This window comes from Pedobacter sp. Bi126 (assembly GCF_918698245.1).
Taxonomy (GTDB): domain Bacteria; phylum Bacteroidota; class Bacteroidia; order Sphingobacteriales; family Sphingobacteriaceae; genus Pedobacter.
Genome location: NZ_CAKKMS010000001.1, coordinates 807,400 through 865,070, shown reverse-complemented (window position 1 = coordinate 865,070; position 57,671 = coordinate 807,400). Strand labels below are relative to the sequence as shown.

56 protein-coding genes (1 of these 56 running past the window's edge) are annotated in these 57,671 nt (G+C 38.0%); 26 read left to right on the top strand and 30 right to left on the bottom strand.

Annotated features, from left to right (window positions below; all coding sequences use genetic code 11):
• The first annotated feature begins 137 nt into the window (after window positions 1-137).
• Window positions 138-695, top strand: a complete 558-nt coding sequence (locus tag LQ201_RS03320; protein WP_215129341.1) for a DUF4136 domain-containing protein — start codon at window positions 138-140, stop codon at window positions 693-695.
• Window positions 696-993: 298 nt separating this feature from the next.
• Here the strand turns inward: LQ201_RS03320 and LQ201_RS03315 are convergent, their stop codons facing one another.
• Window positions 994-2,193 (bottom strand): glycosyltransferase family 1 protein, encoded by a 1,200-nt coding sequence (locus LQ201_RS03315; protein ID WP_230143510.1) that lies wholly within the window; start codon window positions 2,191-2,193, stop codon window positions 994-996.
• Window positions 2,194-2,208: 15 nt separating this feature from the next.
• Complete coding sequence (locus LQ201_RS03310; protein ID WP_184469604.1) at window positions 2,209-3,027, bottom strand: 2,3,4,5-tetrahydropyridine-2,6-dicarboxylate N-succinyltransferase; 819 nt, start codon at window positions 3,025-3,027, stop codon at window positions 2,209-2,211.
• A 248-nt stretch (window positions 3,028-3,275) separates the two neighbouring features.
• On the opposite strand from LQ201_RS03310, the gene LQ201_RS03305 reads away from it, so the two are divergent.
• Window positions 3,276-3,677: an RNA-binding S4 domain-containing protein gene (locus LQ201_RS03305; RefSeq protein WP_230143512.1), complete on the top strand. Its 402-nt coding sequence runs from the start codon at window positions 3,276-3,278 to the stop codon at window positions 3,675-3,677.
• Here LQ201_RS03305 and LQ201_RS03300 read toward each other — a convergent pair whose 3' ends face one another.
• A complete protein-coding gene (locus tag LQ201_RS03300) occupies window positions 3,678-4,448 on the bottom strand; it encodes an EcsC family protein (protein ID WP_230143513.1) in 771 nt (256 codons plus the stop codon).
• 108 nt (window positions 4,449-4,556) lie between these two features.
• On the opposite strand from LQ201_RS03300, the gene LQ201_RS03295 reads away from it, so the two are divergent.
• Window positions 4,557-6,482, top strand: coding sequence for a redoxin domain-containing protein (locus tag LQ201_RS03295; protein ID WP_230143515.1), 1,926 nt, complete (start codon window positions 4,557-4,559; stop codon window positions 6,480-6,482).
• A 49-nt stretch (window positions 6,483-6,531) separates the two neighbouring features.
• Here LQ201_RS03295 and LQ201_RS03290 read toward each other — a convergent pair whose 3' ends face one another.
• Window positions 6,532-7,008 carry a nucleoside deaminase gene (locus tag LQ201_RS03290; protein ID WP_230143516.1) on the bottom strand — a complete coding sequence of 159 codons (477 nt, stop codon included), beginning with the start codon at window positions 7,006-7,008 and terminating at the stop codon, window positions 6,532-6,534.
• 81 nt (window positions 7,009-7,089) lie between these two features.
• A complete protein-coding gene (locus LQ201_RS03285; protein WP_029279685.1) occupies window positions 7,090-7,689 on the bottom strand; it encodes an OmpH family outer membrane protein in 600 nt (199 codons plus the stop codon).
• 742 nt (window positions 7,690-8,431) lie between these two features.
• On the opposite strand from LQ201_RS03285, the gene gyrB reads away from it, so the two are divergent.
• Window positions 8,432-10,390 (top strand): DNA topoisomerase (ATP-hydrolyzing) subunit B, encoded by a 1,959-nt coding sequence (gyrB, locus tag LQ201_RS03280; RefSeq protein WP_230143518.1) that lies wholly within the window; start codon window positions 8,432-8,434, stop codon window positions 10,388-10,390.
• 321 nt (window positions 10,391-10,711) lie between these two features.
• On the opposite strand, the gene LQ201_RS03275 is transcribed toward gyrB, so the two are convergent.
• The 9 genes from LQ201_RS03275 to mdh all read right to left on the bottom strand — a co-directional run bounded on the left by LQ201_RS03275 (window position 10,712) and on the right by mdh (window position 17,969).
• Window positions 10,712-11,638: a bestrophin family protein gene (locus LQ201_RS03275; RefSeq protein WP_057932456.1), complete on the bottom strand. Its 927-nt coding sequence runs from the start codon at window positions 11,636-11,638 to the stop codon at window positions 10,712-10,714.
• Window positions 11,639-11,662: 24 nt separating this feature from the next.
• On the bottom strand, window positions 11,663-12,160 hold the full coding sequence (locus tag LQ201_RS03270) for a hypothetical protein (RefSeq protein ID WP_230143520.1): 498 nt from the start codon (window positions 12,158-12,160) through the stop codon (window positions 11,663-11,665).
• A gap of 255 nt (window positions 12,161-12,415) precedes the next feature.
• Window positions 12,416-13,768 (bottom strand): HAMP domain-containing sensor histidine kinase, encoded by a 1,353-nt coding sequence (locus tag LQ201_RS03265; protein WP_230143522.1) that lies wholly within the window; start codon window positions 13,766-13,768, stop codon window positions 12,416-12,418.
• On the bottom strand, window positions 13,769-14,446 hold the full coding sequence (locus LQ201_RS03260; RefSeq protein ID WP_230143523.1) for a response regulator transcription factor: 678 nt from the start codon (window positions 14,444-14,446) through the stop codon (window positions 13,769-13,771). It lies immediately after the preceding gene.
• A 344-nt stretch (window positions 14,447-14,790) separates the two neighbouring features.
• Window positions 14,791-15,327, bottom strand: coding sequence for an SRPBCC family protein (locus tag LQ201_RS03255; protein WP_230143525.1), 537 nt, complete (start codon window positions 15,325-15,327; stop codon window positions 14,791-14,793).
• Window positions 15,328-15,390: 63 nt separating this feature from the next.
• Window positions 15,391-15,786 carry a group III truncated hemoglobin gene (locus tag LQ201_RS03250; RefSeq protein ID WP_230143527.1) on the bottom strand — a complete coding sequence of 132 codons (396 nt, stop codon included), beginning with the start codon at window positions 15,784-15,786 and terminating at the stop codon, window positions 15,391-15,393.
• A complete protein-coding gene (locus LQ201_RS03245; RefSeq protein ID WP_230143528.1) occupies window positions 15,767-16,210 on the bottom strand; it encodes a hypothetical protein in 444 nt (147 codons plus the stop codon). Before LQ201_RS03245 ends, LQ201_RS03250 begins: the two co-directional genes overlap by 20 nt.
• Before the next feature lie 63 nt (window positions 16,211-16,273).
• Window positions 16,274-16,699, bottom strand: coding sequence for an aspartyl protease family protein (locus LQ201_RS03240; RefSeq protein WP_230143529.1), 426 nt, complete (start codon window positions 16,697-16,699; stop codon window positions 16,274-16,276).
• 331 nt (window positions 16,700-17,030) lie between these two features.
• Complete coding sequence (gene mdh / locus LQ201_RS03235) at window positions 17,031-17,969, bottom strand: malate dehydrogenase (protein WP_057932519.1); 939 nt, start codon at window positions 17,967-17,969, stop codon at window positions 17,031-17,033.
• A 262-nt stretch (window positions 17,970-18,231) separates the two neighbouring features.
• On the opposite strand from mdh, the gene LQ201_RS03230 reads away from it, so the two are divergent.
• The 8 genes from LQ201_RS03230 (at window position 18,232) to LQ201_RS03195 (ending at window position 30,020) form a co-directional block, all read left to right on the top strand.
• Window positions 18,232-18,573: a hypothetical protein gene (locus tag LQ201_RS03230; protein ID WP_230146599.1), complete on the top strand. Its 342-nt coding sequence runs from the start codon at window positions 18,232-18,234 to the stop codon at window positions 18,571-18,573.
• Window positions 18,574-19,255: 682 nt separating this feature from the next.
• Window positions 19,256-23,689 (top strand): DNA polymerase III subunit alpha, encoded by a 4,434-nt coding sequence (gene dnaE, locus LQ201_RS03225; protein ID WP_230143531.1) that lies wholly within the window; start codon window positions 19,256-19,258, stop codon window positions 23,687-23,689.
• A gap of 175 nt (window positions 23,690-23,864) precedes the next feature.
• Window positions 23,865-24,185 carry a thioredoxin gene (trxA, locus tag LQ201_RS03220; RefSeq protein ID WP_029275428.1) on the top strand — a complete coding sequence of 107 codons (321 nt, stop codon included), beginning with the start codon at window positions 23,865-23,867 and terminating at the stop codon, window positions 24,183-24,185.
• Window positions 24,186-24,312: 127 nt separating this feature from the next.
• Window positions 24,313-25,530 (top strand): PQQ-dependent sugar dehydrogenase, encoded by a 1,218-nt coding sequence (locus tag LQ201_RS03215; RefSeq protein ID WP_230143532.1) that lies wholly within the window; start codon window positions 24,313-24,315, stop codon window positions 25,528-25,530.
• A gap of 458 nt (window positions 25,531-25,988) precedes the next feature.
• Complete coding sequence (locus LQ201_RS03210) at window positions 25,989-26,906, top strand: DUF58 domain-containing protein (RefSeq protein ID WP_230143533.1); 918 nt, start codon at window positions 25,989-25,991, stop codon at window positions 26,904-26,906.
• A gap of 66 nt (window positions 26,907-26,972) precedes the next feature.
• Window positions 26,973-27,434, top strand: coding sequence for a redoxin domain-containing protein (locus tag LQ201_RS03205; RefSeq protein ID WP_230143534.1), 462 nt, complete (start codon window positions 26,973-26,975; stop codon window positions 27,432-27,434).
• Between the two features lie 3 nt (window positions 27,435-27,437).
• Window positions 27,438-27,956 carry a thioredoxin domain-containing protein gene (locus LQ201_RS03200; protein WP_230143536.1) on the top strand — a complete coding sequence of 173 codons (519 nt, stop codon included), beginning with the start codon at window positions 27,438-27,440 and terminating at the stop codon, window positions 27,954-27,956.
• Window positions 27,957-28,283: 327 nt separating this feature from the next.
• Complete coding sequence (locus LQ201_RS03195) at window positions 28,284-30,020, top strand: thiamine pyrophosphate-dependent enzyme (protein ID WP_230143538.1); 1,737 nt, start codon at window positions 28,284-28,286, stop codon at window positions 30,018-30,020.
• Window positions 30,021-30,137: 117 nt separating this feature from the next.
• On the opposite strand, the gene LQ201_RS03190 is transcribed toward LQ201_RS03195, so the two are convergent.
• The 3 genes from LQ201_RS03190 to LQ201_RS03180 form a co-directional block, all read right to left on the bottom strand.
• Entirely contained in the window at window positions 30,138-30,608 is a 471-nt protein-coding gene (locus LQ201_RS03190) for a hypothetical protein (RefSeq protein ID WP_230143540.1), read from the bottom strand.
• Window positions 30,609-30,738: 130 nt separating this feature from the next.
• The gene (gene hppD, locus LQ201_RS03185) at window positions 30,739-31,869 is read right to left on the bottom strand and encodes a 4-hydroxyphenylpyruvate dioxygenase (RefSeq protein ID WP_230143542.1); all 1,131 of its coding nucleotides are present in this window, start codon (window positions 31,867-31,869) and stop codon (window positions 30,739-30,741) included.
• 112 nt (window positions 31,870-31,981) lie between these two features.
• A complete protein-coding gene (locus LQ201_RS03180) occupies window positions 31,982-33,148 on the bottom strand; it encodes a homogentisate 1,2-dioxygenase (RefSeq protein WP_230143544.1) in 1,167 nt (388 codons plus the stop codon).
• Between the two features lie 281 nt (window positions 33,149-33,429).
• Between LQ201_RS03180 and LQ201_RS03175 the strand changes: the two genes are divergently transcribed.
• The 4 genes from LQ201_RS03175 to LQ201_RS03160 all read left to right on the top strand — a co-directional run bounded on the left by LQ201_RS03175 (window position 33,430) and on the right by LQ201_RS03160 (window position 36,745).
• Window positions 33,430-33,885 carry a hypothetical protein gene (locus LQ201_RS03175; protein WP_230143547.1) on the top strand — a complete coding sequence of 152 codons (456 nt, stop codon included), beginning with the start codon at window positions 33,430-33,432 and terminating at the stop codon, window positions 33,883-33,885.
• Window positions 33,886-33,952: 67 nt separating this feature from the next.
• Entirely contained in the window at window positions 33,953-34,948 is a 996-nt protein-coding gene (locus LQ201_RS03170; RefSeq protein WP_131028650.1) for a fumarylacetoacetate hydrolase family protein, read from the top strand.
• A 279-nt stretch (window positions 34,949-35,227) separates the two neighbouring features.
• Window positions 35,228-36,115 (top strand): flavin reductase family protein, encoded by an 888-nt coding sequence (locus LQ201_RS03165; RefSeq protein ID WP_230143549.1) that lies wholly within the window; start codon window positions 35,228-35,230, stop codon window positions 36,113-36,115.
• Between the two features lie 24 nt (window positions 36,116-36,139).
• Window positions 36,140-36,745: a YdeI family protein gene (locus tag LQ201_RS03160; RefSeq protein ID WP_230143551.1), complete on the top strand. Its 606-nt coding sequence runs from the start codon at window positions 36,140-36,142 to the stop codon at window positions 36,743-36,745.
• A 1-nt stretch (window position 36,746) separates the two neighbouring features.
• Here LQ201_RS03160 and LQ201_RS03155 read toward each other — a convergent pair whose 3' ends face one another.
• From LQ201_RS03155 to LQ201_RS03130, 6 genes are all read right to left on the bottom strand, one after another.
• Entirely contained in the window at window positions 36,747-37,292 is a 546-nt protein-coding gene (locus tag LQ201_RS03155) for a C40 family peptidase (RefSeq protein ID WP_230143553.1), read from the bottom strand.
• A gap of 116 nt (window positions 37,293-37,408) precedes the next feature.
• The gene (locus tag LQ201_RS03150) at window positions 37,409-37,783 is read right to left on the bottom strand and encodes a DUF4870 domain-containing protein (protein ID WP_230143555.1); all 375 of its coding nucleotides are present in this window, start codon (window positions 37,781-37,783) and stop codon (window positions 37,409-37,411) included.
• Between the two features lie 51 nt (window positions 37,784-37,834).
• Window positions 37,835-38,536 carry an SDR family oxidoreductase gene (locus tag LQ201_RS03145; RefSeq protein ID WP_215125811.1) on the bottom strand — a complete coding sequence of 234 codons (702 nt, stop codon included), beginning with the start codon at window positions 38,534-38,536 and terminating at the stop codon, window positions 37,835-37,837.
• Window positions 38,537-38,894: 358 nt separating this feature from the next.
• Window positions 38,895-40,676 (bottom strand): aromatic amino acid hydroxylase, encoded by a 1,782-nt coding sequence (locus LQ201_RS03140; RefSeq protein WP_230143556.1) that lies wholly within the window; start codon window positions 40,674-40,676, stop codon window positions 38,895-38,897.
• A gap of 348 nt (window positions 40,677-41,024) precedes the next feature.
• Window positions 41,025-41,534: a GtrA family protein gene (locus LQ201_RS03135; RefSeq protein ID WP_230143558.1), complete on the bottom strand. Its 510-nt coding sequence runs from the start codon at window positions 41,532-41,534 to the stop codon at window positions 41,025-41,027.
• A gap of 148 nt (window positions 41,535-41,682) precedes the next feature.
• A complete protein-coding gene (locus LQ201_RS03130) occupies window positions 41,683-42,369 on the bottom strand; it encodes a CAP domain-containing protein (RefSeq protein ID WP_230143560.1) in 687 nt (228 codons plus the stop codon).
• A gap of 138 nt (window positions 42,370-42,507) precedes the next feature.
• Between LQ201_RS03130 and LQ201_RS03125 the strand changes: the two genes are divergently transcribed.
• The gene (locus LQ201_RS03125) at window positions 42,508-43,707 is read left to right on the top strand and encodes an SH3 domain-containing C40 family peptidase (protein ID WP_230146598.1); all 1,200 of its coding nucleotides are present in this window, start codon (window positions 42,508-42,510) and stop codon (window positions 43,705-43,707) included.
• A 287-nt stretch (window positions 43,708-43,994) separates the two neighbouring features.
• Here the strand turns inward: LQ201_RS03125 and LQ201_RS03120 are convergent, their stop codons facing one another.
• The 7 genes from LQ201_RS03120 to LQ201_RS03090 form a co-directional block, all read right to left on the bottom strand.
• Window positions 43,995-44,759 (bottom strand): SDR family oxidoreductase, encoded by a 765-nt coding sequence (locus LQ201_RS03120; protein WP_230143566.1) that lies wholly within the window; start codon window positions 44,757-44,759, stop codon window positions 43,995-43,997.
• Between the two features lie 86 nt (window positions 44,760-44,845).
• Window positions 44,846-45,253 carry an AraC family transcriptional regulator gene (locus LQ201_RS03115; RefSeq protein WP_230143568.1) on the bottom strand — a complete coding sequence of 136 codons (408 nt, stop codon included), beginning with the start codon at window positions 45,251-45,253 and terminating at the stop codon, window positions 44,846-44,848.
• A 142-nt stretch (window positions 45,254-45,395) separates the two neighbouring features.
• Entirely contained in the window at window positions 45,396-46,274 is an 879-nt protein-coding gene (locus tag LQ201_RS03110; protein ID WP_230143569.1) for a DUF6252 family protein, read from the bottom strand.
• A 30-nt stretch (window positions 46,275-46,304) separates the two neighbouring features.
• Window positions 46,305-46,985 carry a 2'-5' RNA ligase family protein gene (locus LQ201_RS03105; protein ID WP_230143572.1) on the bottom strand — a complete coding sequence of 227 codons (681 nt, stop codon included), beginning with the start codon at window positions 46,983-46,985 and terminating at the stop codon, window positions 46,305-46,307.
• 92 nt (window positions 46,986-47,077) lie between these two features.
• Entirely contained in the window at window positions 47,078-48,721 is a 1,644-nt protein-coding gene (locus LQ201_RS03100; protein WP_230143574.1) for a glycine--tRNA ligase, read from the bottom strand.
• A 419-nt stretch (window positions 48,722-49,140) separates the two neighbouring features.
• Window positions 49,141-49,344 carry a hypothetical protein gene (locus LQ201_RS03095; protein WP_230146597.1) on the bottom strand — a complete coding sequence of 68 codons (204 nt, stop codon included), beginning with the start codon at window positions 49,342-49,344 and terminating at the stop codon, window positions 49,141-49,143.
• Entirely contained in the window at window positions 49,341-50,762 is a 1,422-nt protein-coding gene (locus tag LQ201_RS03090) for a S8 family serine peptidase (RefSeq protein ID WP_230143578.1), read from the bottom strand. The genes LQ201_RS03095 and LQ201_RS03090 overlap by 4 nt, the downstream gene beginning before the upstream one ends.
• 351 nt (window positions 50,763-51,113) lie before the next feature.
• Here LQ201_RS03090 and LQ201_RS03085 point away from each other — a divergent pair, with 351 nt between their 5' ends.
• From LQ201_RS03085 to LQ201_RS03045, 9 genes are all read left to right on the top strand, one after another.
• Window positions 51,114-51,668: a hypothetical protein gene (locus tag LQ201_RS03085; RefSeq protein ID WP_230143579.1), complete on the top strand. Its 555-nt coding sequence runs from the start codon at window positions 51,114-51,116 to the stop codon at window positions 51,666-51,668.
• Between the two features lie 12 nt (window positions 51,669-51,680).
• Complete coding sequence (locus LQ201_RS03080; protein ID WP_230143581.1) at window positions 51,681-52,328, top strand: hypothetical protein; 648 nt, start codon at window positions 51,681-51,683, stop codon at window positions 52,326-52,328.
• The gene (locus LQ201_RS03075; RefSeq protein WP_230143583.1) at window positions 52,307-53,092 is read left to right on the top strand and encodes a sensor histidine kinase; all 786 of its coding nucleotides are present in this window, start codon (window positions 52,307-52,309) and stop codon (window positions 53,090-53,092) included. Before LQ201_RS03080 ends, LQ201_RS03075 begins: the two co-directional genes overlap by 22 nt.
• Window positions 53,089-53,721, top strand: a complete 633-nt coding sequence (locus LQ201_RS03070) for a response regulator transcription factor (RefSeq protein WP_230143585.1) — start codon at window positions 53,089-53,091, stop codon at window positions 53,719-53,721. The genes LQ201_RS03075 and LQ201_RS03070 overlap by 4 nt, the downstream gene beginning before the upstream one ends.
• Before the next feature lie 92 nt (window positions 53,722-53,813).
• Window positions 53,814-54,734, top strand: a complete 921-nt coding sequence (locus LQ201_RS03065) for a glycerophosphodiester phosphodiesterase family protein (protein ID WP_230143587.1) — start codon at window positions 53,814-53,816, stop codon at window positions 54,732-54,734.
• A gap of 86 nt (window positions 54,735-54,820) precedes the next feature.
• Entirely contained in the window at window positions 54,821-55,528 is a 708-nt protein-coding gene (locus LQ201_RS03060; RefSeq protein WP_230143588.1) for an ATP-binding cassette domain-containing protein, read from the top strand.
• A 60-nt stretch (window positions 55,529-55,588) separates the two neighbouring features.
• Complete coding sequence (locus LQ201_RS03055; protein ID WP_230143590.1) at window positions 55,589-56,074, top strand: hypothetical protein; 486 nt, start codon at window positions 55,589-55,591, stop codon at window positions 56,072-56,074.
• Window positions 56,075-56,308: 234 nt separating this feature from the next.
• On the top strand, window positions 56,309-56,830 hold the full coding sequence (locus LQ201_RS03050) for a hypothetical protein (protein ID WP_230143591.1): 522 nt from the start codon (window positions 56,309-56,311) through the stop codon (window positions 56,828-56,830).
• Between the two features lie 193 nt (window positions 56,831-57,023).
• Window positions 57,024-57,671: the 5' portion of a porin family protein gene (locus LQ201_RS03045; RefSeq protein ID WP_230143592.1), read on the top strand. 9 nt of this gene lie beyond the right edge of the window; 648 of the gene's 657 nt are visible here — the first part of the coding sequence; its start codon is at window positions 57,024-57,026; its stop codon lies off the right edge, out of view.

The following is a 57,671-nucleotide window of genomic DNA, read 5'->3' as shown; positions in this document are numbered from 1 at the left end:
ATATAAGGCAAAACATAAATTTAATAGAAATCGTTTCACAGATAACAATCTGATTGTAAAAAATATAAATGATTTTCCTTTTTTGATTGTCAAAATCGTTATATTTAATCAGGTTATTTACACAACAGCGCACAAAAATGAGAACAGCACAAAAATTATTAATGCTTTTTACAGTAGTATTGGCATTAGCAGGATGTACAACACTCCGCACCGCATCAGATTATGATAAAAATGTTGATTTAAGCGGTTACAAAACTTACAATTTTTACGATAAAGGCATAGCAAGGGTTAAGCTTAACAATCTGGATAAACGCAGATTAATAGCCGCGGTTGAATCTGAAATGAATGCCAAAGGATTTACCAAATCAGACCGACCTGATTTATTGGTGAATTTGGTGGTAGTTGCCCGGGAAAAAACCGATGTTTATGGCCCAGGTTACTACGGTGGCTGGGGATGGGGCTGGCGTGGCGGCTGGGGAAACCCTTTCTGGGGCGGCGGCGGAACCTATGTAAACCAATATATTGAGGGTACAATCATTATCGATTTCTTGGACCCTGCTAAAAAGATTTTATTCTGGCACGGACAGGGATCTGGTTTTAACTTAGATAGCTTTAACAAAAGAGAAGAACGTTTATATACAGGCGTAAAAGAAATATTGGCGCAATATCCACCAACGGTTACTGCTGCTAAATAAAGCTGGGCCGTTAGGTTAAAAGACCTAAATAGCAATTCGTTAATTGCTGAGTAAAATCAGAGGGCTGTTGAATTTTTAAATAAATTCCGGCCCTTTTTTTATGTTTTGTAGCTGGGGTTACTTAAGATCGTCTAAAAGCACTATTTTTTTACTAGAAAACAAGTTTTTTATTTAAAAAGCAGGGACTGTGGTACTATTAGTGTTAGTCCTGCCAATGCTGCAAGTCCTCATCCGATAAGGATCGGATTGCGGGCTTTCCGCGAAAGTCAGGTTTAAATTGGAGGCTTAGCAGTTTCTATTAAAGAGACAAATAACAATCCATTAATTGTTGCGTAACAATAGGGGCGTTGAATTTTTGAACAAATTCCAGTCCTTTCTCCTTCATCTCTTTTTGGAGCTGCGGTCTTTCAAGAATTTGATTAATGGCTTTTGCAAGTCCGTTAGCATCTTCAGGTGAAATGTATAAGCTACCTGGTCCGCCAGCTTCTTCCAGGCATGATCCAGTTGCTGCAACTACGGGAACCCCAGAATAGAGGGCTTCGATAATCGGAATGCCGAAACCTTCGTAAAAGGAAGGATAAACAAAAACATTTGCCATTTGATAAATGCCAGGCAGATCGGCAAAAGGGATATTTTTTAAGAATAGAATTCTGTTTTTAAGGCCGAGCTTTTCTATTTCTTTCTCAACGGTTTTAAAATAAGCCGTTTGTTTACCTATTACCACCAGTTTATACGCCTCATTAACCTCTTTTAAAGCCTGAACAGCTAATTTAAGGTTTTTACGCACTTCAATGGTGCCAACGTTTAGGATGTATTTGTCAGGCAGTTTATAAGTTGCCCTAATGCGGCTTAAGGTTTCTTTAGCGAAAGGTGTTTTAAAACTGTCATCACAGCTTTGGTAAATTACCTCAATTTTTTCAGGACTGATCCCATATAAATCAATAATGTCTTCTTTTGTTTTTTCACTGATGGCGATAATTTTATTGGCCCGTTTACATGCAGATTTGCTTTTCCATTCGTATAATTTCCGGTCTATAAATTTATAATACTGAGGGAAGCGAAGAAAAATTAAATCATGAATGGTAACGATCGATTTAATCCGGGTATGTTGTATGGCTAATGGAATTTCATGACTTAGCCCATGATAAATCTGGCAACCATCTTGATTTAAATCTTTAAGGATATTTAAACTTCGCCATAAAAAAGTCCCGTTTTTTGGAAGCTTCAGTTCGATGTTTTCATTTTCGAGAAAAGCATCAATCTGTTTAGCAGACTTTACTTTTGGAGCGTACACCAAATACTGATGCTGAGGAAACTGATGTGCCAAATGCTCAATTAAAGACCGGCTGTAATTACCTAATCCTGTTAAGTTATTGGCAGCGCGCTTGCCATCGTATCCAATTTTAAGTGAAAAGCTTAAAGCCGAAAGACTAAAGCTTGATTGCTCAAGTTCAGTACTTTCGGCTTTTTGAGTTTGAGTTTCGCTTTCAGCTTTCACCTTTGTGCTTTCAGCTTAAACCGCTACATTATTTTCTCTCAACGCATCGTTAAGTGAAGTTTTCTTATCTGTACTTTCTTTACGTTTACCAATAATTAAAGCACAAGGTACCTGGAATTCGCCTGCAGGGAATTTTTTAGTATAGCTTCCTGGTATTACTACCGAACGTGCAGGAACAATTCCTTTATATTCTACTGGTGTAGGGCCGGTAACATCAATAATTTTAGTTGATGCAGTTAATACCACATTAGCACCTAAAACAGCTTCTCTTTCTACTTTAACACCTTCTACCACAATTGCCCTTGAGCCTAGAAATGCATCATCTTCGATAATAACCGGAGCAGCTTGTACAGGCTCTAAAACACCACCAATACCCACACCACCACTTAAGTGAACGCGTTTACCAATTTGTGCACAAGAACCAACAGTTGCCCAGGTATCAACCATAGTACCTTCATCAACGTAAGCGCCAATGTTTACGTACGATGGCATCATGATTACACCCTTTGCTAAAAACGCACCATAACGTGCACTTGCCATAGGCACAACACGTACACCAGTTGTTTTATAATCGGTTTTTAAATCCATTTTATCGTGGTAAACGAAAGGACCACTTTTAATTTCTTTCATCTCGCGAATCGGAAAATATAAAATTACGGCTTTCTTTACCCATTCATTAATGCCCCAAGAGTTTAAAACTGGCTCAGCAACACGGATTTCACCCTTATCAAGGCCCATAATAACGGCTTCAATGGCTTCGCAATAGTTACTGTATTTTAAAAGGGTTCTATCCTCCCAAGCGGCTTCAATTAATTTCTTTAAATCTGAATACATGATGTTTTTAAATTTTACGCAAAATAAATCAATTTTTGCTTATTAAATGGTTAATTGTTTAAATTGTTTTGTAGATAGGTTAACTGGTTAATCGTTCGAATTGGTTAACTGAGCCTACGGGGTGCTTAATTGTTAAATTCCTATGAATTAGGTTAACTGCGGTTAGGCGCATTCTGCAGCTAACCGATTAACCAGTTTCTACAATTAATCAACATAGGAATTAACCTAATTATGTATTTTTGAATTTTATGACAGAGACAGAAAAACTTAGGATAGATAAATATTTATGGGCGATCAGGTTGTTTAAAACACGGAGCCTGGCCACCGATGCCTGTAAAGCAGGAAGGGTGAAACTCAAAGGGCAGAATATTAAACCTTCTGCTATTGTGAAAGTGGGTGAAGTTTATCAGGTATCGAAAGGGATTGAAAAGAAAATTATCGAAGTGGTAGAACTTTCGTATAACAGAACAGATTCGCCAACAGCCTTAACAAAGTATAAAGATCTAACGCCCGTTGAAGAAACGCATGCTTTTAAATCGATGTTCCATGCGCCAAATCTAAAACGGGATAGAGGTACTGGCCGTCCGACTAAAAAAGATCGGCGGGAAACGGACGATTTGATCGGCGGGATGTTCGGAGAGGAGGATTAGTTAGTTGCCAGTTTCTAGTTTACGGTTTTCAGTTTGCGTACTGATCACCGCATACTGCAAACTAAAATACCGCATCCTATAACTCATCATAGCCGTTCTGCCCAGTTTCTCGATCAGTTTATAATTGGCCACTGCACCGACTGCTGCACCCACAAATGGAAGCATCTGTGCAAGTTTGGCTAAATCAATATAATCGCGGTATTGCTGTTGGAGGGTAAGCCAGTCAAATTCATCAATATTGGTAGGTAATTGATGGGCTTTATCATCCCAATCCTGCATTTTCATAAATACATTCTGGCTTTCTTCTTTGCTTGAAAAGGCCAGCTGGAAGATGTGTAAAATATATAAACGTTCGCGGTAATCTTTAACATCGTATCCGTAAACTGCGGCAATATCAAAAAGCATCTTCATCTTTATGCCCAGCAATAAGGGGAAATCTGCCAGGCTCATTAAAAAACCTCCTGCACCTGTAATTCCGCCTTCTGCAGCACCTGTTTTTTTATAGTTTTCTATTTTTTGCTTAATTAATGCCTCGCGGTGCATCAAGGTTAAATCGGTAATTGGCTTTGATGTGGTAAATGTTGAACCAAAAAGCACAGCCTTAACCATCTGTTTAATGGCGGATGTGATCGCGTTATGAACCTTATCAGGGATATAACTATTAATTTTTTTCTGAACTTTATCGGTTACCTTATTCAAAAGAGAAGGTTTCTGCAAGGTTTTAAACCTCCAGAAATCTAATTCACCCTTTATTTTTTGTTCGTAGGTCATGCTTAATTACTACAATAATTATTCCTTAAAATTTAATATAAAATAACTTTGAAGAATAAAGAATAAACTATATATTTAGTTACCTGATAGAAACTTAATCCTTTCATTATGAAAACCTTAAAATTATTATGCTTACTCATATTTGCTGCTGGGGTAGCAAATGCACAAGGCGTGAAATTTTCTGCTAATACGCCTGCAGCAGGAAGTACAGTTAAATTTACTTACGACCCCAAGGGGACCAATCTCGAAAATTTGGCTGATGTAAAATGTACCAGTTATACTTTTTTTTCAAAATCGAATCCCAAAAGCACTAAAATTGAACTCACTAAAGACGGAACAGTTTATAAGGGAGAAATTTCTACTCCGGATAGCGTTACCATAGTTGGACTTGCTTTTTCGGTAGGTGATAAAAAAGATGAAGCGCCTGCCGGTTATGTTTTAGAATTCACTAAAGCAGGGAAAGTGCCAGCTGAAGCTTATCTTAACGAAGCTTTTTTGTACGGATTGGCAGGAAATTACTATTTGGGTCTTACTATCGATCCTGAAAAGGCCGTTTCCCTGTATAAACAGGCTTTTGCTTTAAAACCCGAGCTGAAAAAGAAAAATCTAAATCAATATCTATCGCTCGAGTACAAAGCAGATAAAGACAAAGGAACAAAACTAATCAACGAAAATATTTCTGCATTAACGAAACTAAAAGAACCAAAAGAAGAAGATTTAGGTACAGCTTTAAGCCTTTATTCACTATTAAAGAAAAAAACTCAGGCAGATTCTGTTAAAGCCATCATAATTAAAAAATACCCTACAGGGAATTACGCCTGGAATGATGGTATGAATTCACTTTATGGTACAAAAGATTTTGCCACACAAATACAAAAGGCCGAAGAAATGATTGCCGCCTTTAAACTTGACCCAGGTAAAACAGTAGATGCAGGTAGATTGAACTCAATTTATAGTATGTTGGCTAACAGCGCTATAAAAGCTAAAGATCTGGATAAATTTCAGGATTACGCCAAGAAGGTCACCGATAAAATGAGCAGGGCGAGTTTGTATAACAATAGTTTTGCCTGGCCGTCTGCTGAGAAAAAAGAGAATATCGAGCTTGCTGCTCAGCTTTCAAAACAATCGCTAGAACTGATAGAAGCATCAAGAAATGATGAGATGCCAAAATATTACAACACTAAAGAAGAATACCTCAAATATTTAGACGGCGCTTATGGTATGTATGCTGATACTTATGGACTGTTGCTATATCATCAGGGAAAATTTAAAGAGGCTTTAGCTATGCAAGAGAAGGCCATTCCTTTATATGCAACAGTTCCACCCGATGTATCTTCACGTTATGTAACTTATTTAATTAAGGATGGCCAAGATGATAAAGCTTATACTGAGGCTGAGAAATTAATTAAAGAGGGTAAAGGCAATGATTCGCTAAAAAACGAATTTAAAATGCTTTATACTAAACTAAAGAAAGATGGAACTTATGAAAATTACCTGGCCAATTTAGAAAAAGCAGCATTAGAAAAAGAGCGTGCAGAATGGGTGAAAAAAATGATCAATATTCCGGCTCCTGCGTTTTCATTAACCAACCTTAAAGGCGAAACCGTAAGTCTAGCCAGTTTGAAAGGAAAGATCGTAATTTTAGATTATTGGGCAACCTGGTGCGGACCTTGCGTGTCTTCTTTCCCAGGCATGCAAAAAGCCTTAAACAAATACGCCAGTAATCCAAATGTGGTATTCCTGTTTGTAAATACTTGGCAAACAGAAGAGAATAGAGAAAAATTGGTAACTGATTTTATTACTGCAAAAAAATACAATTTTAATGTGCTGTATGATACCAAAAACGTAAAAGACCCTTCCAAATTTGATGTGGTAAGCGCCTATAAAGTTGATGGAATCCCAACCAAATTTGTGATTGATGGGGATGGTAATATCAGGTTTAAAGCTGTGGGTTTTTCTGGCTCTGATGATGGTGTGGTAAAAGAAATAGACTCGATGATCGGCTTGCTGGCAGGAAAAGAATCGAGCAAATAAACAATGATTTCCAAACAGAAAAGGTGCTGATTATCGGCACCTTTTTTTTTTAGTATGCTATCCTCATTGGTGAGGTTTCCCATAGCTTAAAAGCTGCCAGTGCTTCATCGCGCATCAGCTGGATAACCGGCAGGCTTCTGTTTTCCATCGGCTTGTCTAGCTCTTCGTAGATAAATTTATCACTAAAACCAATGTGTTCGGCATCAGCCTTGGTATTTGCATAATAAATCGTATCAATTCTTGCCCAATAAATGGCGCCTAAACACATCGGACAAGGTTCACAACTGGTATAAATTACACAGCCACTTAAATCGAAAGTATTTAATTCGGTACAGGCCAGCCTGATTGCCGAAACCTCTGCATGCGCAGTTGGATCGTTGGTAGAGGTTACCTTATTTGCCGATTTAGCAATCAACTTCCCATCTTTTACCACTACAGCTCCAAAAGGCCCACCAATGCTTTCGCTTACATTTTGTACAGATAACTCAATTGCCATCCGCATATATTCCTGATGTTGATTGTCCATATTAATTTGATCTTTTATAAAAACAGCACAAAAAAAATGCCCCGATTTATACGGGGCATTTATATTTTAATGGCTATTCGCTTATTTTTTGCTGTATTCTGCGTTTAAGCCTTTAATTACTTCTGAAGTAACATCTAAACTTTCGTCGGCAAATAAAATAGCGCTGTTACCTTTTGAGTAAGTTAAAACCATTTTATAACCTTTTTCTTTAGCGTAACCTTTTAAGTAATCGGCTACTTTATCATAAAGTTTTTCATTCTCAGCAGCTTGCTCGTTCTGTAAAGCACCACCAGCATTTTGTTGGTAAGTTTGTAGTTCTTGTTGTTTACGTGCTAAACGCTCTTCAGTGCTTTTACGTTGATCGGCCGATAAAGTTTGTGCCGATTGTTGGTATTGTGCAACTTCTCTTTGAAAAGCCTGACCTTTAGCTTGCATGTCTGCCTGAGCATTTTTGGTCTTACCTTCAAATTTCACTTTTAGGTCTTTGAAGTATTCATATTTTGTAAGTAACGAGTCGGAGTTTACATACACAATTTTCTCAGTTTGAGAAACCGCTGCAGTAGTACCCTCTGTTTTTTTAGTTTCAGTAGTTTTAGTGTCTTTGTTCTGGCATGCAGAGAAAGCAGTTATCAAAGTTGCTGTTGCAAGTAAACCAAAGGTTTTAAAGGTTCTTCTTTCCATTCTTGTTTAATAAATTTTAGCAAACTTATATAAATTAGTTTTTATATCCAATTTAAAGAAAGGCCTATCGCAATACAAGAGAGATTTTGAGTTTGGCGTAGTGCGTAAAGCGTTTAATTTACTAAACGCTAAGCGCCTACCACTAACCGCGCAATATGATATTGGTGATTTGAAAAGCAAGGTCAGTATTTCAAATCGTTGTTCGTCCCGCTGTCCGCTTTATTTCATGCCCGCTGCCATCGGGTTTGGGTGGCACGGCCAGTAATGGCTATTGGGGGTTGCAGGGTGGCAATAGCAAATGTTATAACACCAAACGTTCCTACGGAACGAAAAAAATGGTTCATTTTTTTCTACCCATGAGGCGTTCCTCCGGAACGGGTTGTCGGATTAGAAATGTTAATCCTTAACGTCCCTTAGGGACGTTTCGTGGGTAGCCAATTGAATAATTGGCGTTTTCGTTCCGTTGGAACGTTTGGTGGGTTGGTGCGATAATCCTATAATATTTGCAGGTTGTGGCCACCTAAACCCGATTGAAATGGAAAGCTCCCGCTTCTTCTGCGGGACTTATAATGGAAAGCGGGAAGGGGCATGGATTGGAATGCAGGTTTTGCTTTCCAAAACCTGATTTAAACCTGTTTTAATCGCTTTAACTGTAATCTCTTAACAGCTCAAAATTTATCCACATATTAGTTTAAATGCCAAAATTTCCGTATTTTTGATACTTATTGTTTTTAATTAAAATATGAGCGAAGAACAGGATTTAAAGTCAAATTATTCGGCAGATAATATACAGGTTTTAGAAGGTTTAGAAGCGGTGCGTAAGCGCCCTTCAATGTATATAGGTGACACTGGTGTAAAAGGTTTACACCATTTGGTTTACGAGGTTGTAGATAACTCAATTGATGAGGCTTTAGCCGGTCATGCTGATACAATCGACGTTAGAATTTTAGAGGGTAACTCCATCAGGGTTGAAGATAATGGTCGCGGTATTCCAACCGGGATCAATACAAAAGAAAATAAATCAGCGCTTGAAATCGTAATGACGGTTTTACACGCGGGTGGTAAATTTGATAAAGATACCTATAAAGTATCTGGAGGTTTGCATGGTGTGGGGGTAAGTTGCGTTAACGCTTTATCTACACATTTAAAAGCCGAAGTTCACCGCGAAGGTAAAATATGGATGCAGGAATATAACATCGGTAAACCTTTATACGATGTTAAAGAAGTTGGTGAAACCGATAAACGCGGTACCATCGTAACTTTTAGTCCGGATGCTACCATTTTCACACAAACTACTGAATATAAATACGATACTTTAGCAGGTCGTTTACGTGAATTGGCTTTCTTGAATAAAGGAATTAAATTGACATTAACCGATGAGCGTGAGAAATTGGACGATGGTACTTTTTTATCAGAAGTTTTTGAATCAGAAGGTGGCTTAAAAGAGTTTGTTACATTTTTGGATGGAACCCGCGCATCTTTTTTACCAGAACCGATTTATATCGATGGTATTAAAAATGGCGTTCCGGTTGAATTGGCTTTTCAGTACAACGATAGCTACTCAGAAAATGTGCACTCGTATGTAAACAACATCAACACACACGAAGGAGGTACACACATTGCAGGTTTCCGTAGAGGTTTAACACGTACGCTGAAAAGTTACGCTGATAAATCTGGCTTATTGAAAAACCTGAAAATGGAAATCACTGGTGATGACTTTAGAGAAGGTTTAACAGCTGTGGTTTCGGTTAAGGTACAAGAACCTCAATTTGAAGGCCAAACCAAAACCAAACTGGGTAATACCGAGGTAATGGGTGCGGTTGATATTGCTGTTGGCGAAGCTTTAGGTGCTTATTTGGAAGAAAATCCGAAAGAGGCAAAAATGATCGTTAACAAAGTGATCTTAGCTGCTACGGCCCGTGCTGCAGCACGTAAGGCGCGTGAGATGGTTCAACGTAAGAGTGTAATGGGTGGTTCTGGTTTACCAGGGAAATTGGCCGATTGCTCAGACAGTGATCCCGAAAAATGTGAAATTTATTTGGTAGAGGGTGACTCGGCGGGTGGTACCGCTAAACAAGGTCGTGATCGAAACATTCAGGCTATTTTACCCCTAAAAGGTAAAATTTTGAACGTAGAAAAAGCGATGGAGCACAAAATCTATGAGAATGATGAGATCAAAAACATGTTTACCGCTATCGGTGTGAGTATTGGTACGCCTGAAGATGATAAAGCATTAAACCTAACTAAATTACGTTACCACAAAATCGTAATTATGACGGATGCGGATATTGATGGTTCTCACATTACCACTTTGATCTTAACATTCTTCTATCGTTATATGAGGGCATTAATCGAAGCCGGTTATGTTTACATCGCATCGCCACCGCTTTACCAGGTTAAAAAAGGTAAAGATTTCGAATATTGCTGGAATGATGTACAACGCGATGCGGCTGTACAACGCATTAAAGGGAATGGTAAAGAAGATAGCGTACACATTCAACGTTACAAAGGTTTGGGTGAGATGAATGCAGAACAACTTTGGGATACTACTTTAAACCCAGCTACACGTACTTTATTACAGGCTACTATTGAAAGTGCTGCAGAATGCGATCATACTTTCTCTATGTTAATGGGCGATGAGGTTGCTCCACGTAGAGAGTTTATTGAACGTAATGCAAAATATGCGAAAATTGATGCTTAATTGAGTTGAAAGCTTAAAGAAAAAGCTGATAGCGAAATAAATGAACCCTCTTCAAGATTAAACTTGAAGAGGGTTTTTTGTTGGATCGTGATGTAAGATGTTACCATCTTACACCATTTTGAATTTTTCTGGTTTGGATGAATTTAATTGTCATAAGTCAGATGGTAACATCTGACTTCACAATAAAACAAAGCCATCCCGTTTACGAATGGCTTTGTATCACTATAAACCTTTCAAAATGATTGTGCTATCCAGTACAAATACATTTCGATTAACTAACCATCTCAATGGATGAGATTATTTTATGGCATTGATTGATAATTACAGAATGTAATATGACCCTACAGGTGCCAGTTCGGTTTGAGGTTTGTCCTCGTATATTTTGTTATCGTCCAGCATCTGACAAAGATCGCGTTCAATAGTTCTGCAGATTGTTGTGGTTGGGGTGTCTGTAGGTTTATTTTCAAAAGGATCCTGAAGATGCACCGCCATTTTTTCTACCAATAGGAAGAAAGCAGCTATGGCAACCACTAATGGAACTTCCATGTAACCAAAGTATTCAATTAAGCCAAAAGGCAGTAACACGATGAATAAATGGATAGACATGTTAATGTATTTGCTATAAGTAACCGGAAAAACCGTGTTTTTTATTCTTTCCGATCCGCCCATGTGGTTACATAAAGCTGTAATGGTTTTATCGATTTCTATTTGCTGATATTTATTGATCCAGCCTTCTTGCAATGCCTTTTTTAAATCCATAGCATGTAACTCCAATATCGTTGTAGTTACATTTTTGCGTTTTTTAATAAAAGCGATTTCCTCTGCACACAGGTATTCTTCCAAACCTTTGCGTGGGTTAAAACCTCTTAGCGATTGACTTAAGGCATAACACCAGGCAATCTGCCTTTTTATAAAACGTTCTTTAAATGCCTCAACCTCATCTAAGCCGTAAGGATTTTCTACAAAAGATAATATCTGGCGCGACAGGGTTCTGGAATCGTTAACAATAGCACCCCAAAGAATTCTGGCTTCCCACCATCTATCGTAAGCCTGGTTAGACCGGAACGCCAATAAAAGTGAAATGATTGTTCCCAGTAGCGCTGGTACAGCTACAGGAATGGAAATGCGTGTAACATGAAAGTTTTCATACAACACCACAATGCCTATGGAGTAGCCAATAACAAACAGGAGTTCTTTTTTGATCTTCCCGAATATATAAGTGAGCGGAATATTATTTCGTAACAGCATAATATAAAGTTTAAAATGTGATAATTAAGCGTTTGCTTCCTGCAACTGTGTTTCGTGTATTTTTGTGTCAATTAAATTTTCACTGGCATGAACAGTTAATGTATTTAATTGAATTACTTCGCAACCTGCACGTGCTGTTAATATTTTAGGGTCTACGCTATATTTATTGATCGGTGTAAAATCGTATTCTTTTAAGTAAGCAATGCGCTCTACATCAAAAGCTTCGATAAAATTTTTGAAAGCGGCTACTGTACTTCCGTAAAAATATTCGATTCCAATGGCATTGATCTGACTAGGGTATTTGGCCTTGGCCTGATTTATCTGCTGATAAAATTCGTCGCTAACATTTTCGTAATCGCGGCTGCGGCGACTCAACATTAACATATCGGTTATAGAATCCGATAATTTAAAGGCATGTACAAAAATGATGTTTAAGGTTTCATTTTTTTGATGTTGAACAAGTGCATCAATAATTTTAATGCTTTCTAATTTAAAGTCGGTTGGTACTAATACTGTTTTCATCGCTATATCTTGTTTAAATGAATTGAAAAATTATTTATACAAGTTTAGCGTGATGTTATTATAGCGAAATAAGAGTAAGATTAAAATGAGATTAGAATTTGAAGTAAAGTTCAATAGTTCATTGGTCAATGGTTTATTTGTTCAATAGCCTATAGCGAGAGCTTTAGTTAGAGAATTGTTCCTGTGTCCAGAAAATTAAAGGATAATCAATTTTCTGTAGTTAGGAACCTAATGAACTAATGACAAATGAACCAATCAACCTTTAACAGGCAATAAAACCTTAATCTCAGTTCCAACTCCTTCCTGCGATTTAATAGCAATACTACCCCGGTGTAAACGGATGATATTCAATGAAAGCGGTAAGCCAACGCCATATCCCTTAAAATCATTGGTGTTAGATGCACGGTAAAAAGGTTCAAATATATGCTGTATATCTGTTTGCGGTATTCCAATTCCTCTATCTGTTACAGCAATTGAGAGCATATTGGCATTGCTTTCGATACTAATGCTTACCAGATTCTCATTTGAGTATTTACAGGCATTGTTTACAATATTGCTGATGGCAAGCTTAATCAGATTTTTGTTTACCCGTAGGGTTAGTAAGTCATCATCATCAGGAAGTTTGGTAAAGTCGATTTCTATTTTACTGTTGGGATGTACCTGGTTAACTGATTCTTTAATTTCCCATAACAGTTCGTCCATCCGTACCTCTTCCCAGGGTTGGTTTTTTCCATTAAATCCAGATTGTGCCAGCCCCAGTAAACTGGTTAAGATATGCTCTAATCTTTCTGCCTCGTCTTTAATTTTAGATAAGGCTTTGTGCTGTTTAGGGTTATCCTCAACGGTTTTCATCGCCAGTTCAACCTCGCCGCTAATAATGGTTAATGGTGTTCTTAATTCGTGCGAAGCATTGCTGATAAAGTTATTTTGTGTTTCGAAGGCAGTTTCTAAACGGTTAAGCATATTGTTGAAGGTTTGGGCCAACTGCGACATTTCATCGTTGCCTTCTTTTACATCCAGTCTTAAATGCAAATTTTCTGCTTTTATCTTTTTTACGCTCTTGATTATATTTCTTAAGGGCATTAACATGTAATTAGAAAATTTCCAGCCAACAACAAAAGATAAAACAACAGAAAGAAAAAAGCCAATAATCAGGATTCTTTGCAGGTCTTTTAGTTCCCGAAAGCCAAAGGGATCATTTGCAGAAACAATTACTATATATCCTTTGTGTGGATTTTTAAAGAATTTTCCAGCGTAAAAGTGATTCTCAACACGATAGCGTGCCACATATCCGGCATTTATGCGGTTATAAAAACTAGCTGGTAGCTCTCGGTCCAATTTATTGGTTGGTTTTCCAGCTTCAATGATATACTCTTTTTCTGAAGGCAGTCGCTCAAGGTATTGGTTGCGCATTTTAGCGTAAACCTTATTATTTTCGTCTTCGTATAATTTAATCTGGGCAGCAATATTAACCCTGGCCTCTAAACGTTTATAAAAATCTTCAAAGGCGAAGTCGTTAGAAAAATACCAAACAAAACCACTTAATAAGGAAATAATAATTGCCGATAAAATGGCGAAAAGTAAGGTGATTTTCTTGGCTATCTCCATTTATTTTTCCTTTAATATATAACCTAGGCCTACTGCGGTATGAATAAGCTTTTGGTCTGCATTTTTATCTATTTTTTTCCGAAGATAATTAACATAAACATCAACCACATTGGTGCCAAGGTTAAAGTCGATATCCCAAACGTTTTCTAAAATGTCTATCCGCGATAAAATTTTGGCCTTGTTTTTAGCCATATATTCAAGTAAGCGATATTCGGTTGCGGTGAGTACAATTTCTTGCTGATTACGCTTTACCGTTTTTGCGCTTAAATTAATCTGGAGGTCTGCTATAGAGATAATCTGATCTTGCGAAACCACACCATGATATCGCCTCAACAGCATTCTGATCCTGGCAAAAAGTTCAGCAAATTTAAATGGCTTTATTAAATAATCATCTGCACCATTATCCAGTCCGTTTACTACATTTTCTGTAGTACCCAAAGCCGTAAGCATAATAATAGGTGTATTTGGTTTTTGTTCTTTAATGATTTTACAGAGTTCCAAACCATTTATTCCAGGTAGCATAATGTCGAGAATAATCAGGTCGAACTGATTTTCTATGGCCATCTGTTTTCCGATTAAACCATCAGGCGCTATACTCACGGTAAATCCCTCATCGGTTAAACCCCTCAAAATTACAGATACAACACTCGGTTCATCTTCTACAAGTAATAAATTCATTTTGCTGGCAAGTAATCTAAAAAATGGGGAATTACAAAATATTAATCGCTGGTTAGTTGATTTTTAATGCTTTTTTAACGCAGAGCCGACACAATTGTTTGAATTATCGGAAATTGATTCATAAAAAAGCCTCTCAAATGAGAGGCCAGTTATGTTTTAACCACAGCGGGAACGGAGGAATGTCACAGCGTCCGCAAAGGTTTTTCTTGCGCTTTAGGCTTCCATCTTTAAAAGATTTGCTTCACAGGGCTGTCGGGTTCTTCGCTGCGCCCAGAATGATAATACTCCGTGCTTTCTTTGTATTCATGGCAATCTTTCGACTTCGCTCAGGATGATACAGCGTTTTAACTTCCTTTCTCCGATTTTTCCTTCAAATATTTTAGCCCATCTTCAAAATCTTTCCCGATCATTTTATCCATACTCACAAACACACACATCCATTTACTGATCAGGTTATTTTCACCACTCATTGTCCAGGTTACTTTATTGCTGCTTCCCTCTGGCTGAATGTCGAATTTTGTATCCGCTAAACTTTCGAAAGGCTCAATAAATTTTAATTCGATATCTACCTGTTTGTTAGGTGCTACACTTTTTATCTTCATATAGCCGCTTCCTGTTTCCTTACCTTTCCATTCATACAAATGACCAGGCTCGCCCGCAACGCCAGCATATGTGGTTTTTGCTGAAGGTTCCATTTTTGCCCATGGATTCCATTTGTAGAATTCTTTAAAGTCGGCCACATTCTTGTAAATTACGCTGTCTGGAGCGTTAATTACAGTAGACCTGCTTACTGTATAACTTTTAGGCAAAAAGAAGCCACCCACAATAATGATTATTGCTAATACGACAATAATGCCAAGTAAGATTTTGAGGAATTTCATAATTTAATTTAGTTTGGTTAACTAAATTTATAAAGAAAGCAGCTTAAATCAAAGTAGATTTCACTAAACAATTTTGATCTTCGATTGAGGCGAATTAATTTTGAAATGCATTAAATCGGCAATAGATTGTGCCTTTTGTTTAATCAGATCTGCATTTTCTCCTGCAAAAAGATCGTCGACAGTTTGGAAAAAGAGGTTTTTCCAGGTTTCAAATGCTTCAGTTTGCAGGGGTATTTGTTCATTCAAAGCAAAATGGGTAAGCATGGGGTTGCCTTTGTAAATTGCTTTTCCGAAAAGGATACTTTCCCAGAAATCGTACATTTTTGGCAAATGGTGAGACCAGTCTACTTTTGCAACATCGGTAAATATTGGACCTATCTGTTTGTTAAGCGCAACATTTTTATAAAACGTATCCACTAAAAGGATAATATCTTCTCTATTATGAATATCTTTTTTCATGGTGAAGTGATTTTAAACTTACAAAACCCAGAACAATTAACGATAGGAATTTGATGATGTCGGCAATGATGTACACAATATGATGATAACTTTTAGCTGGTATGTTGCCTGCCAAAACCAGTTTTGCCCTTTCATCGAGTATTGGTAATAGCCAAAAAGTATCTAGCATTAAAAGAATAGTAACTGAGAAAAGTAAAATACTGTGAAAGTTTTTTAAAGGTGTGGGTAGGGAGCAGGCTAAAATAATAATCAGCAATACGATCTCTATTTTATTGAGCGCCTGAAAAACCAATTGCCCGATACCTAGGCCGAGAGGGATTGTAATCCCCGGAGCCTGGAATTTTAATGGAGCTTCTAAAAAACTAATTCCACCGATTAAACCTGCCCAGAAAATGACACAAAAGATTGTGATTAGCTTTTTCATCGGGTTCAAATATCATTTAAAATAGTTTAATAAAAATGATTAAAGTCATAAAGTAAAATTACATTATCTATAAAGCCTAAGGATCATCTTTTTGTAATCAATAACGGCTTTATATTCCATTAATATATCTCCGCCAATAATACTCATAATAGGCGGGTGACCAAACTGTTGGTAGGTATCACTCACCGATTGCAGATCGAAAGCCACGGTTTCGTAGTTTTTGATCTTTAACGATCCGATTTTTAGCTCAGGAATTGTAGCCTGGATAGTTGTGGTGGTTGTAAAAAGGGTGGCTGCATTAATCTCTTCTGATACTTGGAGGGTTTCTGAGAGGTGTTGCTCAATCAACGATTTATCGAACACACTTCGCGAGGCACCGGTATCTAAAACAGCAAAATGTTTTTCCTTAAAAACAACAACTTCCACCAAAAGGTGGAAACCGTCATCCTGTAAGTTTATCAGTTTTAGTGGGATTGAAATTGATTTCATTGTTTATTTATGTCTACTGCCCTTCGATTACGCTACCATTGACAGCCCTCCAATAGAATAGTCGTCATTGCGAGGCACGAAGCAATCTTAAAGCGCTCGCTACTAGCGATAGTTGTAAGATTGCTTAGTCGGCTGAAAAGGCCTCCTCGCAAGGACGATTCCTCGCCGGCACCTAGCACGCTGTCATTATTTTTGATTTTTTATAATAAATTATCCCTCAGGGTGACAACTTATTTAAGTGTAAAAATGCCACGGAGGCACGGAATTAAAGGGTAATAAATCTATTCCGTACTTCTGTGTTTCCGTGGCAAAATTAATGATGTAATCCGTATTAAACCAATTTCATTTCTGCCAGTACATTATTCATGTTCCTTACGGCATCGGCGCTTTTATTAAATGCCGCCTGCTCATCTTCGGTTAATTTAAAATCGATGATTTTTTCCCAACCATTACGGCCGATAATTACGGGAACACCTAAACATATATCTTCCTGCCCGTATTCTCCTTCAAGAGAAACGCAGCAGGTAAACAGCTTTTTCTCATCACGTAAAATCGCTTCAACCAATGCAGCACCTGCGGCACCTGGAGCATACCAGGCAGAAGTGCCGATTAAGCCTGTTAAAGTAGCACCACCAACCATGGTATCGGCTGCAACTTTATCAAGTGTAGCTTTATCCAATAAATTACTAACCGGTAAACTTTGGTATGTAGCTAGGCGGGTTAAAGGAATCATGGTTGTATCGCCGTGGCCGCCAATCACAAAGCCCTGTAAATCGTTAGGGTTGCAATTTAAAGCTTGCGATAAATAAAATTTGAAACGGGAGCTATCTAACGTTCCGCCCATGCCGATAATACGGTTTTTAGGTAGGCCTAACGATTTTAAGGCTAAATAAGTCATCGTATCCATTGGGTTACTGATCACGATGAAGATAGCTTCAGGAGAGTATTTTAAAATATTTTCGGCAACACCTTTAACAATACCAGCATTAATGCCAATCAGTTCTTCACGTGTCATTCCTGGTTTGCGGGGCAAGCCTGAGGTAATTACCACCACATCAGAACCAGCAGTTTTACTGTAATCGCCAGTTACGCCGGTAATTTTAGTGTCGAAACCCAAAAGGGTTGCGGTTTGCATCATGTCGATCGCTTTGCCTTCGGCAAAGCCCTCTTTAATATCTAACAGGACAAGTTCGTTCGCTAATTCTTTGCGGGCAATATTATCTGCACAAGTGGCACCAACTGCGCCTGCGCCAACAACCGTTACTTTCATATATTTTATTTTAATGGTTTGCGTATCGTTAAATATTAATCGAAGGTAGAAATAAATATAAGGTTAAAAAATCCTTTTCAAAACTTTATCCTTTTCAACTTTATGAACTTTAAAAGGCTTAAGTATTTCACTTTGATCATAAAATCGAATGATTAATGTTAAGCACTTTTAACATGGGTATTATCTAATCTATTTATGGAAATAAAAAAGGTGTTGCATCTTAAAGAAAAATACAATGGTGAGAATCCTTTTTTTAATATTCATGTTTATCAATATCGTTAGTTGTAATCTGGAAAAGAAAAAGATGGTAGATAACGATAAGACACTTATTATGCTCGTATATGGTTTGCCCGATTTTGAAAAACAACATGCTGAAACGGTTATTGCGAAACAATATGGTTTTAGATTTAAAACAGTTGCTGGATGTACGGTTTCGGAGGCGCTTAGAGATAGCGTAGAAATTAAGAACCGAATCACCGAAGATGTTTTAGCGCAGCGATATGGGAAAGAATGGAAATTCAGGTTTTATAGCAATGTGGATAGTCTTTATAAGAAACAACTCCGTTTTAGTTCTAAAACAAAGAAATTCGATTTAATCTGGTGAGTCAGGATCATTTTTAGGTTTCCTTTTCTGTTATTCTGAAAGCAGTAAAGAATCTTATCGTGAATTAAAAAATCTCAGATTCATAGTAAAGTTTAGGGTTATTTTTTAAAAAAAAAATCATTGTTTTTTTGGAAATGTAAGTTCGGTTTTTCATAGGCGGGTTCAGTTCCCGCTCTTTGCTAATTTCCGATGAAACCTGTGAAACAAGCAAGCACACTATAAAAAACGAAACAGACAATGCTTAAATCAGAATACCGCTTCCGATCGGGTTTAGGTGGAGCCAATTGTGCTACTATCCTGGGCTGAAAAACCTATGGCAAACAGAATTTTAAAAGCTTGTTGCATTAGCTCCCTGACTGTGACTTCTTAAGTTTCAGCAGTGTTTTTTGTAATCTAGACCTGATTGGCGGGAAAAGCTCCCGATTTTTCATCGGGACTTGTACCAAAAAGCAGGACTGTATTAACCCAAGTACTACTGTTATTGCTCTTCAAATGATTAAAATTTTGCTAAAAAGATTGCTTCGCCCTCTTCCTAGGGCTTTGTTTCAGTTCGCAATGATGGAATATATTTTCTTGTTTTCCACCACATTTTGTTGATAAAATCTGACAAAACCACCTGTCAAATTCCTTATTTTTGAAGAACCGTTATTATTCTAAAACGGTTAATTCTTTGCCGCACAATATGTACTTAATTTTTGATACTGAAACCACTGGTTTGCCACGTAATTATAATGCACCCATTACCGATACGGATAATTGGCCGCGTTGTATACAGATTGCATGGCAATTGCATGATGAGATGGGGAGATTGGTTGAACATCAGGATTATCTGGTTAAACCAGAGGGATTTAATATTCCATATGATGCAGAAAGAATTCATGGTATTTCTACCGAACTAGCTGCCGAACAAGGTATCGGTTTCGAAGAAATGCTGGACAAGTTTAATGAAGTTTTAAATAAAGCCAAGTTTATTGTAGGCCAGAATGTTGGTTTCGACGTAAACATTATGGGCTGTGAGTTTCACCGTTTTGGTGTGGCTAACCGTTTGGCCGAGATGCCTGTGTTAGATACCTGTACCGAAGTTACCGCCCAGCTTTTACAATTGCCGGGGGGTAGGGGCGGAAGGTTTAAACTGCCAACCTTAACCGAGTTACATTCTTATTTGTTTGGCGTTCCTTTTAACGAAGCCCACAACGCAACTGCCGATGTGGAAGCAACTACACGTTGTTTCTTAGAATTGGTAAAAAGAGAAGTTTTTAAAAAAGAAGAACTACAGGTTGATGTAGAATATTTTCCTCGTTTTAGAGAGGTAAACCCAGCTACGATTGAAGGTGTTGGTTTAAAACACATCAATTTAAAAGCTGCTTCTGATGAAATCCGAAAACGTTTACAAAAAGCTGAGGGCGGAGGGATTTCGAAACAGGAACTTGCAGGAAACAAACAGGAACTTGCTGCAGCAACCTTTGTACATTTACACAACCATACTCAATTTTCGGTATTACAAAGTACCATCAGTATTCCCGATCTGGTAAAAGCTGCGGCAGCACAAAAAATGCCTGCGGTAGCCATGACCGATCATGCGAACATGATGGGAGCTTTCCACTTTGTAAACCATGTTTTAAATCATAATAAAGCTGCTGAAGCAAAAAATGCTGCTGCAATTGAGGCAGGCGAGCGCCCTACGGAAGTGGTAATGACACCGATTGTTGGGGTAGAATTTTTTGTTTGTAATAATCACTTAGACCGGACCGCAAAAGATAACGGTTACCAGATGGTGCTGTTGGCGAAGAACAAAAAAGGCTATCACAATCTAGCTAAAATGTCTTCTATCGCTTATACCAAAGGGTTTTATTACGTGCCTCGTATCGATAGGGCGGTAATTGAACAGTATAAAGATGATATTATTGTTTTATCGGGCAACCTATCCGGAGAGATCTCTAACAAAATTTTAAACATGGGCGAAACCCAGGCTGAAGAAGCGCTGATCTGGTGGAAGAACATGTTTGGTGATGATTTCTATGTGGAGGTAATGCGCCACAACCAGGAAGATGAAGACCGTGTAAACGAATCGTTGATTGCTTTGGCGCGCAAACACGAAGTTAAATTAGTGGCTACCAATAATACCTATTACATTAACAAGAAGGATGCAAATGCACACGATATCTTGTTGTGTGTAAAAGATGGCGAAAAACAGGCCACACCAATAGGCCGTGGTCGCGGTTACCGTTATGGTTTGCCCAATCAAGAATATTATTTCAAATCTGGTGATGAAATGAAATCGCTTTTTGCCGATTTGCCGGAGGCGATTGTAAATATTAAAGAAATTGTAGATAAGATTGAAATCTATAAACTTGCCCGCGAAGTACTCTTACCTAAATTCGATATTCCAGAAGAATTTTTAGTGGCGGAAGATGAGGCCGATGGAGGGAAACGTGGGGAAAATAAATTTTTGCGCCACCTTACTTACGAAGGAGCCAAGAAGCGTTATGGCGTGTTAACCCCTGAGGTTATCGAACGTTTAGATTTCGAATTACAGACCATTGAAAAAACCGGTTATCCTGGTTATTTCCTAATTGTACAGGATTTTATTGCCGAAGCCCGTCGCAGGGATGTTTCGGTAGGGCCTGGCCGTGGTTCTGCAGCCGGATCGGTGGTGGCTTATTGTTTGTGGATCACGAATATCGATCCCATTAAGTACGATCTCCTTTTTGAGCGTTTCTTAAATCCCGATCGTGTATCCATGCCCGATATTGATATCGATTTTGACGATGAGGGCCGTGGCCGTGTAATGGAATATGTAATTGGCAAATACGGTTCCAGTCAGGTTGCACAGATTATCACTTATGGAACCATGGCCGCCAAATCTTCTATCCGCGATACAGCGAGGGTATTGGATTTGCCACTTTTTGAAGCAGATAAGATTGCCAAGCTGATCCCGAATATGAAGCTCGCAAAAATCTTCACGCTGGATGAGAAAACATTGAAAGAAGCTTTGCGCCCAGATGAATATGAGCGTGTAGTAGAATTGAAAAACCTTGGCGCATTAAAAGATTTGAGTGCCGAAACCATTCAACAGGCACAGATTTTAGAAGGCTCTTTACGGAACACCGGTATTCATGCCTGCGGGGTAATTATTACACCAAGCGATATTACCAATTTCGTTCCCGTTTCTACTGCAAAAGATTCTGATTTATATGTTACTCAATTTGATAACTCGGTTGTAGAAAGTGCGGGTTTATTAAAGATGGACTTTTTGGGTTTAAAAACCCTTACCCTGATAAAAGATACCGTAAAACTGGTTAAAAAACGGTTTGGTATTGATCTCGATCCGGATAATTTCCCAATTGATGATGTATTAACCTATGAGCTTTTCCAGCGTGGTGAAACCATCGGGATTTTCCAGTACGAGAGTCCTGGCATGCAGAAATACATGAAGGAGCTGAAACCAACGGTTTTCGACGATTTAATTGCGATGAACGCACTATATCGCCCAGGCCCAATGGAGTATATTCCAAGTTTTGTTCGCCGTAAAAATGGCGAAGAAGAAATTAAATACGATTTAGATGCCTGCGAAGAGTATTTGAAAGAAACCTATGGAATTACCGTTTACCAGGAGCAGGTAATGCTTTTATCGCAAAAACTGGCCGGATTTACCAAAGGTGAGGCCGACGTGCTGCGTAAGGCGATGGGTAAGAAACAGAAAGACGTTCTTGATAAAATGAAACCAAAGTTTGTGAAACAAGCGGCTGAAAAAGGCCATGATGCCACAACTTTAGAAAAAATATGGAAAGATTGGGAAGCATTTGCATCCTATGCTTTCAACAAATCTCACTCTACCTGTTATGCATGGATTGCCTATCAAACCGCATACTTAAAAGCACATTACCCTGCCGAATATATGGCTGCGGTACTGTCTAACAACATGAGTGATATTAAACAGGTAGCTTTCTTTATGGAAGAATGCCGCCAGATGAGTGTTACAGTATTAGGCCCCGATGTGAACGAATCCGATCTCAAATTCTCGGTAAATGCCAAAGGTGAAGTCCGCTTCGGTATGTCGGCCGTGAAAGGTGTGGGGGAAAAGGCCGTAGAAAGTATTATTGAAGAAAGATTGGCAAATGGACCTTATGGTAATGTGTACGATTTTGCCAAGCGTTCCAACACCCGTATTGTAAATAAAAAAGCTTATGAGAGTTTTGTGTATAGCGGTGCTTTCGATGCATTTGGAGGTCACAGGGCGCAGTATTTTTATATCGGTCCGAACGATAAAATGAATGGCATCGAAAAGATTATCAAATATGCCAACGATTTTCAGAACAATGAAAGTACTTCACAAGCCTCCTTATTCGGTGGCTCTAAAGCCGATCTTATTTTAGAACCAAGTTTGCCAGTTTCGCCAGAATGGGCATTAATGGACAGGTTAAAGTATGAGAAAGATGCCATTGGGATTTTCCTTTCTGGCCACCCTTTAGATAATTATAAACTCGAACTCGATAAATTCTGTACCCATGGCGTTAAACAGTTGAGTATCATCAATAAGGTGCGTATGGGCGATAACAACGAAGAGGTTTTGGCCGAATTCGAAAAGCTGAAAAACCGTGAGCTTTGCGTAGGCGGACTTGTGGTAACCGCATCACAGCGGATTACCAAAACGGGTAAGCCATTTGGTACTTTTGTTTTTGAAGATTATGACGATGCAAGTGAAATGGCCTTGTTCGGAGAAGATTTTTTAAAGTTTAAATCGTTTTTAACTGAAGGATATTTCTTGCAGATTAGAGGCAGGGTTGGTGAACGTTTCGGTAAAGCTGGAGATTGGGAGTTTAAAATCACCGCAATTAACTTAATGTCTGAACTGAGGGATAAATTAGCTAAAAGTTTAACTATTCAGGTGCCGATTGAGCGGGTTAACGACCAACTGATGCGCGAGATTGAAGCCATATTAGCAGACAATAAGGCAAACTCTGAGCAACAAAACTGCCAACTTAACTTCGCTATTTTTGACCGGGAAAAGGAGATTATGCTGGATATGCCATCCAAAAATCTTAAAATAAATCCAAACAATAAGTTTTTAGAACAATTACTCGGGCTTAATGTTGTAAACTATAAATTGAATTAGCATAGCGCATAGCGTTTAGTGCATAGCGGCTCTAATTTTCGCTTTGATGCTATACCCTAAGCTCCCGGCTCTTCGCCCACCGCTCTGCGCTTTTACCAAAATAATGTCAAATTGACACTACAGATGGGTTGGCATTACAATTGAATACATATATTTGAACATAAAAAAAATAATTATGGCATTAGAAATCACAGATGCAAACTTCGAGGAGCTTGTATTAAAATCAGATAAACCCGTATTAGTAGATTTTTGGGCAGAATGGTGTGGCCCTTGTCGCATGGTTGGTCCAGTAGTAGAAGAAATCGCTAAAGAATATGATGGAAAAGCGGTAGTTGGAAAAGTAAACGTTGATAACAACCCTCAAATTTCAATGCAGTTTGGTATCCGCAACATCCCTGCTTTATTATACTTTAAAGATGGTCAGGTTGTTGACAAACAAGTTGGTGCTGTTCCAAAATCAGTATTAGCAGAAAAATTAAACAAGCAATTAGCCTAGTTTAAGCTTAAAGCATAAAAACCAAAGCCTAAAGGCTTGTAACATATTTAAAACCCAAGTTCATTTGATGGATTTGGGTTTTTTATTGCAAACTTATTTTTGTTTCTTTAATAAAAAACTAACAATCATGTCTATTAACCTATTTAACAATAAAACTTTAGGTATTTTATTGGCAGGTTTAGCCCTAAACTGTGCAAATATTGCATCTGTATCGGCGCAGAATCCTGTTGAAACCAACGAACCATCAGCAGATTATAAGCCAGCATTTGCCGGGCAGACCCGAATTGGAGGAGTAAAAACCAAAACGCCTCTGGATATTACGATTATTAATGAAAAGTTAGAAAATCCTTGGGCCATTTCAGTTCTTCCAAACGGTGGTTTTTTAATTACACAAAAACAGGGTACAATGGTGATCCTTACTCCCGATGGGAAATTAAGCAAAAAAATAACCGGTTTACCCAAGGTAGATCCATCTGGCCAGGGCGGTTTATTAGATGTAACTTTAGATCCAAACTTTGCTAAAAACAGAATGATTTATTGGGCTTATTCAGAGCCACAAGATAAAGGTGTGTTACTGGCTATTGCCAAAGGTAAATTAGCAGCTAATGAAACTACAATAGAGAACCAAACTATTATTTACCGCGCTACACCAGCTTACGGCGGTAAGCTTCAGTACGGTTCGAGAATTGTCTTCGATAAGAATGGTAATTTATTTGTAAGCACTGGCGAACGTTCTGGCAACGATATCAGAATTCAGGCGCAGTATTTAAATTCTTCTTTGGGTAAAATCTTACACCTTACCACCAATGGCAAAGCTGTGGCGAATGGACCATTTGCTGGCAAAGCAGATGCAAAACCAGAAATTTATGCCTATGGATTGCGGAATCCAGATGGTTTAGCCATTAATCCTTTAACCGGTGATTTATGGGAAGCCGAATTTGGCCCTAAAGGTGGTGATGAGGTGAATATTATTAAACCAGGCAAAAATTATGGCTGGCCGATTATTACCTACGGAACAGAATATAGTGGTAAAAAAGTAGGCGATGGTATTCAGCAGAAAGATGGCATGGAGCAACCCATTTATTATTGGAACCCAAGTATTTCGCCGGGCTGTATTGCGTTTTATAACAGCAATAGTATTGCCGAATGGAAAGGAAACTTGTTTGTAGGTGGTTTGGGTGGTTCGCATATTATCAGATTGGTAATAAAAGATAATAAAATCGTTGGTGAAGAGCGTTTGCTGGAAGGTAAAGGCGAACGTTTCCGCGATATGGCAGAAGGAAAAGACGGAGCGCTTTATTCTGTAACCGATAATGGCCATTTATTTAGAATAGCTAAGAAGTAAGTTAAGTAATTATAAAATATAAATCCCGGATTCATTTATTGAGCTCGGGATTTTTGGTTTAAATCATTTTATTTGTTTTTGGAAATGAGGGCTCAGTTTTTCATTGGGGGTTTCGGCCCCGCTTTCCGTTTGTAGTGCCGGCGTGAAGCCGGCAGCTACCACTGCAATCGGGTTTATTTACCAAAGGATAGTAGCATAGTCGGGCGATCAAATTGCTCATGTTTGCCAGGGCTTTAAAGCGGTGGGTTTTGCGTTAGGGATTGTAAGGGTTCAGTACCGATCCTTCATCGGTACCGGAGCGTAGCGCAGCCCTGGAAAGCCCGCCCCTTTCCCGATTCATCGGGATTAGGGGAACACCCTTATCAGTTAGCAGCTTGCAATTATCAGTTTACAGTTAGCTAATTGACTATTTTAAATCCATAAAGAATTTTTTATAAATCTTTTATTAGCTTTACCATATGCAGGCTGTAAACTACGAAAACGAAACAAGCTATGGTAATTTAGAATTGCTTGCACAGCAAGTGGTAGAAGGTTTTATCACCGGGCTGCATAAAAGCCCATTTCATGGCTTTTCGGTCGAGTTTGCAGAGCACCGCCAGTATAATAATGGCGATAATGTTAAAAATATCGACTGGAAATTATATGCCAAAACCGATAAACTTTACAGCAAACGTTTCGAGGAAGAAACCAATTTGCGCTGCCAGTTTGTGATTGATGTGTCCTCATCAATGTACTTTCCTGAACCTAAAAATAACAAACTGATTTTCTCGATACAGGCTGCTGCATCTTTGATGTACCTGTTGAAGAAACAGCGTGATGCTTTTGGATTAAGCTTATTTACAGATGAAATACTATTGAATTCTCCAGCAAAGTCGACTACCGTACATCAGAAATATCTGTTTACACAATTAGAAGAACTGTTACATAAACCCAAGTTAAATGCACAAACTAATTTAAGCGAAGCTTTGCACCAGGTGGCCGAATTAATTCATAAACGCTCGCTGGTAATTGTTTTTAGCGATCTTTTTAATACACAAACCAGCACAGATAAAACGGACGGGTTTTTTGATGCTTTGCAGCATTTAAAATTCAACAAACATGAAGTGGTGGTTTTTAACGTGGTAGATAAATCAAAAGAAGTTGATTTCAATTTTGAAAACCGCCCATACCAGTTTATCGATATGGAAACCGGCGAAACGATTAAAGTACATACCAATCAGGTAAAGGAAAATTATACAGCAGCAGTTTCCTCGTATCGACAGCAGATTGCGCTAAAATGCGCCCAATATAAAATCGACTTAATTGATGCCGATATGAACGATGGGTTTTACCCAGTCCTTCAGTCTTACTTAATTAAAAGGCAAAAATTAGGCTAAAATTTGTTGCAAACAACGCAGATTCAGCGTTGTTTATTAAATGATTTAAATTTTAAACTCCTTAATATGTTAGAAAAAGGCGCTACAGCACCAGATTTCGAATTGAATGCTACTCCCGATCAGAAAATAAAACTTAAAGATTTTAAAGGTAAAAATGTTGTCCTGGCTTTTTATCCTGCCGATTGGAGCCCGGTATGCAGCGACCAAATGGCGCTTTATAATGAAATGCTAAAATATTTTAACAAGTATGATGCACAGATTTTTGGTGTTTCTGTTGATAGTGTTTGGTGCCACCTCGCTTTTGAAGAAAATAGAAAACTGCATTTTCCACTTTTGGCCGATTTTGAACCAAAAGGCGCAGTGTCAAAAGCTTATGGTGTATACGATGAAGAACTTGGCGAAAGCAAAAGGGCACTTTTTGTTATAGATAAAGAAGGAAAAATTGCCTGGAGTTATTTGTCGCCGATAGCTGTTAACCCTGGCGCTGACGGAATTTTAGACGCATTGGAGGAATTAAACAAGAAATAAGCTATGAGTACTTTAAAACCTGAGGTAAACAATCAAGACCACATCCAAGGTGATGATTCGGCGAGTGTAACCATTGTCGAATTTGGCGATTATCAATGCCCATATTGCGGTAATGCCTACCCGATTATGAAGGAAATTGAAGAAACATTCGGGCATCAGATCAAATTTATCTTTCGTCATTTCCCTTTGGCAAATGCCCATGAGTTTGCTTTTCCGGCTGCCATTGCTGCAGAAGCAGCAGGTTTACAAGGTAAGTTTTGGGAAATGCACGATGCGCTGTACGAAAATCAATACCGTTTAAGTGGTGAGCTTTTCGACGAACTGGCCGAAACGATTGGTCTGGACCTGGAGCAGTTTCAGCAAGACAGCACTTCGGAAGAAATCAAAAGCAAAATAGAAGATGATTTTGATAGCGGCGTACGAAGTGGGGTAAATGGAACACCTTCGTTTTATGTAAACGGAACCAAGTTTGATGGAGGTGCAACAGACCTTTATCAGATGCTTAAAGAAAGTGCCGAGTAGTTTGCATAAAAAAAACCTCATGTATTTTGCAATACATGAGGTATCAGATAAGGGTAACCGGAAAACTAAAAAACTAATTATGAGTTTTTAGAATTTAACAAAATTGAAATCGCTTCGTGTTTTGTTATATCAAAGGTGCACTTCAATTATGAAGTTTTAGTGAAGAAACTTCATCCATTCCATATTGCCATGCTTCTGTTACAACCGCTCTGATGAAAGTCTTCAGTAAGTCAGATTGGCTTATTTTCTATCTGTTATTCAAAACAATATAAGTGCTTCATCTATTTATAAGTAACAATAAACAATCCTGATTAAAAAAATACCTTCATGAGTAAAAATGTGGCAGAACAACTAGTTGAAATGCTGGTTGAAGTTGGTGTAAAAAGAGTTTATGCCGTTACTGGAGACAGTTTAAATTATTTTAACGATGCAGTAAGGCGAAACGGCAAAATCAAATGGATCCACGTTCGCAATGAAGAAGTTGGAGCCTTTGCTGCAGCAGCAGAAGCTGAACTTGATGGAATAGCCTGTTGCGCCGGAAGTTGTGGGCCTGGGCATGTGCATTTGATTAATGGGCTTTATGATGCGCACCGTTCTCATGTTCCCGTAATTGCCATTGCTTCAACTATCCCAACAGGCGAATTCGGAATGGATTTTTTTCAGGAAACCAATACCATTAAGTTATTCGATGATTGCAGTTATTACAACCAGGTAGCCACTACTGCGGCACAAGTTCCAAGAATGTTTCAAACGGCCATTCAACATGCCATTCATAAAAAAGGAGTTGCAGTTTTTGGCTTGCCTGGCGATGTAGCCCAAATGGATGCCATAGAAAGTGTTACTTCCATGCAGTTTTTTAATAATAAGCCGGTCATCCGCCCTTCCGATCTGGAACTACAGGGTTTGGCTTCGCTACTGAACAGTCAAAAGAAAATTATGCTCTACTGTGGAATAGGGGCAGCCGAAGCACATGATGAAGTGATAGCACTTGCGGCTAAATTAAAAGCACCAGTTGGATTTTCATTCCGTGGTAAAATGGGCATCCAATATGATAATCCTTACGAAGTTGGCATGACAGGTCTTTTAGGTCAGCCATCAGGTTACCATGCCATGCACGAAGCTGATGTGGTGCTGTTGTTGGGAACGGATTTTCCATATGTAAATTTTATGCCCGAAAAAAACAAAATTATTCAGATTGACGAGAGACCGGAACGGCTGGGAAGGAGAGCAAAACTAACGATGGGTTTATGCGGAAATATAACTGATTCAGTTAAAGCATTATTGCCACTTTTAGAAGAGAAGAAAGATGAAAATTTTCTAAAAACCCAACTCGAGTTCTATCAAAAGGTTAAAGAAAGACAACAGGTTTATGTAAACGATCAGGGCGAAGAAAATAAGATCCAACCCGAATTTGTAGCTGAAACCATAAACCGTTTGGCAGCTGATGATGCCATTTTTACAGTAGATACGGGAATGTGCTGCGTTTGGGGGGCACGATTTATTGATGGAACGGGCAAACGTAAAATGCTTGGATCTTTTAACCATGGCTCAATGGCAAACGCTATGCCAATGGCCATAGGAGCTGCTTTGGCACATCCCGAAAAACAGGTGATTTCCCTTTGTGGCGATGGTGGTTTATCAATGCTCTTAGGCGATCTGGCAACCATTAAACAATATAATCTACCAGTTAAGCTAATTGTTTTTAACAACAGGGCCTTAGGGATGGTTAAGCTAGAAATGGAAGTTGATGGCTTACCGGATAACGAAACAGATATGATTAACCCTGATTTTGCATTGGTAGCTCAGGCAATGGGTTTTAAAGGAATAACGGTTTCTAAACCGGAAGAAGTGGAAACAGCAATCAGTCATGCATTTAATGAAACTGGCCCTGTTCTATTGAATATCATGACCAACCCCAACGCTTTAGCAATGCCTCCAAAAATAGAATGGACGCAAATAAAAGGTATGACTGAATCGATGGCCAAGTTAATGCTGGGTGGAAAAATGAGCGAGGTTATGGATACAATAAAATCGAATTATAAACATTTGGGGGAAGTGTTGTAGTTTAGAAAAGTTTCGTCATTCCCAACTTGATTGTGAATCTTAATGCATGTTGATGTTTCATAAGCGTTAAGATTCCCACCTGCGCGGGAATGACGAGCTATTTTAAATATTACTTAACTATTTTTTCTTATAAAGTCCCTGCAACTGTGTTAATGCTGCTATCAATTTCTCCTCATCACCAGCTAAACAATAATATTTAATTCCATTTTTATCGTTATCAGGTTCTCCATCGCGTTTAGTAAAAACCGGATAAACTGATTTAATTTTTGGGTCTTTTTGTTCAGGGCTAACCTTGAACCCGTTCCAAGTCTGTATTTGAGACGTGGTGCTGGTTTCTTCTTTGGCACGATCTGAACTGGCAAATGTTTTTCCCATTGTAAAAACCCCGAAATTCATTTCCTCATCAATTGAAAATGAATTTGCTGTAATGGTAAACACTGTTTCCGTACCATTATGCAAAGTAATGTTGGTTCCGCCGATGGCTTTTGCCAGTAATTGATTGATGTTTTTAACAATTTCGGCCTTTGTTTGTGCGAAGCCACTGAATGATGCAGCCAGTAATAAAACCAGCGTTAATTTTGTTCTCATAATAATTAAGGTTTAAATATTTGTGTGTAACTAAATTTAATCATTTTTTTCGCTAAACACATACCTAAAAATGAGTAAATAAAAAAGGGCAACCAGATAACTGATTGCCCTAAGTTTAAATTACGGATGATTATAAATTGCCTCTTAATTCCTGTTCGCGTTCTAACGATTCAAATAAGGCTTTAAAGTTACCCGCTCCAAAACTCTGTGCACCTTTACGCTGAATAATCTCAAAGAAAAGGGTAGGGCGGTCTTCAACTGGTTTAGTGAAAATCTGCAACAAATATCCTTCTTCATCACAATCAACCAAAATGCCCAGGCTTTCCAATAAAGATATTTCTTCATCAATTTTACCTACACGTTGCGGCATCATATCGTAATAGGCCTCTGGTGGTGCACTTAAAAATTCAACGCCACGTGCTTTCAGTTCTTTAACTGTTTTAACAATATCTTTAGTGGCCACAGCAATGTGCTGAACCCCTTCGCCCTCATAATATTCCAGGTATTCTTCAATCTGCGATTTCTTTTTCCCCTCGGCAGGTTCGTTAATCGGGAATTTCGAATAGCCATTTCCATTACTCATTACCTTACTCATCAAAGCCGAGTATTCAGTATTGATCTGCTTATCATCAAAAGATAAGATATTTACGAAGCCCATTACATCTTCGTACCATTGTACGGCTTCATTCATGCGGTTCCAACCTACATTACCCACACAATGATCAATATATAAAAGACCAGCATCGGCAGGTTGATAATCGCTTTCCCACACACGATAACCCGGCATAAAGGTTCCATTATAATTTTTACGCTCAATAAACATGTGTACAGTTTCGCCATAAGTATAAATACCGCTCATTCGAACCTCACCATTTTCATCAGTTAAAGTTTGAGGAGCCAAATAGGGTTTCGCACCACGTTTTGTGGTTTCTTCAAAGGCGCTATAGGCATCGTCTACCCAAAGGGCTAATACTTTTACCCCATCGCCATGTTTTTTTACATGCTCTGCTATTGGATGATCTGATTTTAATGCTGTTGTTAAGATCAATCTGATTTTACCCTGTTGCAATACATATGATGAACGATCGCGTACACCAGTTTCAGGTCCGGCATAAGCCAGGCTTTGAAACCCAAATGCAGTTTTGTAGTAGTGAGCCGCTTGTTTAGCATTGCCTACATAAAATTCGATATAATCTGTTCCGTTAATAGGCAGAAAATCTGGTGCTTTTGATATTTTTTCTGCAAATGTTTGTGTTTCCATTGTTGTTGTTATTTTTAAATGGTTAACCGCTTAATTGTTTAAATCGGTTAACTGTGCGTGTTACTTTAAAGATCTTAAATCCTATAATCCCGAAATCTTAATTACCCCAGCTTTACTCTACGTTAATCTGCCAACTTTTATGATAATTCTCGTCCTCGATATCCAGGGCATCCTGTGTAAGCATTAAAGGTTTAAAAGGATCGATCATTACAGCAAGCTCATCTGTTTTTTCTTTTCCGATCGATTTTTCTACGGTACCGGGGTGTGGCCCATGTGGAATACCTCCAGGGTGTAAGGTAATCTGCCCTTTAACCACACTTTTGCGGCTCATAAAATCACCATCCACATAATAAAGTACTTCGTCGCTATCTACATTGCTATGGTTGTAAGGCGCAGGGATAGAATCAGGATGATAATCGTATTTACGGGGAACAAAAGAGCAAACCACAAAATTGTGTCCTTCGAAAGTTTGGTGAACCGGAGGTGGTTGGTGCAAACGGCCTGTTATCGGCTCAAAATCATGAATAGAAAAAGCATATGGGTAATGATAACCGTCCCAGCCTACATAATCAAAAGGATGTGTACCGTAGGTATATGGATAAATTAACCCTTGTTTTTTAATCAGTACTTTAAAATCGCCGTATTCATCAAAGGTTTGCAGGTTTTCGGGTAATCTTAAATCACGCTCACAGTAAGGTGCGTGTTCCATTAGCTGTCCAAACTGATTTAAATATCTTTTTGGCGGTCTTAACGGACTAAAACTTTCCACAATGAACAGCCTGTTTTGTTCATTATCAAACTCCATCTGATAAATGGTTCCTCTCGGGATGATCAGATAATCGCCATAAGCAAACTTAATTTCTCCGAATCCTGTTTTCAGCTTTCCAGAACCTTCATGTATGAAGATCATCTCGTCTGCCTGGCTGTTTTTGTAGAAGTAATCGGTCATCGATTTTCTCGGCGCTGCCAAAACAATGTGTAGATCGCTATTTACCAGAACGGCTTTTCTGCTTTTTAGAAAATCATCTTCTGGTTTAATATTGAAACCGATTAAACTCGTGTGTTTCAGGTGTTTTTCGCGCGCAATTTTTGGCTCAACACTGTATGCTTCGCCCAAATGTTTAACAATAGTTGGCGGGTGGCAATGATAAACCAATGAATATAAACTCGAAAAACCTTCGGTTGATACCAATTCTTCGGCATAAAGATTTCCATCAGGTTTACGAAAAACCGTGTGACGTTTAGCTGGAATCTGCCCCAATTTATGATAAATAGGCATAATAAAATGTTGTTATGGTTAGAAAAGAAAAAATCCTAATGAATTAACAATCGAAACGGTAATGCGTTTCAATTAAAAAAGAAGGTGGAGTAAATATTACAGAGAATATTGAGCCATGATCAGCTTGGATAGCATCTTATAGCGACGGACCGCAATAGCGTCGTTTACTAGATTAATATGTAATGCTTTTAAGATCATGGTTTTAATGGCACCAAGGTAAGTATTTTATTTAAAAGTTGAAATTTTAATTACCTTTAATTACTTACTATATGATCATCCCGATGAAATTTATTTTTACATGCTTATTTTTTTTAGCCTTGAGCTATGCCACTTTTGCGCAACAGAATGCCAAGTACACTATTAGGGTTATAGACCGAAGCGGAAAAGCCGCTAGGGGTTCCTTTTACGCGGCAGCCGATGATGGTTTAACAATTATCAGAAACCGGAAGGATACTATAAAATTAAGTGCCGACAGTATCAGCGCATTATATATTCACCGTAAAGGGATAGCTGCACCGTTGGCCATTGCCGGAGGCTTAACATTTTTTGTATTGGCCGCAAAAAGCGATAAATTGGTCGAGTCGGTAGTGCTTATTGCTGCGGGTGTACCTGTTGGCGTATCGGGTGGAATGTTAATTGGTGGTTTACTCTCCAACAAAAAACATTATAAAGCACTTCAGGCAAAAGATTTTCCTTTAATTAAATCAAACCTTCAGAAATATACGGTGTTAAAATAATAACGCTTAAGTTTTATTTTGAATGGCCTAATTTCTTAGCTTTACCGCGTATTTAACCAAATCATATATGAAACTAGTATCTTATAAAACCGAAGACAGGGAGCATCTTGGTATATTTATCAACGGACATATTTATAACTTAAATAGTTGCGATAAATTGCTTCCAGATAATATGAGTACGTTTTTGCAAGGTGGTGAAGTGTTAATGGAAAGAGCAAAAAGGATAGACGATCAAATAAAAGATGGTAGTTTAGCCGCTAAGGAAGAAATTTTTTACGAGATTTTAGCCCCTGTTCCGCATCCTACCAGTTGTCGCGATGGATACGCTTTCAGACAGCATGTTGCTGCAGCACGTAGAAACAGAAAGGTTGATATGATCCCTCAATTCGATGAGTATCCAATCTTTTATTTCACCAATCACAACGCTATTCAGGGTACTGGCGAAATTGAATGTATGCCAGATCATTTTGATAAACTGGATTTCGAATTAGAGATTGCGATAGTTATTGGTAAAAAAGGTAGAAATATTAAAGCTGCTGAGGCTGATGAATACATTGCCGGTTACATGGTAATGAACGATATGAGTGCACGTACTTTGCAGATGGAAGAGATGTTGTTGAATTTGGGACCTGCGAAAGGAAAAGATTTTTCTACCGTGATTGGCCCATGGTTGGTAACGCCTGATGAATTATTGCAATATAAAGTTGCGCCTAAAGAAGGACATGTTGGTAATGCTTACGACCTTAAAATGACCTGCCGGGTAAATGGAATCGAAGTTTCGAAAGGAAATGCTGCCGATATGGACTGGACTTTTGCCGAAATTATAGAACGTTGTGCTTACGGTGTAGATATCCTTCCAGGTGATGTAATTGGTTCAGGAACAGTAGGTACAGGTTGTTTCTTAGAATTAAACGGGACAGGTTTGCTTAACGATCCAAATTATAAAGTGCAATGGTTACAGCCGGGCGATGTTGTGGAAATGGAAATAACAGGCCTTGGTGCTTTAACCAACACGATTACTAAAGCAGATACCGATTTTTCGATTTTGGCATTGAAGAAATAAAAAGGTTCTTTAACCTTTTGTTTAATCATCCGCGCTTGAATGATGTGGTCCTAATTCTGAATTAAGTCATGATCTTTTTTCTATTAGATGTTATCAATGATAAAATCTAATAGAAAAGTCGTCATCTCGACTGAAGCGCAGCGTAATGGAGAGATCTGTGATAGATTTAGCTTCGCTGAGCCTTCGGGTTCTCGACTACGTTTTACTCCGCTCGAAATGACGACTGTTTTAAAGTTTTAATCTCCATTTAATCCTTTCAAATAGTAAACTTAACTACCTGTGCTAACTTTAAACACCTCCGATTTAACCCCCGTAGAACTGCAAAATTATTTGCAATATGCTATCGCTCCGCGACCGATCTGCTTTGCCTCAACTATTGATGCCGAAGGGAATATTAATTTAAGCCCCTTCAGTTTCTTTAATATGTTTAGTACAAATCCTCCGATCTGTATTTTTTCCCCATCAAGGAGGGTGCGTGATAATACCACCAAACATAGCTTGGAAAATGTACTGCAGGTTAAAGAATGTGTCATCAATATTGTAAATTACGATATGGTGCAGCAAATGAGTTTGGCCAGTACCGAATATGCCAAAGGCGTAAACGAATTTGAGAAAGCGGGATTTACCATGTTGAAATCTGATCTGGTTCGGCCACCAAGAGTTGCCGAAGCACCAGTGCAGTTTGAATGTGTTGTAAATGAGGTGATTTCATTAGGTAATCATCATGGTGCAGGAAACCTCGTGCTGGCTGAAATAAAAGTAATCCATATTAATGAAGCTATTTTAGATGAAAATGGTCGGATTGATCAGCATAAAATCGATCTTGTAGCCCGTTTAGGTGGCGATTGGTACTGTAGGGTTACCAACGACAATTTATTTAAAGTAGCTAAACCCCTCGCTAAATTGGGTCTAGGCGTAGACCGTTTACCGCATTCTGTCCGTTTTTCTAAAGTATTATCGGGAAATGATTTGGGCATGTTAGGAAACGTTGAACATTTACCAAGCGACGAAGAAATCGACCTGGTCAATACCCATCCAGAAGTAAAAGAAGTGCTCGATGCTACTATAGGCGATGTAACTAACCGCGAAAGAGAGCTGCACGAACTGGCAAAAAAGTTTCTTCATAACGGAGCGGTAGAGCTTGCTTTAAAGGTAGTTTTACTTTAAATTTATTAAGGTAATTTTTAAGCTATGCATACAATTGTTCAGGTAGATCAGTATATCATTAATTCGGCAGAATTTGCCATTCCCATTTTAGATCATTTAAGAAATCTGGCTCATAAAGCAGATGCGCGGATTGAAGAGAAAATGAAGTGGAGTATGCCGTTTTTTGATTTTAAAGGTACGGTTTGCCATATGGCATCCTTTAAACACCATTGTGCCTTTGGTTTTTGGAAGGGATCGTTAATGCAAGACGAGTACGGCATTTTTAAAGAACGTTCTGAAGCGATGGGTTTGTTAGGGAAAATAACATCTTTGGAAGATTTACCCTCAGATGAGATCCTGATTGCCTACATACAGCAGGCAATTAAATTAAATGAGGATGATGTAAAATTGCCTGCGAAACCGAAATCTACAGCCCAAAAAGAACTTATTATACCCGAATATTTTATCGAAGCATTAAAAGATGATCCTAAGGCCTTAGCTGTATTTCAGAATTTTAGTCTATCCAATAAAAAGGAGTATGTAATGTGGCTTGAGGAAGCAAAAACAGAGGCAACTAAACAAAAACGACTGGATACCACACTGGAGTGGCTCGCAGAAGGTAAAACAAGAATGTGGAAATATAAAAAGTAAGTTATATAATACTTACAATTTTCATGAAACGGGCCTTATAATGGCCATCAAAATCTGTAATGGTTACCTGATGCACTTTACCCGAAGAGGCATGGATAAACTTGATCCCGTTTTCATCAATAGAATAAACAATCCCAACATGACCGATTCTTCTTATTCTTGAATTACTGCCTGTAAAAATCAATACATCGCCTACTTTTGCGTTTTCCAGGCTGGTTTCTTTACCCGCATAGCTAAACTCGCGTGAAGAACGTGGAACCTTAAAACCAAAATTGCTGAATACATAACTTACAAAACCAGAGCAATCGAAACCAACTTTAGGATTACTTGTTGCATAACGATAAGGGATACCTAACATACTTTTGGCAAAGTCAATTAAACTTTCAGATTGTTTTGCTGACGAATTGTTTGATGATTTATCCTCTTTAGGGAGGCTGGCAACGAGCTTTTTAACTAACTCTTGGTACTGTGCTGGTATGATGGTTTGGGCTTTTCCTGCCGTGGCAGACAAAATGAAAAACGCAATCGGGACTATTATTTTCTTCATATGTAGGAACCAAAGATATAAAAAATATCCAAAGTCGATTAAAATGTTGAAAATGAGTGCAAATAAAAAAGTCCAAACAACTTGTCTGGACTTCTGATTAAAATATTTGTTTTCGATTAAATACTTGGGAACATGGTTTGTGCTCTTTCACCAATTAATGGAATAGGTTTTTTTTCTCCCTGTATTGCAGCAATTAATCCGATAATCCACAATACGAATAATCCAATCTGAACAATCCGGAGTATATAAACAGCATCTAAAAAGCCGGTTGCAAAAATTACAGGGATTAAAAATAAGCTTAAAGCCCAGCTCAAAACGGTCGATGCCAGATGGAAAAGAAGCGTTTGTTTCAAATGATATCTACTCAATTCTGTTTGATTATCTTTATACATGGCGAAATAGGCAATTAACCATCCAATAAACCAAAAGTAGCTTACTATTGCGGCATTTTTTCCATTGTCGGTTGTTTTAAAAGGTGAGTTTGTTTCCATAGGTTTTTTAGTTTTTCGATTTAGCACGTAAATTACTAAATAATATGGATATTATGGTGTGGTAACCGCAACAGGTAAAATCTTTCCATTAAAGAATTTGTGTCCGGTTTTAGCAAAGTCTGTAACATATTTCCCCATTTCGAAGGCCATAACCGGGCTTTGGTAACCAGGGAAAGCAGCCTCAAGCATTTCCGTTTGTGCCGATCCTAGCGCAAGACAATTGATCTTGATTCCTGTTTCAGCCAATTCGAACGCCAAACATTCAGTTAAGGTGTGCAGCGCTGCTTTACTCGCTGAGTAAGCCGAGAGCCCTGGGAATTTAACACTCCCTTGAAAACCACCCATACTACCGATGTTTACAATGTGGCTTCCACTTTGCATTAAAGGCAAAATATGCTGAATCATCCTGAAGTGTGAGATTACATTGCTCTGTAACATTTCACCCAGATCAATTTCTGTGGTTTCTAAAAAAGGTTTATTAATTAAGGCCCCTGCATTGTTAATTAAGATGTCAACAGACCCTAATCGTTCCTTTAAAAATGGAACCAATGCGGCATAATCATCATTTACAATGTCGAATTCTACTGGTAAAAGTGTACAGTCGGGATTAATGCCTTTAGCAATTTCTAAGAGTTTACGCAGTTTATCTGCCGATCGGGCAATGGCTACAATTTTGTTCTCTTTCTGTAAGCTAAACTCTAAAGCCGTTTCGAAACCGATTCCACTACTTGCACCTGTAATTATAATGTTCATTAAAAAAAGTTAAAAATTGTTGTAAAGTTAAAAGATTGAATGTTCCGAACCTGATGAAATCAAAGTTAGGAAAAAAAGAGTAAGTCAACTAGAACCATGTTTGCAAGGATTAGAGCATAGCGATTACATCACTTGATTTACGCATTATGTTGCAAATGTGGTTGTCAGTCGTCCTCGTTATAATAAGGATGATTGGAATTAATAATTAATTTAAGGTATTTGAACGATAAATTCGTCATGCTGACCTGAAGCGAAGCGGAAAGCTACGAAGTAAATTTATTTCAGCATCTATTTTGCATTAAGACCCTGATCCCGATACATCGGGACAGGGTGACGACTGACTTATTAAAGAGATAAATCAATCCTCCACAATCAACTGGCTTACCGGGTTTTTAATTACATGTAAGCCATCGCTGATCAATTTCGTATGATCAAGCTCCCTGCCAGCTTTTATTTCCAGATAAACCTGGATTTCCTTTTCCAACAGATGATAAATCTTTTTGTGGTAGATAATCTCCAGGATTTCCAATGCACAAAGCCAATCCTGCCTATGGTTCGATTTTAGTTGCGTGAAAATTTCGGCAAGCTTATCCAAACCTTCGCCACTTTCCCTAATCTCTCTAACCGCTTGGTATAAACCGTGCAGTTTTAAAGTCTTATCATCATAAGTAATCTGATGCGTTTTCTCGTTACTAATTAATGTAATCTCTTCGTAAGCATCTTTATCGGCAGCTCCATTAAAAACAGAAACAATGGTTTCGCCTATAGCCATATCATAAATGCCCCATTCGGGTTTAAACAAGATATTCCTATTGCGCTCTGTAACTGTACAGTCTTTAAAGGCAATTAAAAGGAGCTTGTTGCTTTCGGTAATAATGTCCTTAACTACACCAATTACTTTAATGCCGCTTTCAAATAAAAGTTCAGTTTTTTCACCTGTAATTATCCCTACAGCCTGTAATTCAGCTGTGGTATAATCTTCCAGTGCTTTTGCAGCATCTTTTAACCGACCAACCGGAGATGAAAAACCATCAGCGTGGTAATCTTTCCCATGGCCGCTCAATTGTTTTCCGTTAAAAGCCAATGCCGAAGGACCGGTTGTTTTAATAAAGGTTACCTCATCTTTTGTACCCACACCAATATCGGTAAATACACCGCTTACCTGTAAACCCGAACTATAAACCGCTGTGGCCACATTTTTACAGGCAATTGCTTTCATAATACTTTCTGTGCCACCTTTTCTAAAGGCCATGGTATTGGCAAAGGTTTCCAAAACATCAATAAGATTTTGGAATGTTTCGGTTACAAAAAGCTGCGGCTGTGGCTTGGTAATATCGTAAGCGTAATTAATCGTATCGATATTATACCAAAGTTTCTCCACATCATTTTGCATACAGGTTGCACTTTCACCAATAGAAGAAAGCAAACCAGCGCCATAAATTTTTGGGTTTTCTAAAGTACCAATCAGTCCATACTCAACCGTCCACCAGTGCAAGCGACCGAGTAAAGCCATTTCAGAAGGTTCGCCCATGTTTTCGCTGATGTACCGCAGCTCTTTTTCTGCCTTGGCAATCTGAAACTCATCTGCATCTATGGCTTCCTTCAAAATCGATAGTTTCCTAATGGCCTCGTAAAGTTCAAAATCTTTAGCCGAAAACATGGCTTTTGCACCAATTGAGCCAAAATAACTTAAATAATTATTGTAATCCGTATCGGCAATAATAGGTGCGTGGCCAGCGCTTTCGTGTATAATATCTGGGGCCGGTGTATATTCAATGTGATTAATTTGGCGGATATCGGCTGCAATTACCAGTACACGGTAGGCCTGATATTCCATAAAAGCAGCTGGCGGAATAAAGCCATCAACAGTTACAGCGCCCCAGCCAATCTTGCCCAGATTGTCGTTCATCGTTTGCAGGTCGGGAATGTGTTCGATACTTAAACCCGCTCGTTGTAAGCCTTTTATGTAAGGGTAGTAAGCAACATTTTTAAGATAACTATAATTCTGACGCATTACGTAACGCCACACCGCTTGATCGATCGGTGTGTATTTTTCGTAATTCTGGGCAACAATAAATTGCTTTAAATGATTGGGCAATTTTGCTACCTGCGCATTATTAAAATCATTAAAATGGCTCATGGTTAATCTGAAAATAAGTTGGTCGGCAGCTAAGTTAGGATGTTGTTTTTATCTTATCAAGAAAGTGCTTGGATAAATTAACAGGCGAAAGTAATAAAGGTTTCGAGTGGTTAAAATGGTGGATTAATCATTAGGAAAGGTAAGTCACCATTTCATCGGTGAGGTGCTGTCGGGCTGTGCGCTATATCTTTTGCTGCCATTCGACTCCGCTCAGGCTGACAGCAAAAGGATACCGCTTCCATCCCGTTTAGGTACTTAGGCCTGTACTGATGAACTTAGTTTTTTTGTCATCTGCCATAATTAATTCTGTGCCTTCCGTGTTTCCGTGGCAAAAACACTTAAATTGAATTAAGGATTTTTCTTCCCTTTACCCCCGATTTTTTTAACGCTAAACGTAAAGTAGTGCTGATAGAGGTAACTGAAAAGTGCCATTAAAACCGATACCAGTATTCTCGAGAGCATCGCTAAAGTTGGATAATCTCTTAAAAGTTCCAACAAAAACTTCAATAAAACATAATTGGCCAGTATGTTAATGAATTGAAGGTTTAAAAACCTAAAAAGCTGAACCCTCCCCTTTAATTCGCTATGCGTAAATATTACATACTTATTAAGCAAAAAACTGGTTGGAATAGCAACGGCATAATCGACCAATAGCGATGCGGTTTCTCTCTGAAGTACTATTACCCCAAAATCTACTTCTTCGGTTTTGAAGATGAAAAAGTAAGCAAAATAATAACTTAAGATCCCTAAAAGCAAAGTGCCGCCACCAGTGGCCAGATACCTAAAATTGTGTAAGGAAATAAATTTTTTAAAAGGAGGGTGAAAAAAATCTATTACGGCTAAAATTGCTGTACGCATTGACGATAAAATATTAAAAGTTTCTAGGCCGAAATATTAACAATCGGTTTTTCTCATATAAGTTTAAGGCGCAAAGGTAATTTTTTATATAGAATTTTGCAGAAACAAAAAATATGGAGAATTAATTGCTGTGGAGAAATCATACATTTTACTCATTATTAGCATAAGCAGGTTGTGCAACAAAATCAATAACTGCACACCAGGTATAAGAGGGATGGGGCTGTATGCTTACGCCAACGGTATTGAGCCTGTATTTTTGATCGAGTAAATTAAAACGATGGCCGAGGGAAGGTACACCGCAATCTAACAACAAGTGGCAAACAATATCTAAACTGTTAGAGTAGCCAAAATCGATATTTTCGCTCATGGCCTTGTTGGGGAAGTATCGGGATAATCGTTTAGAAAATTTATCTCCGTTACTGCTTTCATGTGTATCTAGATTATTCCTGTTTAAATCCTGCGCGTGGCTCCTGCTTAATGACGTTAATTTATCATCAGGGTAAAATAGCTGCAGGTTTTTTACACCGCGCAAATGTTTAAGCAAAGAAGTGTAGTAAGAATTATTTCTGGTAATCCTGAGTTCATTGTAATTTCTGTACTTCCGCACTTTAGCATTGTAATTATTGATGTAGTCTTCTAAAAATGTATAATAAAACTTTTCGCCATCTAGGCGGATCAGGTTCATATACATCACAATATTTTTTTCTTCGTTAGTTAAATAAGAAGCATTTGCTGCGGTATTGGCTTTGCGGAATTCGGCATCAGTCCATTTTTGAGCATTAACCTGGCTGGAAAAAAATAAGAGCAAAAGAGCAGGTAGAAGTATTTTAAACATAGGATGATTTTCATGGATAACGTCTTTTAATTTTTTTTATTTCTCGTTTTTTAAAATAATATCGCGTAAGCAATTAGTTACAGCCTTTACCTGACAAGGCAATGTGAATATGCGTATTTTTAGTTTTAGAAAACGATGATGAAAGGAATATTAATATTAGGCTGTTTATTGAATTTTGCGGTTTCCTTAAAGGCGCAGGTTGATACGACAGCATTTAGAACAGTTTCAAATCAGATAAAGCAAGAATTTGCCCCAGATAAACGGTCTGTTTATTTTAATATTCAGTTTAAAGGAGATACTGTTTTTGCAGAAAGTACCTCGGCGCAAGTGCTCGAGGCACTAAATAACCAAAGTAAAGATTTTAAGGGTTTCGTTAAAATAAATACACTCCTTCCTTCAAACAATTTAGCTGGGATGGAATACGGATTAGCCAATCTTTCAGTCTGTAACAATAGAGCAGCCCCTCAAAATGCAGCAGAAATGATGACGCAGATGATTTTGGGCACACCTGTACAAGTATTAAAGAAACAAGGCGGTTATTATTTGGTACGCACACCTGATGGTTACCTGTCATGGACTGATGCTACCGCTGTAAGTCTAATGGATAAGAGGGCTTTTGAGGAATGGAAAAAATCAAAACGGATTATTTTTACTTCCGACTTTGGTCATGCTTTTAGCAAAGCAGATATGAACTCCTCACGTGTTTCCGATTTAGTAAATGGCAATATTTTAGTATTAACTGGCGAAGAAAAAGCTTATTATCAAGTTGTTTTTCCCGATAAACGGACGGGCTACATTAAAAAAGCTGATGCCAAATTGTTTTCGGATTGGCTGAAAAAAACCAATCCAAATGCGGAAGCTATTTTGACAACTGCAAAAACATTAATTGGCGTGCCCTATCTTTGGGGTGGCACCTCTATCAAAGGGGTAGATTGTAGTGGTTTTACGAAAACAAGCTATTTCCTGAATGGAATCATTATTCCGAGAGATGCCTCGCAACAAGCTTTGGTTGGAGAAGATATACCTGTTTTGGAAGGAGATTCGATTAGCCTCACTAAGTGTCTTAAAAATTTAAAAGCTGGCGATCTATTGTTTTTTGCCGCGGCAAAATTGAAAGGGACATCTGGAGGAAGAATAACACATACTGCTATTTATATTGGCGATGGAGAGTTTATTCAATCGGCTGGGATGGTTAGGATTAATAGTTTAAAACCTGATGCAGTTAACTTTGATGAGCGTGAAAGTAAAACCCTGGTTAGTGCTAAACGTTTTCTAAACCAGATCGGCACCGCCGAAATTACGAGAGTTGATCGGCATGACTGGTATGGAGCTTTTTAATGTTATGTTGAGGGTTAATCTATTTTTAAATATCAATGATACGGGATTTTAAGGAAATGATAGGTCTTGAAGGCTCGTCATTTCGACCGTAGTGGAGAACCCGAAGGCTCTGCGAAGCAAAATTTTTAAATTTTATTTCAATAATTTGGTTCAAAGATCTCTCCATTCCGTTGCACTCCAGTCGAGATGACGACCTTTCTATAGGAATCTATCAAAGGCACGAAGCTTCCTAAGTTTTTAATTTTCCTTAGTGTTCTTTGTGCCTTGGTGGTTAACTAATTTGAGCCTTACAAAAACATACCACCTGACGCTTCAATGCGCTGCGCATTAATCCATCTCGCATCTTCCGTACATAAAAAGGCCACCACGCCACCAATATCATCTGGCAAGCCTACACGGCCTAAGGCAGTATTCGAGGCAATTCCTGCATTTATCTGCTCGTTATCGCGCACTACACCACCTCCAAAATCAGTTTCAATGGCGCCTGGAGCAACAACGTTAACTCTGATTCCTCTTACACCTAGTTCTTTGGCCTCATACCTTGTTAGGGTTTCCACAGCACCTTTCATCGATGCATAAGCTGCGTAGCCAGGGGTAGCAAAACGTGCCAAACCAGTAGAAAGATTAATAATCCCACTGCCATCATTTAATAACGTTAAAGCCTTTTGGGTTAAAAAGAAAGTCCCTTTAAAATGGATGTTTACCAAAGTATCAAATTGTTCTTCGGTAGTTTCGGCAAAAGATGAATGAATGCCGATTCCTGCATTATTGATTAGAAAATCGAATTTTTCAGCATTAAAAACAGATTTCAGTACAGCTTTAACTGATACGAAAAAAGCATCGAAAGTTTTGGTGTCGGCTACATTTAACTGTATTGCGGCAGCTTGTACCCCTAGCTGTTTTATTTCATTAACAGTAGCTTCTGCTTCTTCTTTTTTAGATTGATAGGTAACAATTACACCAAGTCCTTTTGCCGCAATTTTTATAGCAGCATTTTTTCCTAATCCGCGGCTACCACCGGTTATCAGGGCGATTTTATTTTGTGTTTCCATTTTCTTTTAATTTATTAAACAAAGTTAGATGGAAACCCGCTGTAAAAATGGTGATAGCTTAAGTATAAATGGTGACTGTTTAAGTTTTATATGGTGACAATTTCCTTATTTGTAGCCAAAGACTGAAAATAAGCTTCTCTGTACTGTTTGGGTGTTTGGCCAGAGAAGTGTTTAAAAAACTTGGTAAAGTTAGATGGATCGTAAGTTAGTGTCCTTGCAATTTCGGCAATAGGCATACTTATATTCTGTAACATTGATTTTGAAATTTCCATTAAACGTTCTTCAAAGAAATAACAGGGAGAGTGGCCTGTAGCCGATTTAATGGTATTGCTTAAGTGTGTGGGGTGAACATGAATAAGCTCGGCAAAATCCCTTACTTCGAACATCTCAGTTACCCTGCCCGATACCACATCGTCTAAATGTTTATCCAGCTCTTTCAAAAAATCGGCTGCGATTTCATGTTGACGGGCAAAAAACTTCTGTGGAATTTTCATATCAAAGCGATTGCTGTTTAAACAAATATAGTATCCGGAAAAATGAATATGAAATCTGAAAGTTATTTGTGACCAAAGGATTATTAAATACAAAAACCGCTGATTTTTAGACCAACGGCTTTATATTTTAAAAAGTTAATTCTTATTTTTTGCTAAAGGGTAGGTCAAAAATACCATCTGTAACCGTTACTGATGTATTAATTGTCGTATTTTCATTGGGTGCTTTAAATGAAAATGTTCCTTTTAATTTACCACCAGCTTCACTTGTAATCACCAAAGTGCCACTTGTAGCCGTAAATGAGCCTGTAGGTGTTTGGTCTTTCATGTAAGATCCAATTCCATCGGTTACCAGATCGTATGTGCCTGCGCCTTTATAATCTATTACAGAAAGAATCATTCGTTTATCTCCATTTATAGTTACAATGGTAAGTAAATTCCCAATAATTGGAGTGTTGATTGATATCGCTTCACCGGTAAAACCAATTGTTGTGCCATCTACTTTTGCACTTAAATTATTAGTGCTGTTATTGGTTTCGGGCAGTTTAACCGGAACCAGACTGATCATAAATTGTCCCTCGCTGATGGTTTTACTTGTTGAAGTAGATTGATTTTCTCCTTTAAAGGCAAAAGTACCCTTAATGTATTTGTCTGCTAAATAACTGGTTATCTTTATTGTTCCTGATGTATTGCCTATGTAAGCATCTTGTAATCCGGCTGTACTCAAAAGGTAAATCGCCATATTGTTATCCGATAAATTATAGGTGCCAACACCTTTAAAATCGCCGATCAGCAAACTAAAGCCGGTATTAATTCCTTTGTTGCCTGAGATTTGGACACTTATTTCTCCACCTACATCATAAACCTGGGCAGTAGCTAACGTACATTGCACTAAAGCACCATCAACTTTAGCACTCATGGTAGATAAATCCCATTCCTGATGGTAATCGATTTCTTTTTTACAAGATGACGTAATTAAAAGGCATACCAGTGCCAATAGCGATAATTTGAAAGGTACTTTCACGAGCGTTAATTGTTTGGGTTAATTAATATGCTAAGATAAAGAAAACTGATGCAATTTTTTTACAAATCTTTCCCGCTGGTACCAATCGTTATAAACCAATTCTACTTGCTTCACCTCAAAAGTGCCAAAATCAAAATCCCTATACTTTTCGATAAGACTAAGCAATGCATTTATATGGATTAACCCCGATCTGAAACGGATTACGGTGGCGTGGGCGGTTTGGATGGCATAACGTTTATCGATACTCTGTTGCAGATCTGAATTTTTAAAGCCAGCCCGCAAATCATCTCTGATTTCGTTTAAGGTATCGGTTAAAAAGCCTTGAATTAAAATGCAGGATGGCGATGCCGTAAGTCCTTTAAACTGAATCTTGAAACGCTTATGTCTGGTTAAAACCTCTTGGATGAGCTGAATGTAATCCTGAATATTGATATCCTTTAAATCAAAGCCCTCATAACAGGAAATGATAGACATCAGGGTAATGTGTATGTCAGCATTCTGATAATAATACTGATCAGGTTCAATTGCTTTTGCTTCAGTTAAAAACTGCTGTATTTTACCTTTCGTTTCAGTGTCTGGTCTGATTACCAAGGTAATTCCAAAACGCTGATCATTATCTGAATCGATTAAGTGATCTGTTTCATAATTTCCGGCAGCTATCTTTGTGATTGATTCGGTATAAAGTTGATGGTAATGCTCGGCTAAATTCATTTTTTGTACACAAAAAAGTCGCAGGGTTAAAACCTGCGACTGAATATTATAAATCTACCTTAGACACCTGAGGGCATCTAAGGTGGTTAAAATTATGCCAACAAAGTTTTCCAGCTCACTGCTGATCCTATTATGTTCCCTAAATCGGCTATGGCTACACGTTCCTGCTCCATGCTATCGCGATGGCGGATGGTAACCGTGTTGTCTTCTAAACTCTGGTGATCGACAGTGATACAGAAAGGTGTACCAACAGCATCCTGGCGGCGATAACGTTTACCGATAGCATCTTTCTCTTCATAAATACAGTTAAAATCAAATTTCAAGGTATCCATAATCTCACGGGCCTTTTCAGGTAAACCATCTTTTTTGGTTAATGGGAAAACAGCCACTTTGTATGGCGCTAAAGCTGGATGTAAACGCAATAACGTACGGCTATCCTGCTTATCATCGGTGCTTAAATCCTGCTCTTCAAAAGCATTAATCATGGTTAACAAGAACATACGGTCTAAACCGATGGAAGTTTCGATTACGTACGGAACGTAGTTGCCATAAGGCTTACCTTCTTCATTTAAATCGTTATCGAAATATTGCATTTTCTTGCCAGAAAACTCCTGGTGCTGCGTTAAATCGAAATCGGTACGGCTATGGATCCCCTCAACTTCTTTAAATCCGAATGGAAATTCGAATTCAATATCAGTAGCCGCATTGGCATAGTGTGCTAATTTTACGTGGTCATGATAACGGTATTTTTCAGGCGAAGTACCTAAAGCTTTGTGCCATTTTAAACGTGCTTCTTTCCAGTATTCGAACCATTTTTTGTCTTCACCCGGGCGAACAAAAAATTGCATTTCCATTTGCTCAAATTCGCGCATACGCATAATAAACTGGCGGGCAATTACTTCATTTCTGAAAGCCTTACCAATCTGCGCAATACCGAAAGGAATTTTCATCCTTCCGGATTTTTGAACATTTAAAAAGTTTACGAAAATGCCCTGTGCTGTTTCCGGACGAAGATAAACCTCATCGCTTCCTTCAGCCATTGCACCAAATTGTGTGCTAAACATCAGGTTAAACTGGCGCACATCAGTCCAGTTAGAAGTTTTAGAAATCGGGCAGATTACTTTGTAATCAACAATTAAGTCTTTTAGCTGTGCTAAATTTTCAGATTTAAGCGCAAGGTTCATTTCTACTTCAAGCGTTAAACCCTTTTTAACAAATCTCCAGCTTGCTTCCTCAACAAAAGGATATTTACTGTGATCTAAAATCGTTTCCTCATCTTTAAACGTTGGTACCCAGCTCGCCTGACCTTCATCACTTAAACCCAATATTTCTTGTTGAAATGCCTCAAATTTTGCTTTGTTTTCTGCACTGAAATTGGCCAGTTCCGAATATAGCTCATCAATTTTATTCTCTAATAACTGATCGGCACGGTAACGTTTTTTTGAATCCTTGTTGTCGATCATGGGGTCGTTAAAACCATCAACGTGTCCGCTGGCTTTCCAAACCTTAGGATGCATAAAAATTGCAGAATCAATCCCTACAATGTTTTCATGCATTTGTACCATGGCTTTCCACCAGTAGGTTTTAATGTTGTTTTTTAACTCGGCACCCAATTGGCCATAATCGTAAACGGCACTTAAGCCATCATATATTTCGCTGCTCTGGAATACAAAACCGTATTCTTTAGCGTGTGATATTACATTTTTAAATCGTTCGTTGTTATTCTTTTGAGCCATAATGCAGCAAAGATAATAAAAAGGCGGAGGGTTTAAAGGTATAAGGCTGAAGGTTTTTGATCAATGGCAAAGGAACTGCAGATTTTAGAATTTCTGCACATAACTTAGGTGTTATAAGGTGTCTTAGCTGGTCGGAAACAGACGAAAGGTGTCTTACCTGTCAGCTTATCCGTCCTTAAATTCTTATATGGTTCAAAATAATTGGGAAAGCAATAGTCGTGCTAATCGGTTTCGGAGCTCCTGCTTTCCGCTTTAATCGTTACACTCGTGCTCGCTTCATCCGATAGCTATCAGATCAGGTTTAGGTGGCTGGAAATGTGAAACTATTAATGTTTAGATATAGGATGCAAAAAAAAATCGGTGCAACTAAATGTCACACCGATTTTTAAAATTAAGAGAGTGATTAGGTTTTTGTTGGCTTAAATGCTGATATCCCTTTCCTCTTCAACACTTAATACGCCATCAATTTTTTTGATATCTGCAATTTTATGATTGCCCGGAACAATTACGATTACGCCAATTGAATCTAAAGCCTCGATATCGTTAACACCGATCTTCTTGAGTTCTTTAACTACTAAATCCATTGTGTTATCCTTTACAGATATTAACCATTTTGTTTTCATCTTATAATTTTTTCAATTGGGCCAATTGGATCGATAGGGAATTTCGGATTAACTAAAATTGGGAATTTATCAATCGGGAATCTATCAATTGGGTATTTTATAAATCTTGTTTTTGTAGGCGCCTGTACCAATCCTGCACCTACATCTCTGCCAGGTAAAGGTAACGTTTTCGCAGTTGAGGTTAATTTTCTCCACAAATTAATTCCCCTCAGGCCCGATGCCTGTGCCCATAGTGCGGCAATACCTGCAACATGTGGGGTAGCCATACTGGTTCCGTTCCAGCTTGCATACTTGGTAGGCAGTTTTGTAGAAGAATACACGTTAACGCCTGGAGCAGCAATGTCTACAGCGCCATAAGTTGGGTAAAGGCCTCCGTTAGAAAAAGCAGCTACGTTCATATTTACATCTACAGCACCCACAGCCATTATTGATGGGCAATTTGCAGGGTGCATTACCTGTCTAACAGTGCCTGGTCTTGCCGAATCGTTTCCTGCAGCAGCAATAATTAGCGTACCTTGTGCTAAAGCACGGGCAGCAGCGGTTTCAAAAACAGCAGAATAGCCTGCTCCGGTTACAAAGCCTCTTAACGACATGCTTACCACATCACAACGGTTGGCAATTGCCCAGTTAATGCCGGCAAGAATGCCCCCATCTCCACCAGAACCACCATTGCTTAAAACTTTTCCGATATAAATACTGGCTGCATAAGCAATACCGTATCTTTCTGTTGCCGATGGCGAACTAGAAGGACCACAGGCAGTACCCGTACAGTGTGTGCCGTGGCCATGTCCATCCTGTGTACTTTCTCCGCTAATAAAACTTTGATGAACAACAGGACGGCCAGCAAAATCAGGGTGGTTAAAGTCGAAACCAGTATCCAATATGGCTACTTTAATGCCTGCACCGTTGTAAGGGTTGTACCTTAAAAAGCTAGTTGGCACAACATTGGTTGCTTTTAATCCCCAGGTAGCACCAACAGATTCTACTTCCGATTCTTGCTCTTCATAATTGTAATCTTCTGTTTCGCTTCCAACCAATACATTGGTCATTTGGTTTACCGCATCTCTGTAGCCCTCAACATAGTTTTGGGTACTTTCATCCAGCATTCCAATAGCATAAACTACTCTTTCCTTTTCTACAATCATTTCACTTTCGCCTAAACTGCTGATTGAATTTTCAATTTTTGGTTTTTCGTTTACGATAGCAATTCCCAGCTTGTCTAGTATAATACCATCAGTTTTAGCGAGGTCTTTATCTGTGAAAAACTCGTTTTCAAATTCTAAAGAGCTTTTTAGGTTCAGCCCGCTAATAGAATTGATCTGGTTAATAGAATCAGAGGTGTTGGATCCTTCTGGTAGTAATACAAGGTATCTTCCTGTGTACTCTACTTTTTCTTCTTTTTTCAAGGTTTTTGACATGGTTTAAGTTTTTTAAGTTTTGCCTACTCTGTTTAGGATTTTCGGCTTATTCCCATTGGTGTTTTTGTTGTTAAAACACTAATCCAAAGTTGAAACAGTTGGCGCAGAAAAACCTTAGGTAAAACACTAGAAATCAATGGTGAAAGCAACAAAATAAAAAGAGGGAAAAACAACAATAAAATATGGGGAAAACCCCATCTGTTATCTATAAAAGTTTTATCACATTTGGGAATAAAAGTTAACTTTAATTAAAACTAAAAAATTATGGAAATGCAACATCTACCTAGCTATGCTATCGTATTTTTATGTGGGGTACTATTATGTTATCTGTTACTAAAACTAATCGATCTTATGAAAACAAATGAAAGGCGGGGACGTCCAAATACGATGGATCCGGCAATAATCCAACAAATGGTTGATAATTACCGCAACAACCATTTAGCAGCAATTAATAAAGTATTGGGGATAAACGATGCCCATTCTGTTTCTTTCGGTTTAAAAACCCTAAAAAAATTCATCGCTGATATCGAATTTTTTAGTAAAAAAGTAGATCCGCGCATTGCTGATGGTGCATTGGGTATCCGTTTCTACTATGCTGCCTATCCAAAAGACAACGAATGGAATGGTTTTGAGGATGAGAAATCGATAGGGAAAAATTATGCCCAAAAACATACACTTGTGATGATCCCTACTTTAAAGAAGAAGAGCAGCGATGGAAGCTACCAGGATTACGACTTTAACCCTTTAGACCGTACTACTTTCCCGCTAAAAGAAAGAGAAAAAGAGCAACCCATTACCTTAATGGCCATGAGTTCGGATAGTAGTGACAGTCAATCGCGTGAGGTAATGGCTCAAAACCATGGACAAACCATTCCACCAGCCGATTCAGCAATAGAAACTTATTAATATCTTAATGAAATGAACGACTTCCAGAAATTTCTGAGCGACATTTTTCTCTGGATTGAAGGAGTGGCTGCATTGATTGCGTTTTGCTACTTTAAACGGTTAAAGGGGCAACATTGGAGGTATTTTATCTATTATCTGATCATTATTTTTATCTGTGAAGTAATTGGGAAATGTGGGGGAGAATATATCAGCTTTTCAAAAACTAAATATTATAACTATATCGTTATCCCTTTCCAGTTTATCTTTTTTTACTGGCTTTATGCAGTAAAATCATTTAAGGATAAAAGACTATTTGTGATACTCTCTTTGTTGTACATAATTTCATTTATACTCAGCAGATTATTCTTTAAGGAAAGTAAAGTATATTTTTCCTTTAGCTATACTTTTGGATGTTTACTCTTAATGTTTTTGGTTATCAAAGAATATTATAATCAGGTAAACTCAATCAACATTCTCAACTTTCATGAAAATAGAATGTTTTATATTAATTTAGGCGTAACCTTATTCTATATCGGTACATTACCTTTTCTTACGTTTTATTCCTTATTGCGGGCTTATATCCAGATCTGGAATATTTATTTCGATTATTTTCTGGTATCAGGGATTGTAATGTATGTATTATTCTCAATTTCATTTATATGGGGAAAACAGAGCTCTTAATTACCATCATCCTTTTTAACCTGTTTTTCGTGCTCTTTGTAGTCGCCATTATGGTCTATATTAAAAAATATAAAGAACGGAAAAGGGAATATCTGAATGAAATCAAAATTACCAACGAAATACATCAGAAGGAACTTTTAACTACCCAGTTAGAAATACAACAGGCCACCATGCAGCAGATTGGCCGTGAACTACACGATAATATCGGGCAGAAGTTAACGTTGGTGAGCCTTTATACCCAACAGCTGGTGCACGAAAACAAAGTGCCTCAGGCAAGTAAAAGAATTGAGCAGATTTATCAGATCATTAATTCATCGTTGCAAGACTTGAGGAGTTTGTCGAAAAACTTAACGAACGATAATATAAGTGAAAATGAAATTGTAACTTTAATACAGGAAGAAGTGAACAACCTCAATGCTTTGAAAAAATGTAAGGTAATCTTTCAATACAATTGCGAAAGTATAGATCTGGAGTTTGTAAAAAAGAATGTATTATTAAGGATAACACAAGAATTTCTTCAAAATAGCTTAAAGCATGCACATTGCAGCAATATCAAAATTCAGTTAAATTCTTCTCCTGAAGTTTTTTTAACATTAAAAATACAGGATGATGGAGTAGGATTTGATTATACTAAAATCACTTCTGATGGTATAGGATTAAAAAACATGAAAAAAAGAGCCGAAATTATCGGTGGACAATTTAATTTAGAAAGCAAACCCGGTTTAGGCACTACACTTACTATTATTTTAAATGGCCCGGCATGAAAAAAACTATAGTTATTGTTGATGATCATATCCTGATAGCAAAGGCACTTCAGGGCATTATAGATAATTTTGCAGCCTTTGAAGTGATGTATGTTTGTGAGAACGGAAAAGAGCTGATTAAAAACTTCGAAAACAGCAGTAAAATTCCCGATATTTTGCTTTTGGATATTAGTATGCCCATTATGGATGGTTTTGAAACCGTAACCTGGGTAACTGCGCACCATCCAGAGGTAAAAGTAATGGCCCTGAGTATGCAGGGTGAAGAGAAAAGTGTGATTAAAATGGTTAGCAACGGTGCTAAAGGCTACCTGCTAAAAAATGCGCATCCGGTAGAGCTCGAAAACGCGCTCACAAAATTGAATATCAACGGATTTTTTTACCCTGACTGGGCATCAAAAATCATTTTCTCCAGCCTCAATAAAACCAAAGATGTTGAGATCAAAATTTCAGATCGGGAGAAAGAGTTTTTAAAATACACTGTTACCGAACTTAATTATAAGGAAATAGCTGATAAAATGTTCTGTAGTCCACGTACTGTTGAAAGCTATCGCGATCAGTTATGCGAAAAACTCGAACTTAAAACCAGGGTAGGATTGGCTGTTTTTGCCATCAAAAATGGCTTTGCGTAAAGGTTAATTATTTAAAAGTATGAATGGTAAACTGATATGATAGCGCGATTATCAGATTTCAACAATTAACCAATTAACCTTACTTTTGAAGCATGAAATTCCATCATTTGCTATTTTTGGTTGTGGTTGCAGTTTTTACCTCATGCAAACCAGAAGAAAAAAGCCATCAATATATTAAGTTTAATACACCCACGGAGTTATATCAATTCTTAAAATGGTCGCCCGAAAACCGTTTTCCATTAATCAGTGCTCATCGTGGTGGCCCAATGCCTGGTTTTCCTGAAAACTGTATCGAAACTTTCGATAATGCTACCACCTATAATCCAGTAATAATCGAATTCGACATTGCTTACAGTAAAGATTCGGTTATGGTGATTATGCACGATGATCGGCTCGATCGCACTTCGACAGGAAAAGGACCGATTGGCAATTATACTTATCAAGAACTGAAGGCTTTTAATCTTAAAGACGATGAGGGAAAAGAAACAAAATTTAAAATCCCGACTTTAGATAGTGTATTGAGCTGGAGCAAAGGAAAAGTTCTATTAACCATCGATTTGAAAAAGGGTGTTTCTTATGCCAAAGTGATCGAAAAGGTAAGGCAGTATAAAGTAGAAAGTAATTCAATAATCATTACCTATACGGCCAACCAGGCTAAGGAGGTACATCAATTGGCACCCGAACTCATGATTTCAGCTTCCATTCAAAAGAAAGCAGAATTGAAACGTTTAAATAGCTTGGGTATACCTAATAACCGTATTGTAGCTTTTGTTGGTGTTTCTGCCCCGGATAAAGAATTGTACCAATACCTGCACAACAAAGGCATTACCACTATTTTAGGCACCATGGGGAATATTGATAAAAGCGCCATTGCCAGTCCGGTAAAAAATGTTTATTATCATTTGGTTAATAATGGTGCAGATATTTTATCTAGCGACAATTTACCACAGGCATCAGAAGAACTGGATAAGTTTAGGTATAATAAAAAAATAAGTTCAGTGCATATAAATTAACCACAGATGGAAGGATGAACACAGATCGGTTTAACCAATTATGAAATCTGTGTTTATCTATGCAAATCTGTGGTAAAAAACACAAAATGAGTATTTCAGTTAAAAATCTTTCTAAACATTACGATAAGCAAAGGGCGGTTGATTCGATTAGCTTTGAAGCCAGGCCAGGTCGTATTTTGGGTTTTCTTGGCCCTAATGGAGCTGGTAAATCTACCACCATGCGTATGCTTACCGGTTATTTAGAACCTACATCTGGTGAGGCTGAAATTTCTGGTAAAAGCATTCTTTCCGACGCCATTGAAGCTAAAAAGCATATTGGTTACCTGCCCGAAAATACACCGCTTTACGCTGATATGTACGTAAAGGAATTTTTAAATTTTGTTGGTCAAACGTATAAACTTACCAATTTACCTGCACGGATTGATGAAGTCATCAAAATGGTAGGCTTAACACCAGAGCAGCATAAAAAAATTGGTGCGTTATCCAAAGGGTATCGTCAAAGGGTAGGTTTGGCCCAGGCGATAATCCATAATCCAGCGGTTTTAATTTTAGATGAACCCACTTCCGGTTTAGATCCGAACCAATTGGTTGATATCAGGCAGCTGATTAAAACATTAGGTGAAGCTAAAACGGTTGTCATTTCTACCCACATTATGCAAGAGGTTGAAGCCATATGCGATGACATCATCATCATTAGCAAAGGTAAAATCGTAGCGAAAGATTCGCTCGAAGGCCTAAAAAAAATACATAAACAACAATCATTAGAAGCTATTTTCAGAAAACTTACTGCTTAATTCATGCTTTACCAAAAAATAAAAAACGCCTTAATAGTCCTTCTATTTTTAACACCTGTTATGTTGAAAGCCCAAAATAGCGCTAATATAGGTATGGGTGCCGAAATAGGTTTGCCATCGGGTAACTTCGTTAATTTATCCGGAATAGGTTTAGGCGCATCAATAAAAGCCGATTTCCCAATAGCTGCTGATTTTGCCATATCCTTAAACGGAGGTTTTATGAATTTTTTTGGTAAGCGAAACCAGCTTTTTAAGGTTCAGGATTTGACTTATATCCCTGTTAAAGCTGGCCTGAAATATCAGCTGGGAGAAAGTTTTTACGCCGAAGGGCAGTTAGGGGCAGCATTGCCATTAAATAATGGACAAAAAACGGTATTTGTTTGGTCGCCTGGTATAGGAAATCAATTTAAGCTATCTGGTGAAAATAAACTCGATTTAGGGATCAGATATGAAGCATGGACAGGTAAAAATGAATTGTCTGATTTAAATAAGACCAATACCAAAGGTTTTGTTGGAATCAGATTTGCGTATGTTTTTGGACTATAGTCAATAACTGTAAGATTATTCTTTCCTTTTCTTCAATTTGTTCATCAAAGGCTACAATATATAAGCGCAAGTTAAGGTTTACAACTTTTTGGAATAAAAATTTGTTACCTGTAACTATATGTTTATCAGCATTTTAAATGTTTATTTTTGCTTTTTTTATTTTGTTTGTAACGTTTTTGGCATCATGCTTGTCTATAAAAGCAAAATAATTAACGAACAATAAATAAAAATCACATGAAAAAAGTATTACTTTCTTTATTAATGGTTGCAGGCCTAGGCTTTGCAGCTTCAGCTCAAACAGAAGGAGCGGTTAACAAAATTAGTGTTGGACCAGATTTCTTATTGCCTGTTGGTGATAATACAAATGGACTAAGCTTGGGCTATGGAGGTTCAGTAATGGGTGAATTTAACGTTGCCAAATCATTGAACTTAACTGCATCAGCAGGTTATATTTCAGTAGCTCCAGAAAAGGCTTGGAAAGATCTTGGTGCTACTAATTCAGGAGTTATTCCTTTGAAAGCAGGTGCTAAATATTATTTTGGTGGTAACTTTTACGGAGCTGGCGAATTAGGTGCTGCAATTTTTACCGAAAATAATGGGGGTACCGCATTTTCTTACGCTCCAACTTTAGGTGCTTCATTTTCAGTATCTGATAAATCAAGTATTGACTTAGGAGTACGCTATGAAGGATGGTCGAAAAACAGCACTACCTTATCATTTGTAGGTATCCGCGCTGCCTTTGCTTTCGGTTTATAGTATTAAACCATAATTTATTTAGAAGCCCCCAAGAAATTGGGGGCTTTGTTGTTTATCACCTATTTAAAGTTGCATCGGTTACAAAATAATTTTAACTATCAAGTTAGTTTGTTTATCATTGTATGTTTTTACCAAATAGGCGAAGGCACGTAAACTAAAAAATAATTTTCAAAAACAACTCTCAAAAAATCAGATGAAAAAACTAGTATTATCTTTATTAACAGTTGCAAGTTTAGGCTTTGCAGCTTCAGCTCAATCAAACAAACCTGTAATTTTTGGTGTGAAAGCCGGGGTGGCCTTTCCAAACATGACCATCTCCTCAGGAAATGCATCGGTAAGTTTTGATGCAAAAACATCTTATTATGTTGGCGGTACGGCCGAATTTGTACTGTCTGATGTAATTTCAATTCAACCTGGTTTAACTTTTATAAACAAAGGAACAAAACTGACAAACGGCGACATTAACTTTGAGGATAATGACATTGCAACTACTGAAGATGCAACATTAAACTTTAAATATTTGGAGTTACCAGTAAACCTATTGGCGAATTTTAAAGTAGGAAACGCTGGTAAAGTATTTCTAGGTGCCGGACCGTACTTTGCTTACACATTAAGCGCAAATGGTAAATATGGGTCGATAAAAGAAGATATTAAATTTGGTGAAGCAGAATCAGAATTTAAACGGACGGATTTTGGTTTAAACTTTTTAGCCGGTTACCAATTAAACAATGGCTTTAATATTCATGCAGGCTACGGATTGGGACTAAGCAGTATAGCAGATACAGATCTCTCTGACGAAATTACCTTTAAAAATAAAGTTTTCTCAGTAGGGGTAGGTTTT

Bases quoted from the DNA above. Each gene is read 5' to 3' on its own strand.
- LQ201_RS03320 (WP_215129341.1), top strand. From the start codon at position 138: ATGAGAACAGCACAAAAATTATTAATGCTTTTTACAGTAGTATTGGCA.
- LQ201_RS03310 (WP_184469604.1), bottom strand. From the start codon at position 3,027: ATGTATTCAGATTTAAAGAAATTAATTGAAGCCGCTTGGGAGGATAGA.
- LQ201_RS03305 (WP_230143512.1), top strand. From the start codon at position 3,276: ATGACAGAGACAGAAAAACTTAGGATAGATAAATATTTATGGGCGATC.
- LQ201_RS03300 (WP_230143513.1), bottom strand. From the start codon at position 4,448: ATGACCTACGAACAAAAAATAAAGGGTGAATTAGATTTCTGGAGGTTT.
- LQ201_RS03295 (WP_230143515.1), top strand. From the start codon at position 4,557: ATGAAAACCTTAAAATTATTATGCTTACTCATATTTGCTGCTGGGGTA.
- LQ201_RS03290 (WP_230143516.1), bottom strand. From the start codon at position 7,008: ATGGACAATCAACATCAGGAATATATGCGGATGGCAATTGAGTTATCT.
- LQ201_RS03285 (WP_029279685.1), bottom strand. From the start codon at position 7,689: ATGGAAAGAAGAACCTTTAAAACCTTTGGTTTACTTGCAACAGCAACT.
- gyrB (WP_230143518.1), top strand. From the start codon at position 8,432: ATGAGCGAAGAACAGGATTTAAAGTCAAATTATTCGGCAGATAATATA.
- LQ201_RS03275 (WP_057932456.1), bottom strand. From the start codon at position 11,638: ATGCTGTTACGAAATAATATTCCGCTCACTTATATATTCGGGAAGATC.
- LQ201_RS03270 (WP_230143520.1), bottom strand. From the start codon at position 12,160: ATGAAAACAGTATTAGTACCAACCGACTTTAAATTAGAAAGCATTAAA.
- LQ201_RS03265 (WP_230143522.1), bottom strand. From the start codon at position 13,768: ATGGAGATAGCCAAGAAAATCACCTTACTTTTCGCCATTTTATCGGCA.
- LQ201_RS03260 (WP_230143523.1), bottom strand. From the start codon at position 14,446: ATGAATTTATTACTTGTAGAAGATGAACCGAGTGTTGTATCTGTAATT.
- LQ201_RS03255 (WP_230143525.1), bottom strand. From the start codon at position 15,327: ATGAAATTCCTCAAAATCTTACTTGGCATTATTGTCGTATTAGCAATA.
- LQ201_RS03250 (WP_230143527.1), bottom strand. From the start codon at position 15,786: ATGAAAAAAGATATTCATAATAGAGAAGATATTATCCTTTTAGTGGAT.
- LQ201_RS03245 (WP_230143528.1), bottom strand. From the start codon at position 16,210: ATGAAAAAGCTAATCACAATCTTTTGTGTCATTTTCTGGGCAGGTTTA.
- LQ201_RS03240 (WP_230143529.1), bottom strand. From the start codon at position 16,699: ATGAAATCAATTTCAATCCCACTAAAACTGATAAACTTACAGGATGAC.
- mdh (WP_057932519.1), bottom strand. From the start codon at position 17,969: ATGAAAGTAACGGTTGTTGGCGCAGGCGCAGTTGGTGCCACTTGTGCA.
- LQ201_RS03230 (WP_230146599.1), top strand. From the start codon at position 18,232: ATGTTTATCAATATCGTTAGTTGTAATCTGGAAAAGAAAAAGATGGTA.
- dnaE (WP_230143531.1), top strand. From the start codon at position 19,256: ATGTACTTAATTTTTGATACTGAAACCACTGGTTTGCCACGTAATTAT.
- trxA (WP_029275428.1), top strand. From the start codon at position 23,865: ATGGCATTAGAAATCACAGATGCAAACTTCGAGGAGCTTGTATTAAAA.
- LQ201_RS03215 (WP_230143532.1), top strand. From the start codon at position 24,313: ATGTCTATTAACCTATTTAACAATAAAACTTTAGGTATTTTATTGGCA.
- LQ201_RS03210 (WP_230143533.1), top strand. From the start codon at position 25,989: ATGCAGGCTGTAAACTACGAAAACGAAACAAGCTATGGTAATTTAGAA.
- LQ201_RS03205 (WP_230143534.1), top strand. From the start codon at position 26,973: ATGTTAGAAAAAGGCGCTACAGCACCAGATTTCGAATTGAATGCTACT.
- LQ201_RS03200 (WP_230143536.1), top strand. From the start codon at position 27,438: ATGAGTACTTTAAAACCTGAGGTAAACAATCAAGACCACATCCAAGGT.
- LQ201_RS03195 (WP_230143538.1), top strand. From the start codon at position 28,284: ATGAGTAAAAATGTGGCAGAACAACTAGTTGAAATGCTGGTTGAAGTT.
- LQ201_RS03190 (WP_230143540.1), bottom strand. From the start codon at position 30,608: ATGAGAACAAAATTAACGCTGGTTTTATTACTGGCTGCATCATTCAGT.
- hppD (WP_230143542.1), bottom strand. From the start codon at position 31,869: ATGGAAACACAAACATTTGCAGAAAAAATATCAAAAGCACCAGATTTT.
- LQ201_RS03180 (WP_230143544.1), bottom strand. From the start codon at position 33,148: ATGCCTATTTATCATAAATTGGGGCAGATTCCAGCTAAACGTCACACG.
- LQ201_RS03175 (WP_230143547.1), top strand. From the start codon at position 33,430: ATGAAATTTATTTTTACATGCTTATTTTTTTTAGCCTTGAGCTATGCC.
- LQ201_RS03170 (WP_131028650.1), top strand. From the start codon at position 33,953: ATGAAACTAGTATCTTATAAAACCGAAGACAGGGAGCATCTTGGTATA.
- LQ201_RS03160 (WP_230143551.1), top strand. From the start codon at position 36,140: ATGCATACAATTGTTCAGGTAGATCAGTATATCATTAATTCGGCAGAA.
- LQ201_RS03155 (WP_230143553.1), bottom strand. From the start codon at position 37,292: ATGAAGAAAATAATAGTCCCGATTGCGTTTTTCATTTTGTCTGCCACG.
- LQ201_RS03150 (WP_230143555.1), bottom strand. From the start codon at position 37,783: ATGGAAACAAACTCACCTTTTAAAACAACCGACAATGGAAAAAATGCC.
- LQ201_RS03145 (WP_215125811.1), bottom strand. From the start codon at position 38,536: ATGAACATTATAATTACAGGTGCAAGTAGTGGAATCGGTTTCGAAACG.
- LQ201_RS03140 (WP_230143556.1), bottom strand. From the start codon at position 40,676: ATGAGCCATTTTAATGATTTTAATAATGCGCAGGTAGCAAAATTGCCC.
- LQ201_RS03135 (WP_230143558.1), bottom strand. From the start codon at position 41,534: ATGCGTACAGCAATTTTAGCCGTAATAGATTTTTTTCACCCTCCTTTT.
- LQ201_RS03130 (WP_230143560.1), bottom strand. From the start codon at position 42,369: ATGTTTAAAATACTTCTACCTGCTCTTTTGCTCTTATTTTTTTCCAGC.
- LQ201_RS03125 (WP_230146598.1), top strand. From the start codon at position 42,508: ATGAAAGGAATATTAATATTAGGCTGTTTATTGAATTTTGCGGTTTCC.
- LQ201_RS03120 (WP_230143566.1), bottom strand. From the start codon at position 44,759: ATGGAAACACAAAATAAAATCGCCCTGATAACCGGTGGTAGCCGCGGA.
- LQ201_RS03115 (WP_230143568.1), bottom strand. From the start codon at position 45,253: ATGAAAATTCCACAGAAGTTTTTTGCCCGTCAACATGAAATCGCAGCC.
- LQ201_RS03105 (WP_230143572.1), bottom strand. From the start codon at position 46,985: ATGAATTTAGCCGAGCATTACCATCAACTTTATACCGAATCAATCACA.
- LQ201_RS03100 (WP_230143574.1), bottom strand. From the start codon at position 48,721: ATGGCTCAAAAGAATAACAACGAACGATTTAAAAATGTAATATCACAC.
- LQ201_RS03095 (WP_230146597.1), bottom strand. From the start codon at position 49,344: ATGAAAACAAAATGGTTAATATCTGTAAAGGATAACACAATGGATTTA.
- LQ201_RS03090 (WP_230143578.1), bottom strand. From the start codon at position 50,762: ATGTCAAAAACCTTGAAAAAAGAAGAAAAAGTAGAGTACACAGGAAGA.
- LQ201_RS03085 (WP_230143579.1), top strand. From the start codon at position 51,114: ATGAAAACAAATGAAAGGCGGGGACGTCCAAATACGATGGATCCGGCA.
- LQ201_RS03080 (WP_230143581.1), top strand. From the start codon at position 51,681: ATGAACGACTTCCAGAAATTTCTGAGCGACATTTTTCTCTGGATTGAA.
- LQ201_RS03075 (WP_230143583.1), top strand. From the start codon at position 52,307: ATGGGGAAAACAGAGCTCTTAATTACCATCATCCTTTTTAACCTGTTT.
- LQ201_RS03070 (WP_230143585.1), top strand. From the start codon at position 53,089: ATGAAAAAAACTATAGTTATTGTTGATGATCATATCCTGATAGCAAAG.
- LQ201_RS03065 (WP_230143587.1), top strand. From the start codon at position 53,814: ATGAAATTCCATCATTTGCTATTTTTGGTTGTGGTTGCAGTTTTTACC.
- LQ201_RS03060 (WP_230143588.1), top strand. From the start codon at position 54,821: ATGAGTATTTCAGTTAAAAATCTTTCTAAACATTACGATAAGCAAAGG.
- LQ201_RS03055 (WP_230143590.1), top strand. From the start codon at position 55,589: ATGTTGAAAGCCCAAAATAGCGCTAATATAGGTATGGGTGCCGAAATA.
- LQ201_RS03050 (WP_230143591.1), top strand. From the start codon at position 56,309: ATGAAAAAAGTATTACTTTCTTTATTAATGGTTGCAGGCCTAGGCTTT.